The sequence below is a fragment of the Micromonospora sp. WMMD1155 genome (assembly GCF_029581275.1).
Taxonomy (GTDB): Bacteria; Actinomycetota; Actinomycetes; order Mycobacteriales; family Micromonosporaceae; genus Micromonospora.
In genome coordinates this window covers 4,206,597-4,264,267 of sequence record NZ_CP120742.1, presented here as the reverse complement: position 1 = coordinate 4,264,267, position 57,671 = coordinate 4,206,597, and the positions used below count along the sequence as shown (strand labels likewise).

Here is a 57,671-nt window from a genome sequence, read left to right as displayed (position 1 = left end):
CCGCAGGCCCCAGTCGCCGGACCCCTCGTCGCGGGAGAACACCAACCGCACACCGTTGCGGTAGCCCAGCCGCGCCACCTCGACCTCACGGTCCACCGGCTCGTCGTCGTACACCGCTGGGGTCGACGACCCACCGGCGGCGCCGGCCGGCGCGGCATCCCACGCGGCCAGCGTCGGCAGGACGACCAGCAGTGCGAGCAGCACCCGTCCCGACAGCTTCCGTGCCATGACCACTCCTCATCCGATCGATTGCGAGACGCCGACCCGGACGGTTCGCGCGTCTACGGTCCTTGCCGGGACATCCTTCGAGGCGAGGTTCAGAGCCTCGTCAAGGTGGCGTCAAAGACGCCGGGTTTCGGTGTCGTAACGGCGACGCTGGAGTACGCGTGGCCGCCCGGACGGCGCCCAATGAGACATGGACCAGCGTCGACTGGAAGGTCTCGGATGGACGCCACGACGGATCGCGAATGGAGCCGGCGGTACGCCGTCGTCGTCGCCGCAGCCGGGTACGGCGAGACCGTCGCCGTGCGGGGCCGGCTGGGCGGCCGTTCGGTGCGGTGGAGCGACGGCCCGGACGTGGCCGCTCTGACGACGGATCTCCGGCTCTCCCCCGACCAGGTGGCGTCCGTACTCGCCGCCGACCACGACCTGACCGACCCGACGCTCGCGGCCCGGATCCACACCGCGACCGGTGGCTGGCCGGCGCTGGTCACCCTCGCCGCCCGAACGGCTGCTGCCCTCGGCCGGAGCTGGAACGACCCGGCCGAGCCGGGAACCCCTCTGGAGTCCTATCTGATGCGAGAGGTGTTCGCGGAGCTGCCGCCCGAGGTCCACCCACTGCTGCGGGACGCGGCGCACCTCGACCTGGTCCACCCCGATCTGGCCGACGTCCTCGGGCACCGGCACGGGGTTCGTCGGCTCGACCAACTGGCTCGCGCCGGTATTCTCGTCCCGGCGACCGAGGTCGGGCACACGTACCGGATGGTGCCGGTCGTCGCCACCGTCGCCCGCCGCCATCTCCCGCTGGACCCGGCGGCGGCGGAGTGCCTGCACACGAGAGCCGCGACCTGGTACGCCGAGCACGGGTACCTCGTCCCGGCCCTTCGGTCGTACCGCACATCAGGTGCCGCCGAGGCGGCGGCGCCGATCCTCGCCGGCCACGGCGCGGAGCTGATCGCGTCGGGCGGCGCCGAGGCCGTTGTCGACGCCTACCAGGCCCTCCCCGAGCACGCCCGGTCCGACGGGCTGCGGCTGCTCTACGGCGAGGCGCTTCAGATGCGCGGCGACTTCGACGCCGCGATCGCCGTGTACGCCGCACTGGACGATCACCGGGAGGTCCTGCCGGCCGGGCTGGCCTGGCAGTACGGCCTCGTGCACTACCTGCGTGGCGAACCGCAGGCCGCGCTGGAGGTCTTCCAGCGCGGCGTGCTCGACCCGCACCCGTCCACCGACAACGCCCGACTGCTCGCCTGGACCGCCTCGGCGCAGTGGACGACCGGGGACGCCGAGGCGTGCCGGAACAACGCCGCACGCGCCCTCGCGGCGGCGACAGCCGTCGGCGGCGACGCCGCACTCGCCGCCGCGCACACCGCGCTCGCTCTCGACGCCAAGCTGCGCGGTGATCGATCGGCGGCCGACGAGCACCACGAGAAGGCGCTGCGAGCCGCCGAGGCGGCCGGCGACACCGTCCAGGTGACTCGCATCCGCGCCAACCGCGCGTCCGCGCTGGTCGGCGAGGGTCGGTACCTGGAAGCGCTGGCCGAGGTGCGACCGGCGGTGGAGTCGGCCCAGGCCAACGGGCACGCCGCGATGCTCGCGCTGGCGCTCTGCAACGAGGGCTCGGCCTACTTCCACCTGGGTCGACTCGCGGAGGCCGCCGCCTGCTACGAACGGGCCGTACCGCTCCTTCAGCGCATGGGTTCCCGGAAGGTCGCGTACCCCCTGGTGGGGATCGGTGACGTGCACGCGCTGCGGGGCCGGGCCAACCTGGCTCGCGCGGCGTACGAGGAGGCGCTGCGTGCGAGCGAACCCGTCAACGACCACCAGATCCAGGTGCCGGCCCTCGCCGGACTGGCCCGGGTGCTGGCCACCGAGGACGGCGTCACGGCGTACGCCCTGGCACGACGCGCCGTCGAACTGGAACGTGGCCCGGACTCGGCGACCGCCCGGCTCGCGCTCGGCTGGGTGGCGCTGGAGACCGGCGACCACGAACGGGCCGCCGAGGTGGCGCGGACGGCGTCCACCGCCGCCCGGCTGCATCGTGACCGGGCGGCGCTCGCCGAGGCGTTGGAGCTTCGCGGGGCTGCCGCCGTCGACCCCGACGACACCCGGCAGGCCTGGCGGGAAGCGGAGGCCACCCTGCACGACATCAGGTCCGCGGTGGCCGCGGACCGACTCGCGGTGCTGCTCAGCCGGCTGCCCGGCGCGGATCCCCAGGAACGCGTCAACGCGCGACTCGCCGCCGAACGGCTGACCGCCGCCGGCGTACCGCCACCGACGCTCAGCCGGCAGGGTCCGTGCGGCGTCGCACAGGTCACCGTCCGCACCCTCGGCCGTTTCGAGGTGTTCGTGGACGGCGCGCACGTGCCGGCCACCGCCTGGCAGTCCCGCAAGGCCCGGGACCTGCTCCGGATCCTCGCTGCCCGACGCGGTCGCGCGGTGCCCCGGGAACAGCTCGGCGAGATGCTCTGGCCCAACCAGGACCCGGACCGGGTCGGCCACCGACTGTCCGTGGCCCTGTCCACGCTCCGCGGTGTCCTCGACCCCCAGCGTCGTACGCCGACGGACCACTTCGTCATCGCCGCTCATCCCAGTCTGGCGCTCGACGTCGGGCACGTCGAGCTGGATGTCGAGGAGTTCCTCGCCGAAGCCGCACACGGCTTCCGGCTGGCGGAGCAGGGTGAGACCGATAGCGCCCGCGCCACGCTCCTCCTCGCCGAGCAGCGCTACCGGGGCGACTTCCTGGAGGACGAGCCGTACGACGACTGGTCCCGCGCGACCCGCGAGGAGGCACGGCGGGTCTACCTACGCGTCGTCCGCAAGCTGGCCTCGCTGGCATACGCCGTCGACGAGACCGTCCGCCACCTCGGCCGTGCTCTGGAGCTGGAGCCCTACGACGAGGGTGTGCACGGCGAGTTCGTCCGGACGTTGACGGCGGCGGGCCGGCACGGCGAGGCCGCCCAGGCGTATCGGCGCTACGTGGAGGCGATGTCGTCGATCGGCGTACCGGCGCGGACGCGGGGCGAGCTGTGCGGCACCGTCGACGCTACCAATACCCCCCAGGGGTAGCTTAGGCTGTACGGATGCGGGAACGGGTGTTCCTCGTCGTCGGCTACGACGGGGCAGAACTGCTCGACATCGCCTGCGTCACGTCCAGTCTCGACATCGCCAACCGGATCGGCGCCACGCCTCCCTACCGGGCCGTCCTGGCCACCCCCGGTCAGCGGGAAATCAGGTGCGACTCCGGCTTGCGACTGGCGGGTGAGGCGGCCCTGGAACGGTTCACCGGGCCGGTGCACACGCTGTTGGTCAGCGGTGGCCGCGGCCACGAATGCGCGGCGGCGAGCCCACACCTGGTCGGCCACGTTCGACGGCTGGCCGGGCTGGCGGAGCGGGTCGCGTCGGTCTGCACCGGGTCGACGGTGCTCGCCGAGGCCGGCCTGCTCAACGGCCGACGGGCCACCACCCACTGGATGTACGCCGACCAACTGGCGGCCCGGTTCCCCGAGGTGCGGGTCGACGCCGAGCCGATCTACATCAGGGACGGCAACATCGCGACCTCGGGTGGCGTGACGAGCGCACTGGACCTGACTCTCGCCTTCATCGAGGAGGACCATGGGCCGGCGTTGGCCCGGGGAGTGGCGATGGGCACGGTGGCGTACCTGCAACGGCCCGGCGGGCAGGCCCAGATGAGCATCTTCCTGGCTCGCCGGGTCAGCGACGACGACCTGGTCCGCCGAGTCAGCGACCACATCGTCAGCCACCTCGCCGACGACCTGGGCACGACGGCGCTGGCGCGACTGACCGGGGTCAGCGACCGTCACCTGTCGCGCCTGTTCGCCGAACACCTCGGGCAGACCCCCGGGCGCTACGTGCGTCGGGCACGCACCGAAGCGGCGGCACACCTGCTGACATCGACCGACCTGCCACTCGGTGCCGTGGCACGACGATGCGGATTCGGCTCGGCGGAGTCGCTGCGGCAGGCATTCGTCGATCGGTACGGCGTGCCGCCCTCCCGCTACCGGACGACCCGGACGGCAGCGCGCACGGCCTGATCCCAGGGCCTCGGCCAGGCGTCCCCACTATTCGGACACCGCTGCTCTCCGCACGCCGCCCCGCGCGGCCACCGACTCCAGGATCGGGGCATGACCCGGCAGACCTCGCGGTGCTGGCCGCTCCTTGTCGATCGATGGCCCGTCGCGGTGGCGCTTGCCGTCGTCGCCCGCGTGGTCGCCGTGATCACGCTGGTCGACGAGCACGCCGAGGCCCGACGGTGGCCACAATGGCGGGCATCTACCTCATGGCGTACGCGCTCCGCCGGCCGTGGACCGCGTGGCCGGCCTGCGCACGGCCTCTGGGAGGTGTACCACTATCGCGTGGACCTGGTGGTGAGTCGTTCGTGGGCGCAGTTCTGCGCGATCGTCGACCTCGGCGTCGGCATCGCGTTGGTCGTCGCCTCCGCAGGCTGAGTCGGTGAACTCCACATGACGCGGTTTTCGTCAATGCAGAAACGAGGGGGCGAGCAGTGACCAGACGGACCGGCAAGGTGATCGTCAACCAGACGATCTCGGTGGACGGGTACTCGGCCGGGCTCAACCAGAGCGAGGACCGTCCGTTCGGTGACGATGGCGGCGACGGCTGGGGTGGGCGGCTGCACGCCTGGATGTTCGACGCGGGCGAGGAGAACCGGGCCGAGGTCGACCAGATCGACGCCGTCGCGGCGGTCATCATGGGCCGCAACATGTTCGGCCCGGTGCGGGGCGAGTGGGACCGGCAGTGGAACGGCTGGTGGGGTGACAACCCCCCGTTCCACGTGCCGGTCTTCGTGCTCACCCACCACGCGCGGGAGCCGCAGCCGATGGAGGGCGGCACCACATTCCACTTCGTCACCGACGGGATCGAGGCGGCGCTCGCGCAGGCGCAGGCGGTGGCCGGCGACGGCGACATCTCGATTCACGGAGGTGCGACGACCATCAACCAGTACCTCGCCGCGGGGCTGGTCGACGAGCTGCGACTGCACATCGTGCCGTTCACCCTCGGTGGCGGCGTGCGGTTGTTCGACGGCGTCCCGCCGCTGGACCTCGAACAACTGACCTCACGGTCGGCGAGCACGGTCCAGCACGTGACCTACCGCGTGCTGCCCCCGACGGGGGCCTGACCGCGCACGGGACGGACCCGACTGCGTGATCCACTCGGCTGAATGACGTCACCCCGGACTTGTATCGTGCCGTCCGTGACACCCTCCGACTGGTCGGACGTCCGCAAACGGCTCGCACGAGTGGCCGCCGCTCCCAGTGCCGATGATGTCTTCGGCTCCTCCAGTCACGGTTGGCAGCTTGAGCCGCCACTGCTGGCCGAGGAACTGGCCGAGGCCGAGACGCAACTTCAGGTGGAGCTACCCGACGACTACCGGTCCTTCCTGTTGAAGGCGGGGAGGGGAGGCGCGGGGCCTGCCTACGGGCTCTTCCCGATGCGCCGCACGAACGGACGGTGGCAGTGGGAGGGCGACGGCGCCACCCTCACCGACCTGGACGCCCTCGGGCAGTCCTTCCTCCACGTCGAAGCGTTCAACCCGGCCGATGATCTGCCTGAGCCACCGGACGAGGCGAACTACGACTCGGTGGACGAGTTCAACGCGGCTGAGGACGAGTACTGGGAACAGCACGACGCCATCGTCTTCAAGCCCGAGCACTCGATCGGGTTGTTGTACCTGTGCCACCTCGGTTGCGCGCTGCGGGAGGCTCTCGTCGTCAGCGGCCCCGCACGGGGGCAGATGTGGGCCGACGACACCGCCGACGATGGCGGCTTCTCGCCGCTGCGCGATGACGACGGGACGCCGCTCGACTTCACCCGGTGGTATCGGCGCTGGCTGGACGAATCGGAAGCCAAGGTCCACCCTTGACGTACGCTCCGGCCATGGAACCGCCGCTGGTAGCTCTCAGTCGCGGACCCAGTCGGTTGGATCCATCCGCTACACGTGGTCGAATTTTCACCGAGAGTAGTCGGACGGGCGTGTCATGGACCTCGACGGCCGGAGCGCCCGCCCCTCGCTCGACGTGCCGGTAGCATGACTTTGGGGAGTGTTCCCAGGCAAAACGCTTGATCGCTGATCAAGACCTAATAATGTGAACGGTCAGATATCTACATTCGCCCCTCCCCACGGATAGTAATTAGCTAACCGGGGACGACGAGGGGAAACGATGAACGAAACGTTGGCGACGGCCATCTCCGATCACGGAGCGTTGGCCTTGGTGCTGGCCATCGCCGGGACGACGGCAGGGTTGGCACGCGCGTACGTCTCGCACCGAACACGCCTACACGAGGAACGTGAGGCGTCGGCACGAACCGCCGCCCGGGCCACCTGGCTGACCAGGCTGGCGGAGGCCGACCACGACGTGGTGCGGATCGTGGAGCGCGACCGGGACGGGCACCGCGAGGTGGAGCTGGGCAGCCTCGACTCGGCGCGACGCGACGCGACCAGGGAGGCCGCGTGACCGGGGTGGAGGGCACCGCCGCCCTGACCCCGGAGCCGGTCGACAGCGAAGTGGCGCGCAGAGCGGAGGCCGCGCGCCTCAAGGCCGAGCACGACAGGGAGTTCGCCACCTTCGCCGAGGGCAGCTACCACACCGTGGAGGGGATTCTCCGAGCGGCGTGCTGGAACCGCGAGGTGGTCCAGGACGCGCTCAACGAGGCATACCTGCACGGGCGCGTCCAGTGGCCCAAGATCCGCGCCTACGCCGAGCCGATCGGTTGGGTGATCATCACGGCCCGCAACAAGATCCGTAAAGAGCTGCAACGCCGCCAGCGTGAAGCCGCGTTCGCGCCGGAGGACCTGCCGCCGGCACCCCACACGGACATCGCCGACGCGTGGGAAGCCCAGGAGACGCTGCGCACCTGGTTGCACCGCCTTCCGTCGCGGCAGGCCGAGGTGTTCCAGATGTCTCGCGAGGGATTCTCCAACCAGGACATCGCACGCATCCTCGGACTGGCCGAGAACAGCGTCCGCTCCTACAAGCTCGCTGCTCGCAAACGCCTGCAAGAGCTGGCCGAGGAGGCCGGCTACACGAACTCGGAAGGCCGACGGCGCCAGGGAGGCAGCCGTGGACCTCGATGACATTCTGGCGTTGGCCGAGATCAGCCGACCCAGTCCGCTGGAACTCGCCCGTGCCCGCCGCGTGGCACGGGCCGCGCAGAGCGAGTACGACCTGGCCGTCGCCAACGGATACGAGATCATCGTCGATTCTGACCTCGTCGATCCGCTGACCTCGGTCGTCGACGAGGCGACCAGAGTCGCTCGGGCCGCGCAGCTCGCACAGCTCGGCACGATCACCTGGACGATCGACGATGCCGGGCGTCTCTCCTGGTCGGACGAGATGGCGATGATATTCGGGCACGCGCCCGGGACACTGCGCCTCACCCCCGGAACACTTGCCCACCTCGTCCACCACGCGGACGTGGACCACGTTCGTGAGGTCGTGCGAACGGCATGGCGACGCCGCCGCCCCGACGAGGTCACCTTCAGGGTGATCCAGCCGAGCGGTGCCGTGCGCCACGTGCACTGCCACATCGAAATCCTCACCACCGACGGCGCACCGTCGGGGGTCATCGCCACCGGCGCGGACGTCACCGCGCTCGAACTCGCCCGGCAGGAACGTCGCCGGCTCGCCACCCGTACCGACATGCTGTGTGCCGACCTGGGCGCGCTGGACATCGTCAGCGGGCTTCCGACCCGCAGCTACCTGACCGACAAGGTCGACCGCGCGCGCCGCACCACCGGTGGGGCACTCATCGTCGTGGCAACCGAACCCACCACCCGGCTACCCGACGCGCTCACCGACGAGAACCACGACCGACTGACGGCAGACGTCGCACGGCTCCTGCGAACGATCGTGGGCGATGAGGTGACCTGTGGCGTGGTCGGCTCCGGCCTCTGGGGCGTACTCCTCGCTCCGACCGCAGAGCACGCCGAGCCTCCCGAGACCCTGGCGGCCCGGATCGTCGACACCTTCCGACGCCACCTGTTCAGCGTTCAGCAGCGCACAGTGCGGCTCAACACGTGGGCGGGCCTCGTACTCTTCGGAAGCGACATCGCGGCGACCGGGTTCGACCTGCTCATCGACGGCGAACACGCGGCGCGCGACGCGCGCCGCAACGGTGTACAGACCCGCGTCCTGACCGAACCCGCGGCGACCGACGACCGGACAGACAGATGCCGTTCGCGGGTACGGCAGGCGGTGTCCACCAACAGGTTCGCCCTCTACGCCCAGCCCATCGTCGACCTGCGACTGAACGAGGTCACTCGCCACGAGATCCTGCTGCGAGTCCGCAGCGACACGGGCGAGTCCGCGGCACCGTGGGCCTTCCTCGACATGGCCGAGCGCGTCGGCGAGATCCTCACCGTGGACAAGTGGGTCATCGACCACGCCCTCGAACTGATCGGCCGAGGGGCGCAGACCTCCCACTACCAGGTCAACATCTCCGGCAAGTCGCTCGCCGACCCGGGCCTGCTCACCTACGTGACCGAGGCGATCCGCCGACACGGGGTGAAGCCGGAATGCCTGACCTTCGAGATCACCGAAACCGCCCTCATCGAGAACGGCAACGAAGCCCTCGCCTTCGCGACCGGAATCAGAGAGATCGGCTGCCACCTCGCCCTTGACGACTTCGGTACGGGCTACGGCGCGCTCGCTCACCTGAAGTACCTTCCGGTGGACCTGGTGAAGATCGACGGCGTGTTCATCGTCGATCTCTGCCGGTCGCCGGCCGACCAGGCCGTCGTCTCGATGCTGGTGAAACTCTGCCAGACGCTCGGCATCCGCGTTGCCGCCGAATACGTCCAGGACGAGGAGACGCTGGACTTTCTGAAGAACTGTGGAGTCGACTTCGCACAGGGCTACCAGACCGGACGACCCGAACCGCTCGACATCAGCCCCGAGAAGGCGGTGCGGACGATCGAACTCGAACTGCGGCTCCCCGCCATGGGCTGACGAGCGGACCGCCTATGCCCGTGGCGGACCGGCTGGTCAGCGGTTGGTGAAGCCGGGATGGGCATCCACCACCCCGCTGGCCCTCTGCACCAGAAGGTTGTCGCCCTCGACCCAGATGATCTCGCCAGGGTGCACGAGGACCGGTTGGTCCAGGACGAAGTGATGCCACCGATCGAGCAGTGTGAGGCGGTCAGCCTGTTCACGACGGACGGGACGAAGCGTCCTCGCTACGTCGTCTCGACTCAGGGGCGGCATGCGTTCGTCTTGATCGTGTGGACGGACACGTCCCAATCGTACGTGGATCACCCGTAGGTGCCGCAGCACCGTCAGTTCGGCGCGAGCAGTCGGACCTCGCAGCGGACCCCGCTGGCCTTGGCGAGCCGGCCATCACCGGTGACCAGTGGACAGGTCATCAACTCGGCTGCCGCGACATACGCTGCGTCGTAGGCCGAGACGTTGCCCCGCAATTGCCACATTCGGTCGAGCAACGTCGAGACGCCAACCTCGTCGATGACGAGTGAAGGCAGAGTGTCGACAGCCTCTTGAGCGCGGGCAAGGCCGAGCTTGCCGCCAAGGACCTTGCCCCTGATCACCGACATGACTTCCACCAGAAGATGCCCTGGCGCCGCCCAGTGGGGATCTCCGGTCAGTTCCGCGCGCGCCGCGTCACCCAGCGGCCCGTCGTCGACCAGAGCATCGGCCAGGACTGACGCATCAACGACGATCATGCGGCACTGCCCCAGGGTCCCCGCTGCTCCCGCTGCTCGCTCAACTCGGCGGCACTCTCCCCCGGAAGGGCGCGAGCACCATCAGACCGCCCGGCGAAGCGCTCAAGGGTTGCCGTGTTCCGTAGACGTCGAGCCTGGGTCTCCACCAACTCCAGCAAGTACGCCTGGAGCGACTGGCCGCGTGCCTTGGCTTGGGCAGCTAAGGCGTCTCGTACCTCTTCCGGCACGCCCCTGATCTGAAGTGCAACCATGCATTCATTATGCATGCGTCCTCGGCCGGCGGTTCCGGAACGACTCGCCAGATCGTCGCCCACAGATCCGGGGCCACCTCGAAGAAGGCGAGCTTAGCTGTTAGCTAACCGAGGAGGTTGTGTCATGTCGGCTGAGGCCGTGCACTACAACATGCACGATGCCAAGACACACCTGTCGCGCATCATCGAGCGGGTGGAACGCGGCGAAGAGATCATCATCGACCGGGCAGGCACTCCGGTGGCGAAGGTCGTGCCGTTGGTGCGGCGAGCCAGCCGCACCGCAGTCGGCTCTCTGGCCGGCCAAGTGGATCTCTCCGGTGACTGGGATTCACCTCAACCCAATGCCGAAATCGCGGGCGACTTCGGCATCGGCGCATGACCCTGTTATTGGACACTCATGTCGCATTGCGGGCCATCACGGGCGATAAAACTCTCGGCGACGAGTTCCTCGATCGGTTACGCCACGACCCGGACATCTTCCTCTCCCCGGTCAGCCTGTGGGAGATCACGATCAAGCAGAGCGCGGGGAAAGCTCATCGGCCCTCCTGACCTGGCCGAGCGCGCACGGAACATCGGCTTTCGCGAACTTCCGGTGACCCACGCCCACGCCCACGCCATCGTCGCGGGCCGCCTACCACTGCATCACCGCGATCTTCGACCGCATGCTGGTGGCACAGGCGTCCGTCGAAGGGATGGCCTTAGCCTCCCGCGACGCGTCGATAGCGTTGTACGACGTGGATGTCCTCAAGATGTGACGTGGTTTCCGGGGCCGGATCGCCCCGGACAGCGGCTTCGGACCTGCCCTAACCCGAGTCGCGCTGCCGTCGCCGCAGCACCACGGCGGACACCAGATAGCCCACACCGATGACCGCCCACGCTGCGGCGAACGCCCAACGCCAGGGCGAGGGGTCTCCGACGGCCAGGACCAGCCATCCGGCGGCCACGAAGAGCCAGACGCCCCCGGTGATGAAACCCTGTCGCGGAGTCTGTGCTGCCTGCCACCACGGGTTCTTGGCCGGCTTCATATGGGCGATTCTCGCACCCATTACGAACCCACGCCACCGCCGCACCACGTACCGCTCCTCTGCCCGAAGCCGATTGCACCGTGAGTCCGCACATCGTGGAACGGGCCTCTTCGAGGACGTCGCTTGCTCCCGTCTCAGCAAAACGTGAAGTCCTGACCGGGGTACGCGGACTCTCCTCCACCGGGCGGCGGGCCGTGCTGCTGCGGGCTCAGTGCGGACTGGAGGCGTCGGTCCGGACCTCGACGCGGTTCGCCTGGCACGTCGACACCAAGGCTCACCAGGGACAAGTTGGTGGGGCGGGCGGGACTCGAACCCGCGACCGAGGGATTATGAGTCCCCTGCTCTAACCGGCTGAGCTACCGCCCCTCACACCGCGCCGGATCTTATCCCGGCCGGTGGATCACGGGCCAGCAGCGATCCGGCCCCACCTCATCACCGCCGTCGTCGCTTCAGCAGCACGATGGGCAACGCGAGGATAACAGTGAGCACCCATCCGACCGCGATGACGCCCCAGAACCACGCGTCGTCCTCCGAACTCTCCTCGGCGGCGAACATCCCGACGGTGAGCAGCAGGCAGAAGCCGCCCATGAGCAGGGTGCCGAGCCCGCTGAGCACCATCACCGGGACCTCCCACCAGGAGCGCCTGGCGGGTTCGGGCTGACGCTCGATGGGCCTGGGCTGCGGGATCTGGTCCGCGCTGCGGGCCGGCATGGTGACCTGCCGGTCGGCCGGCACACCGGCGTCGATGGCCTGGATCGTCCCCGGGGGCAACCCGAGCATGGTCGGCTCGATGTGCAGCACGATGGCGTCCGTGCCGATGAGTTGCCGCGCGCCGTCGGGCCAGGCGAGCATGGCGGCGCAGTCGGCGTAGCGGACGGTCAGGTGCCCGTCCGGCCGCAGGTAGGTCACACCGTCGACGCCGAGGCGGACTCCACCGGCGCCTTCCCGCGCGCGGTACGTGGGGCCGTCGACGGTGTCGGCGGAATGGGTGGGTGCGGCGGTGAAGCCGGCCCAGTCGGCGCTGTGGCCGCCGGGCACCATCAGCAGCGCCGAGGTCATCACCTCCCCGGCCACGTCGTGCAGGTCGGCGACGGTGACGGCCTTCAGTTCGGCCCGGTACTCGTCGACGGTGAGGTTCGGCTGCCCGGTCAGCAGGTTGAGGGCGTACCCGGGGAGCCGCGCGGCGTCCACCTCGGTGGTGGCGAGGAGGTCCTCCCGCTTGGCGATCGTGGCGTCGAGGTCCGCCTGTTCGATCCGGCCGACCCGCATCTTGGCGAGTACGTCGACGAAGCCGCCGAGCACGGCGTCCTGCTTCTCCGCCAGCGCGTCGGCGAGTGCCCGCAGTGTGGCGTACCCGTCGCCGCGCGGCTCGTACGCAGTGGTGGTGGTGTAGGAGAGACCGGCGTCCTGGCGCAGTGACCGGTACAGCTCGCGTTCCAGCACCCCGGCGAAGGTGCTGGCGGCGGTGGTGCGGCGGACCACCGAGTCGAGTACCACGGCGCGGGCGCCGCTGACGAAGTACGCCGGGGTGGTCGGCAGCGCCGACGACGCCACCGGCACCGGCTGCCGGACCCCGTTGGGCAGGGTGAGGCGCAGCCCGGCGGGCACCCGGTCACCGGCGATCCAGAGCACGGCGTTCTCCCTGGTGAACCAGCGCGCCGCCCACTGCCGCAGGTCGTCGGCGGTGAGCGCGCCCAGGCCCCACTCCGGGTAGCTGCTCAGGCCGAAGTCGCGGGCGCCGTAGCGCCACAGCGGGATGTCGTCGACGGCGGCGGAGCCTCGGCTGCTCCATTCGGTGCGCAGGATCTCCTTCTCGACGTCGAGCCGCGCGACCGGCAGGTCGGAGAGGTGCGCGCAGACGGCGGTGAGGAACGCCGCGATGTCCGCCTCGGAGCCCTGGGTGTGGAAGGTGGTGTACGCGGGGGCGGTCGCGCCGTTCACGTGGTAGTCGGCCAGGCCGAGCGGGGCGAGCGCGAGGTGTTCGATGAGGTGGGTGATGCCGGAGCGGGCGAGCGTCTCGTCGGCGGTGCCGACCCGGAAGGTCAGCCCGGCGTGCATGGGCCCGCCGGTGGGGGCGAGCAGCGTGGGCACCCCGTCCACGTCCAGGTGCTGGATCACGAACGACCACCCTTCGCGTACGCCTCGGCGCGGAACTTGGTGAAGCCCTCGGTCCCGTCCACGTAGGCCCAGGGGTATTCGCTGCCGAGGTTGCCGAGGACGGTGAACTGGCCGGCGGCGGCGGACCACTGCCCGGTCAGGCTGAACATCAACGCGAACGTCGAACGGACCCAGACCCAGTCCCCTCGGTCGACGTAGTCGGGGTGCAGCACCGACCGTCGCCCACACCGCATGATCTCGTCCACGACCGGCGTGCTGCGCAGGTACTCCGTGCGTTCCCGTTCGGTGTCGAAGTCCAGCCAGCGTTCCAGGTGCGCCTCGGCGACGAGCGCGCCGTTGGGTGCCCCGTCGGGCGCGGCCTCGGCGCACTCCCGGGCGAAGCCGAAGGCCCGGTCCCAGTCGCCGCTCCACTTCGGGCAGAGCTGTTGGAGCAGGCTGGCCTGCGCGGGCAGGTGGTGGGGGTGGCTTCGGGCGAGCCGGTCGTAGCGGCGACGAGCCTCGTTCTGGCCGAGTTGCAGGCCCCTGGCGATGGTGATCCGCTGTGTCCAGGCCGCCGCGTCGTCCTCGTGCCGGGCGGTGACGTCGATGAGCACTTGCTCAGCTCGTCGCAGGTGGTCGTGGAACTGGTCGAACTGGCTCCGGCTGACGTGCTGGGCCCGGGCGGCGCTGCGGATCCGCCAGCCGGTACGGATGAGGCAGTTTCCGAGCAGCGTCCCGGCGAGGGCGTCGGAGGGGTCCTCGTCGTACACCCGCCGGAGGAACGGCTCGGTTCCCTCCTGTTCCCCGGCGGCGGCGACGAGCAGTGTGCGGAAGGCGGGGTCGCGGTCGGCGAACAGCGCCCGCACGGCGGGCCAGTCGGCGGCGTCGAGCGCCTTGCGGAGGTCGTTGACCTCGGGGTACGCGGCACCGGCATCGAAGGTGGGGGCTGGCAGAGGGGCGGGCATGGCGGGGATCATAAGTGATCAACAAGCGCCGCGTAGGCCCCGTTTCGGGCCGGGTTCAGCCGGCGCGCAGCTCCTCCAGCACCGCCCCGGCGGCCCGCCAACCGCTGGCGAGAGCGCCCTGGATGGACGGGCTGTCCCGGTGGTCACCGGCCACGAACAGCCCCTCCCCCAGTGACACGGGTTTGCGCAGCCGCCCCTGCGGTGGTGGCGCGGCGGGTAGCGCCTGCGGCACGGCGACTGTGGTGAGGTGTGTCCAGTCGGCTGTGGACTGACCGTACAGCCGGGTCAACTCGGCCCGGATGGTCGGCTCGGGTGGGGCGGTCGGGCCGACCACCGACGTGGCGATCAGGTGCCGTCCGGCCGGGGCGTACGTGGGTGCCGCGTTGCTGAGCACCACCGTGTTCGCCACGATCTCCCGCCGCTCCCCGTCGACCAGCAGGATCGGTTCGGTGAGCGGCGGCTCGGATGCGCTGTGGTAGTAGGTGGTGTAGCTGTGCATGCGTACCGTCGTCACCGCCGAAAGCAGGGCGGACGCGGCGGGCGGGTCGACCGCGACCACGACGGCCCGGCAGCGGACGTCGCCGGCCTGGGTGCGGACCCGGCCCGGGGCGACCTCGGCGACCGGGGTGTCCAGGTCGAGCAGGTCGGCGGGGAGCGGGGCGGCGATGGCCCGGGGCAGCGCGGCCATCCCCTCGGCGGGCAGGCCGATGCGGCCACGGGCGAAGGAGCGCAGCACCATCGCGAGCACGTGGCTGGAGGTGGCCAGCTCCCGGTCGATGAACACGCCGGACAGGAAGGGCCGCAGCAGCTCTTCGATGATCGCGTCGGACAGGCCCGCCCGGCGTAACGCCGTCTCGGCGGTGGTCTCCGGCGCGGCGAGGAGCCGGGCCGCGGGCAGTGTGGCGCAGCCCGCGGCGAGCGCGGCGAACCGCAGCCGGTCACGCAGCGAGCCGACACCGGCGAGTGCGGTGCCCGGCCCGCCGGTCGGTTCGCGCAGCGGGTTGACCAGCCGCGACAGGGTGTCGCCCTTGCGGACCAGCACACCGGAGGTGAAGTACCCGAGGTCGAGGCGGTCGGTGTCGAGCAGCGTGCCGAGCCGCGGGTACGCGGTGTTGAGCACCTGGAAGCCCCGGTCGATGAGGTAGCCGTCGACCACGTCGGTGGCGACCCGGCCGCCGAGCCGACCGCTGGCCTCCAGCAACCGCCAGGGCACCCCGGCGCGGTGCAGCCGGCGGGCGGCGGCGAGCCCGGCCAGGCCGCCGCCGACGACGACCACGTCGGTCTCAGCCGGCATCGCGCGCCTCCCGCTCACCGTTCGCCCGGGACAACCGGCCCGGCCACCAGATCTTCGCCCCGATGTCGTACGCGAGTGCGGGCACCAGCAACGACCGGACGACGATGGTGTCGATCAGTACCCCGATCGCGACGGCCGTACCCAACTCGACCAACACCACGAGCGGCAGGACGGCGAGGGCGGAGAACGTCGCGGCGAGCACGATGCCGGCGGAGGTGATCACCCCACCGGTGACGGCGAGGCCGGCGAGCACACCGGCGCGGGTGCCCCGCCGGACCGACTCCTCGCGGACCCGGCTCATCAGGAAGATGTTGTAGTCGATCCCGAGCGCGACCAGGAACACGAACGCGAACAGCGGGAACGACGAGTCCACACCGGGGAAGCCGAGGACGTGGCGGAACAGCAGCGCGCAGAGGCCGAGGGTCGCGGCGAAGCTGAGCAGCACTGTGGCGATCAGCAGCACCGGGGCGAGCAACGCCCGCAGCAGCAGGGCCAGGATCACCGCGATGACCACCAGCACCACCGGGATGATGACGTTCTGGTCGCGCTTCGCGGCGTCCGAGGTGTCCACGTTGATGGCGGTGAAGCCACCGACCACGGCGTCCGCGCCGGGCACCTGGTGTACGGCGACGCGCAGCTCACGGATGGTCCGCTCGGCGCCGTCGCTGTCGGGTGGGTCGGTGAGGGTGGCCTCCAGTTGGACCCGCCCGTCGACGACCTTCGGTGCGGCGCCGGGATCGGGTGGGCCGGTCTGCGGGCCGGTGGACAGGGGGCGGACGTCGGCGACGCCGCGTACGCCCTGCGCCACCTGGGCGACCTGCCGGGCGGTCTGTTCCGTGGTGAAGATGGTGGCCGGGCTGCCCGTGCCGGCCGGGTAGTGCCGAGAGATCACCTCCTGGCCGTCCACCGAGTCGACGCGTTGGGTGAACAGGTCGGACTGGCCGAGGGTGGTCGCACCGAGCTGGGTCAGCCCGAGCGTGAGCAGGGCCAGCACGACGGCGGTGCTCAGCCAGATCGGTCGGGCGTGGCGGGCCACGAAGCCGGCGACGCGACTCCAGATGCCGTGCTCCAGGCGCGGGTCGGCCTGGTCCTCGCGGGGCCGCCGCGGCCAGAACGCCCAGCGACCGCCGAGCACCAGCAGCGCGGGTAGGAAGGTGAGCATCACCAGCAGGGTGGCGGCGATGCCGATGGCGGCGACCGGGCCGAGTGCCCGGTTGGAGTTGAGGCTGGACAGCAGCAGGCAGAGCAGGCTGACGATGACCGTGCCGCCGGACGCGATGATGGCCGGCGCGGCAGCCTTCCAGGCGGCGCGCATGGCGGACCAGGGCCGGTCGTGGCGGTGCAACTCCTCGCGGTAGCGGGCGATGAGCAGCAACGCGTAGTCGGTGCCGGCGCCGAAGACCAGCACGGTGAGGATGCCCTGGGCCTGCCCGTTGAGCTTGAGCACGTCCGCGTCGGCCAGCAGGTAGACGAAGACCGAGGCGAGGGCGTACGACGTACCGGCGGCCAGCAGCGGGAAGATCCAGAGCACCGGGCTGCGGTAGACGACCAGCAGGATGATCAGCACCACGACCAGGGTGACCAGCAGCAGTGGCCCGTCGATGGCGGAGAACACCTCGATCAGGTCGGCGAGCAGGCCGGCCGGCCCGGCGACGTCCACGGTGAGGCCGTCCCGGTCCCCGCCGCTGATGTCGCGCAGTCGTTCGACGACAGCGCCGATCTCCTCACCCTCGGCGTCGTCCACTGGCACGACGACCTGGAGGGCCTGGCCGTCCTCGCTCGGTATCGGCGGCGGCAGCGGCGTGACCACGCCGGGCACCTGGGCGAACCGGGCGGCGTCGGCGCTCACCCGCTGCCGATCCGCGTCGGTGATGCCGGAGGGCCGCTCGTAGACGACCAGAGCCGGGATGGTCTCCCGGTCGACGAACCGACCGGCGAGGTCCTGAGCCCGGGTCGCCTCGGCGTCGGTGGGCAGGAAGGCCGCGTTGTCGTTGGTGGCGACCTCGCTGAGGCGTCCGGCGTACGGGCCGGCCACGCCGCCGATCACCAGCCAGGCCAGCACGACCGCCACCGCGACAAGTGTGGCCCGGCCGCCTCGTCCGGACATGCGTACTCACCCCAAGGAGGTCGGCGCGTCGATCGACGCAGCGGAGGCTCGACATCGACCATCCTGCCGGGCAGGCAAGCCCGAAGCGGCCCAAACCTCCCATTCCACGCCCGCCCCGCGCCTCACGCCCTCGCGCCCTCGCGCCCTCGCGCCCTCGCGCCCTCACGGCCCCGCACCCCGCGCCCCGCGCCCCGCACCCCGCACCCCGCACCCCGCACCCCGCACCCCGCACCCCGCACCCCGCACCCCGCACCCCGCACCCCGCACCCCGCACCCCGCACCCCGCACCCCGCACCCCGCACCCAAGATCGTCACAACATCGGGGATGTTGCTGCCTCAGGCACGCGAGAAGCAGCAACTTCGGGGATGTTGCCGCCTCAGGCACGCGGGAGACAGCAACATCCCGGATGTTGCTGCCACGGACGCCGGACGCCACGGACGCCGGGCGCCACGGACACCAGGCGCCCACGGACACCGGACGCCACGGACACCGGGCGCCACGGACACCAGGCGCCACGGACACCGGACGCCCACGGACGCCAGGCGCCACGGACACCAGGCGCCACGGACACCGGACGCCACGGACGCCAGGCGCCACGGACACCAGGCGCCACGGACACCAGGCGCCACGGACACCGGACGCCACGGACGCCGGACGCCACGGACGCCAGGCGGCACATGCGAAAACGCCCGTCGGCATCGGGCCGACGGGCGCTGGGTGAAGAAGCTCCCCCGATTGGACTCGAACCAATAACCTGCCGGTTAACAGCCGGCTGCTCTGCCAATTGAGCTACAGGGGATCGTGCACCGCCCGGAATCGGATCTCGCCGACGCCGTGCGACGGGACAAGAGTACAGGACTTCCCCCGGTGGCGGTCCAGTGGGTTCCACCCGGCACCTGATGATCGACACTCGCAGGTCAGGTGCCACAACACATCGACATACGGGGTAAATCGCCATCCCGGCCCAGACATGCTTGAGCGGGGAGCAGGATGGGTAGTTAGGTGCGGACAGAGAATGCAGGCGCGAACATGTCGCCGTCCGACGGGGCGACTCGCCGGGGGCGATGGCGCGTCAGGTACGGAAGGAGCCGCCATGCGCGGAAAGATCATGTTTCTTGGCGGGCTGGCTGCGGGCTTCGTCCTGGGCGCCCGTGCTGGCCGGGAGAAGTACGAGGAGCTCGTGGTCCGGGGCCGCAAGGTGCTCGACCACCCGACCGTCCAGGAGGCGGCCGGGGTCGCGCAGGCCCAGGCGAACAAGCTCTACAGCGAGGGCAAGGACAAGCTCGGCCAGACCAAGCTGGGCGAGAAGCTGGGCACCGGCAACGGCAGCACCGGCAAGCAGGAGTTGACCGCCGCCGACGACGCGTTCGCCGGCACGCCCGCCACCGTGGGCGCGAAGGCGGGCACCAACACGGTCGGCACGACCTCCGGGTCGCCGTCGTCCATGAACCCCCGCACCAAGCCGTCCGGCTCGGGCACGAACGCCAGCACGCTCTGACCCATCGCACCTCGACGGGCCGGTCGCCGCACGGCGACCGGCCCGTGGTCTGTCCGAGGTGCGGTCAGTCCTTGCTGCTGAACGCCGCGTCGAAGGCGGCGCTCGGAGCGTCGAAGGCGAGCCGGCGGACGAACTGCAACGCCTCCGGGGCGCCGACGAGCCGGTCCATCCCGGCGTCCTCCCACTCGACCGAGATCGGGCCCTCGTAGCCGATCGCGTTCAACGCACGGAAGCAGTCCTCCCAGGGGACGTCACCGTGCCCGGTGGAGACGAAGTCCCAGCCGCGGCGCAGGTCGGCCCAGGGCAGGTGCGAGGCGAGCCGGCCACGCCGGCCGTCCCCGGTACGCACCTTGGCGTCCTTGCAGTCCACGTGGTAGATGCGGTCGGCGAAGTCGAAGATGAAGTTCACCGGGTCCAGCTCCTGCCACACGAAGTGCGACGGGTCCCAGTTCAGCCCGAACGCGGGCCGGTTACCGATGGCCTCCAGCGTCCGCTTCGTCGTCCAGTAGTCGTATGCGATCTCGCTCGGGTGCACCTCGTGGGCGAACCGCACGCCGACCTCGTCGAACACGTCGAGGATCGGGTTCCACCGGTCGGCGAAGTCCTGGTAGCCGCGTTCGATCATCGACGGCGGCACCGGCGGGAACATCGCCAGGGTGTGCCAGATCGACGAACCGGTGAAGCCGACGACCGTCTTCACCCCGAGCTTCGCGGCCGCCCGCGCGGTGTCCTTGATCTCCTCGGCGGCCCGCTGACGGACCCCCTCGGGCTCACCGTCGCCCCAGATCCGGGCGGGCAGGATGTCCTGGTGCCGCTCGTCGATCGGGTGGTCACAGACCGCCTGACCGACCAGGTGGTTGGAGATCGTGAAGACCTGAAGGTTGTGCTTGGCGAGGGTCTCCTTCTTGCGCTCGACGTAGGAGTCGTCGGCGAGTGCCTTGTCGACCTCGAAGTGGTCGCCCCAGCAGGCGATCTCCAGACCGTCGTAGCCCCACTCGGAGGCGAGCCGGCAAACCTCCTCGAACGGAAGGTCGGCCCACTGGCCGGTGAAGAGCGTGATGGGTCGCGCCATTGTTCTTCTCCCCTGTTGTCATGGGGATTCCAGGTGCGGACCGGGGCGAGGGTGACCGGACGTACGCGACGCCGGACGGGCACCGGTGGGTGCGGAACACACCTGAGCCCGGCGGGTTGCGCCTCCCACCGGGTCACCGGCCACCAGCACGGTCGCCGACCCCACCCTATTTCCGTGGCACCCCATCGCGAAAGCCCCGCGGCCCGATCATCACTCGGCCACCTCCTCGGGCGCGGGCAGCGTGACCGTCACGGTGAAGCCGCCACCGGCACGCGGGCCGGCGGAGAACGTGCCGCCGAGCCGCTCGGCGCGTCTGCGTACCCCGAGTAGACCCTGCCCGGTGTGGTGGGCGATCCCGCCCGACGGCGCTGGACCGGCGCCGTCGTCGCGTACCTCGATGGTGATGCCGGTGGCGTCGTAGCGCAGGCGGACCGCGACCGGCGCGCCCGGGGCGTGCCGGCACGCGTTGGTCAGTGCCTCCTCGATGATCCGGTACGCCACGACGTCGACCGGCCCGGGCAGCGGCCGAGGGTACCCGGCCAGACTCCAGCGCACCGGCTGGCCTGCGGCGAAGCCCTCCACCAGCGCGTCGAGGCGGTTCAGACTGGGTGCCGGCCCGGTCGACGGATCGGGCTCCTCGGCCCCGTGCAGCAGCCGGTGCCCGTGCGCCTGCACCACCCGGCGCCACTGCGCCATACGCCCCATGCTGGTCAAGGTACGGCAGTGGCCTGTGAGCCGGGCCCCGGGCGGCGCCCGGCTAGGGGCCGTGACCGGCGTGAGCGTCATACCTGTGCACGACGCGCAGGTATGACGCTCACCGGGGCACTGCCTCGGGAGGGGCCGCCACCAGGTCGGGTCGTGACGGCGGCTCCTCCCGGCTCAGTCGGTCAGGGCAGGGTCCACTTCTGGTTGGCCGCGTTCAGGCAGGTCCAGAGGTGCACGACGGTGCTGTCCGCCGAGTTGTTGCCGGAGACGTCCAGGCACTTGCCCGACGACGGGTTGCGCAGGGTGCCGTCGGACTGCGCCGCCCAGTTCTGGGCGCCGCTGCCGTTGCAGGTCCAGAGCTGGATCTTGGTGCCGTTGGCGGTGCCGCTGCCGTTGACGTCCAGGCACTTGCCGAGCGCCCTGATCGTCGGGGTCTGCGTCACGGTCCAGGTCTGCGCCGCGCTGCCGTTGCAGGTGTAGATCTGGACCTGCGTGCCGTCGGCGGTGCCGCCGTTGCGTACGTCCAGGCACTTGCCGGCCAGGCCCTTGATCGGGCCGACCCCGGTGCTGCCACCGGTGCCCTTGACCAGGGTGAAGTCGTCCACGTCGAAGAGCCCGGTGCCGCTACCGGTGAAGGTGAGGTAGAGGTTCTGGGTGCTGGACGGGACGTTCGACAACGTGGTGGTGACGTTCGCGTACGTGTCCCAGCTGCCGGTGTTGGGCACCGCGACAGTGCCGAGCACCGGGCCGGTGGCCGAGCCGGTGCGCACCTGGATGCTGCCGCCCGCGCCACCGGAGACGACCCGGGTCGTGAACGAGGTGACACCGGTCAGGTTGACGCCGTTGTACGCGGCCCAGTCGCCCGGCTCGATGTAGCCGAGCGTCTGCCCACCGTTGGCGCCCGCCTTGGTGAACGCGGAGACACCGTTCGCCGAGCTGAACGCCTCGGCCTGGATCGTGGTGTTGCCGGTCGGCGGCGGCGTGCCGCCCAGCTCCTTGATCCGGATGTTGCGGAACGCGACGTCGTCACCGGTGCCGTGGTTCTGGATGCCGATGTGGCCGGCCAGGGAGCGGACCGGGTTGGTGTTGGTGAAGTCGTTGATCTTCACTCCGTTGAGGAATACCTGCAACCGCTCACCCTCGACCAACAGCTCGTACGTGTTCCACTCCCCCGGCGCGTTCAGCGCGGCGTCGCGGGCGGCGATGTCGGCGGCCTTGAACGTGTAGATCGACCCGGTGGTGCGGTCGGTGGCGTCGGTCGCGTCGATCTGGACCTCGTAGCCGTTGTCGATGGCGGACCAGGGGTCACTGGACGGCGGGAACCCGATGAAGACGCCGGAGTTGTCGTCACCGGCCATCTTCCAGTCCAGCTTGAGCGAGTAGTTGGTGAACTGCTTGGCGTTGTACCAGAACAACCCCATGCCGCCGACCGAGGTCAGCGTGGCGTCGGAGTTGGTGAAGCTGCCCGGACCGGCCTGCGACCACCCGGTCGTCGAGCCGTTGAAGATCGGGGTGTAGCCGGTCTCGGGCCGGCAGTCGGCCTTGCTCCGGCCGGAGGCGTACCGGATGCCGCCGAGCAGGTGGTTACGGAACCCCGACTCCGCGTACGACGCCTGGGTGTGCCCGGCGCCGGTGTAGAAGGACCGGCCGCCGTTGTAGCTCTTGCACCAGCTCAGCGGGTGGTCGGCACCCATCCCGCCGCCGGAGTACGACGACTCGTCGAGCGTGGCGAGCACATGCGCGGTCGACCGGGGGTTGGTCCGGTAGTTGTACCACTCGTCGGTGCGGGTCCAGGTCTGCGGCAGGTGCCCGGTCGCCGCGTGGCCCCGGTCCTCCACCTTGATGTTGGCCTGCTGGATGGCCGGGTGCGAGGCGAACCACGCGCCCACCAGATTGCCGTAGAACGGCCAGTCGTACTCGGTGTCCGCGGCCGCGTGCACACCGACGTAGCCGCGCCCGGAGGCGATGTACGACTCGAAGGCGGTCTGTTGGCTGGCGTTGAGCACGTCGCCGGTGGTGTTGAGGAAGACGACCGCCTCGTACTGGTTCAGGTTGCTGGTGGTGAACGCGGCGGCGTCCTCGGTGGCGGTGACGGTGAAGTTGTTCGCCGCACCCAGGTCGCGGATGGTCTGGATGCCGACCGGGATCGCGTCGTGCCGGAAACCGGCGGTCTTGGAGAACACCAGGACGTCGTAGGGGGCGTCGGCGGCGCTGGCCGGGGTGGCCGGTGTCGTACAGGCGAGGACGGCGAGTGCGGCCATGGCCGCACCGAGGACGGGTCGCAGGCGTCTGCGCATATCGCTCTCCTAATCGCGGTTAGGAGGGGCCCCAAACCCCGAGACTAGTCGTTGACCGGGGCCCCTCCTGCCAGCTCAGGGCAGGGTCCACTTTTGGTTGGCGGCACCGCTGACGCAGGTCCACAGGTGGACCACGGTGCTGTCGGCGGAGTTGTTGCCGGAGACGTCGAGGCACTTGCCGGACGCCGGGTTGCGCAGCGTTCCGTCGGCCTGCGCGGACCAGTTCTGCGCGGCGGTCCCGTTGCAGGTCCAGAGCTGGATCTTGGTGCCGTCCGCGGTGCCGGCACCCGAGACGTCCAGGCACTTACCCAACGACTTGATCGTTGAGTTCGGGGTGACCGCCCAGGTCTGCGCCGCACTGCCGTTGCAGGTGTAGATCTGGATCTGCGTGCCGTCGGCGGTGGCGGCGTTGCGCACGTCCAGACACTTGCCGCCCAGTCCCTTGATCGCCCCGGCCCCGCCGGCCGGCGGCGTGCCGGTGACGAAGGTGAAGGCGTCCAGGTCGTAGAGCGCCCCGGTGCCCGATCCGGCGAAGGTCAGGTAGAGCGTGGTCGTGCCGGTCGGCGGGTTGGTGATCGTCCCGGTCACCGTGGTGAACGTGTCCCAGCCGCCGGTCACCGGGACCGTGGCCGAGCCGAGCACCGTGCCGGTGGCCGAGCCGGCCCGGACCTGGAGGGTGCCACCGGCGCCCGCCGAGGAGACCCGGGCGTTGAACGAGGTCACGTTGCCCAGTCGGTACGGCTGGAACGCGATCCAGTCGCCGTTGTTGATGTCGCCGACGGTCTTGCCGCCCTCGGCCGGGGTCTTGCTGAACACGTTGATCCCGGACGAGGTGGCGTAGAACTCGGCCTGCCGGTGCCGTGGCGGCAGCGTGTGCTGGGTGTGCGTGGTCAGCCCACCGGCGTCGGTGTACTCGGCGTCGAAGATCGCGAAGATGTTCGCCGCGTCGTCGTGCTCACCGTCGACCGGGATGGTGATCGAGCCCGAGCAGCCGTTCTGCGAGGTGATCTGGTGCCCGTGCTGGTCGTGGCCGAGCACGTAGGTCATCTTGACCTTCGTGCAGTCGATCGTGCCGTCCTCCGGGTCGGTGACCGTGATGCTGAACGGCACCGTGTCACCGAAGCCGAACAGCTGGCCGTTGCCCGGGCTGTTGATGGTCACCGTCGGGGCGGTGTTGCCGACGTTGATCCGCACGCTGCTGCTGCCGGTGGCGCCCTGCGGGTCGCGGACGGTCAGCGTGGCGGTGTAGGTGCCGTTGGTGGTGTACGTCTTGGTGGGGTTGGCCGCGGTCGAGGTGGTGCCGTCACCGAAGGCCCACGAGTAGGTCAGGGTGCCGCCCTCGGGGTCGGACGAGCCGGCCGAGGAGAAGGTCACCGCGAGCGGTGCCGCGCCGGAGGTGCGGTTGGCACCGGCCACGGCGGTGGGTGCCCGGTTGCCGCCGCCGACGTAGTCGAAGCGGTAGAGCGCCGAGTTGGCGTCACCGTTGAAGTAACCGGTGCCGTAGTCGAGCACGTAGTACGCGCCGTCCGGGCCGAACGCCGAGTCCATCACCTGCTTGCCGACCCAGGGGAAGGTGTCGATGGTGCCCCGGGAGCCGTCGGAGTTGACGTGGATCGGCTTGATCCAGCCCCGGCCGAACTCGGTGGCGAAGAACTGCCCGTCGAAGGACTGCGGGAACTTCGTGGTGGAGGTCGACGACGCGTTGTACCGGTAGACCGGGCCGCCCATCGGCGACTCGGAGCCGCCGCCGAACTCGGTCGGGGTGCCGGCGTCACCGGCGTACCGGATCCAGGCCTGTTGCGCGGGCGGCAGGGTGGTCCGGCCGGTGTTGCGGAACGAGTTGTTGGTCGGCCCGCCGGTGCAGTTGTACTTCGCCCCGCTGGCGTTGGTGGCGAAGTCCCACTCGTTGTACGTCTCGGTCGTGGTGTTGGTGCCGGTGCAGTACGGCCAGCCGTAGTTGCCCGGCGCGGCGACCCGGTTGAACTCCACCTGGCCGGAGGGCCCACGGGTGGAGCTGGTGGAGCCGGCGTCCGGCCCGTAGTCACCGACGTAGACGACCCCGGTGGCCTTGTCCACGCTGATCCGGAACGGGTTGCGGAAGCCCATCGCGTAGATCTCCGGACGCGTCTGGGCCGTGCCGGGCGCGAACAGGTTGCCCGACGGGATGGAGTACGTCCCGTTCGCGTTCACCTTGATCCGCAGGATCTTGCCCCGCAGGTCGTTGGTGTTGCCCGCGCTGCGCTGCGCGTCGTACGCCGGGTTGCGGTTGGTCCGCTCGTCCAGCGGCGAGTAGCCGGCGGACTCGAACGGGTTGGTGTCGTCACCCGTCGACAGGTAGAGGTTGCCGGCCGCGTCGAAGTCGATGTCCCCACCGACGTGGCAGCACATGCCCCGGTTGGCCGGTACGTCGAGCACGTCGACCTTGCTGGACTGGTTGAGCGTGAAGTCGGAGTTGAGCGTGAACCGGGAGAGGCGGTTCACCCCGTTCCAGGCGGAGAAGTCGGTGCCGGTGGCCGGCGCGTCACCGGCGGGGGTGGAGAGCGGCGGGGCGTAGTAGAGGTAGATCTGCCGGTTGCTGGCGAAGCCCGGGTCGACGCCGACGCCCTGCAACCCCTCCTCGTCGTGGGTGTAGACCGACAGCGTGCCGATCACCGAGGTGGTGCCGGCCGCGTCGGTGCGGCGCAGGGTGCCGTTGCGGGCGGTGTGCAGGACGGAACGGTCCGGCAGCACCGCCAGTGACATCGGCTCACCCATGTCGCTCACCCCGCGGGCGAGTTCGACCTGCTGGAAGTCGGTGGCGACGATCGTGTGCGCCTGCGCGGGGGCCGTGCCGACGGCGAGGGAGACGGCGCCGGTGGTGGCCGCCAGCAGCAGCGCCGATCCGGCGGAGAACCATCGTCGGGACCGTTGTCGTGGAGTGTCCTTCATGGACATGGGTGCTGCCCCTTCCTGACGAGTGACTGCCAGGCCGGGCGCGCGCCGTCGCGCCGGATGCCGTAGCGGTGGTGGGGGTCGTGGGTTACCGCGCCGCCGGTTCACCTCGACGAAACATTGTCGTGTTGGTCACGACACTAAGTTGAAGGTGTCGATGTGTCCATACCTTCCGGTAGTTCAGCATCAACTTTTGTCAATCTGATCGAAAGTCGCGGGTCAGGCGTGGCGGTCGATCGCCTGGCCGGCCAGCGCGACGAGCGCCGAGCGCGCCTCGTCGGCCACCGCCGCGGCCCGCAGGGCCACCAGCGCGGCCTCGGTCCGAACCCGGATCATCTGCTCGATCCGCTCCCGGGCGCCGGTCGTCTCGATGATCCCGCGAAGCTCCGCGGCACCGTCGGCGTCCAACGCCGGATTGCCGAACAGCTCCCGCAGCCGGGCGGTCTGTGACCGGTCCGCGGCGCTGCGGGCCAGCGCCATCATCACCGTGGGCTTGCCCTCACGCAGGTCGTCCAGGACGGACTTGCCGGTCACCGCCGGGTCCCCGAAGACCCCCAACACGTCGTCGCGGAGCTGGAAAGCGTCGCCCAGCGGGTCACCGAACTCCTCCAGCGCGGCGATCAACTCCGGACCCGCGCCGGCCAGGGCAGCGCCGATCTGCAACGGCCGGGTGACCGTGTACCGGGCGGCCTTCATCCGGATCACGGTGAGCGCGCTGGCCACCGAACCGTCACCCACGCCCGAGACCAGGTCCAGGTACTCCCCCGCGATCACCTCGGTACGCATCAGCGCGAACACGCCGTACCCCCGGTGCACCTGCTCGGTGCTCAACCCGCACTCGTGGAACATCTGATCCGACCAGGCCGCGCAGAGGTCCCCGCAGAGCAGCGCGGTGTTGCGACCGTACGCCTCCGGGTCGCCACGCCACGACGACCGGGCGTGCAGGTCGGCGAAGAGGCGGTGCACCGACGGCTCACCCCGACGGCGGTCGCTGCCGTCCAGGATGTCGTCGTGGATCAGCGCGAACGCGTGGAACAACTCCAGGGCCGCCGCGGCCACCACGATCGGGGTGCCGTCGGCCGCGCCCGCGCCCCGCCAGCCCCAGTAGCAGAAGAGTGGACGCAATCGCTTTCCACCGGCGAGCACGAACCGTTGCAGCGCGGTGAACACGCCGCGCGGCGCGCCGTCGGGCCAGTCCGGGCCCTGCCGCTCCAGGAACCCGGCCAGCTCCGCGTCGAACCGCGCCCGCAACCCGCTCGTGTCGGTGGGCGCGACGGTGACCGTCATGTCCGCTTCCCCGAACCGCTCGTGCCGTCAACGCCTAATCCGGCCAGCTCCAGCAGCAGCCCCTTGACCTCGGTGGCCGCGATCCGGTCCCGGGCCGCCGTCGGGTCGGAGCAGAGCAGCACCGGGGCGTCCGCCGGGTCGTCCGGCAGCCGCCCGTGCGAGCCGCGTACCGCCCGCGCACCGGCGTCCAGGCCGACCGCGCTCATCAGGTAGCGCATGCCGAGCTTCTTGCGGGCCAGCGCCACCCCGGCGCGAGCCTTCGCGGCACCGGGGTTGGCCGGGTCGAAGAACAGCTCCGCCGGGTCGTAACCGGGCTTCCGATGAATTTCCACGAGCCGGGCGAAGTCCGGTGCCCGGTCGTCGTCCAGCCAGTAGTAGTACGTGAACCAGGCGTCCGGCTCGGCCACCAGCACCAACTCACCCGCACGCGGATGGCCCAGCCCGTGCGCGGCCTTGCCGTCGGCGTCGAGCACCTCGGCCACCCCGGGCAGGTTGGCGCAGAGCTTCGCCACCGCCGGCACGTCGGCCGGGTCCTTGACGTAGACGTGGGCGACCTGGTGGTCGGCGACCGCGAACGCCTTCGACGTCCACGGGTCGAGGTACTCCATGCCCGCCTGGGTGTGCACCCGCAGCAGTCCCTCGCTGCGCAGCAACCGGTTGACGTCCACCGGTCGGGACACGTCGGTGATGCCGTACTCGGACAGCACCACCACTGTCGCGTCCCGGGCCCGAGCGGCGTCCAGCAGTGGGCCGAGCACCGCGTCCAGCTCGGCCGCCGCGGCGGCGGCCTGGGCCGACGACGGGCCGAACCGTTGCAGGTCGTAGTCCAGGTGGGGCACGTAGACCAGGGTCAGGTCGGGTGACACGTCGGCCAGGATCTGCTCGGCCGCCTGGCAGATCCACTTCGACGACGGCAGGCCCGCCGTCGGCCCCCAGTAGGTGAACAGCGGGAAGGTGCCCAGCCGGCCGGTGAGCGCGTCGTGCAGCTCCGGCGGGTCGGTGTAGCAGTCGGGTTCCTTGCGCCCGTCGGCGTAGTACACCGGACGCGGGGTGACCGTCCAGTCGACGTCCGCGCCCATGGCGTACCACCAGCAGACGTTGGCGACGGTGTAGCCGGGCTCGGCCCGACGGGCCGCCTGCCAGAGCTTCTCCCCGCCGACCAGCGCGTTGTGCTGCCGCCACAGCAGCACCTCACCCAACTCCCGGAAATACCACCCGTTGCCGACGATCCCGTGCCCGCTGGGCGGTTCGCCGGTGAGGAAGGTCGACTGCACCGAGCAGGTCACCGCGGGCAGCACGGTGCCCAGCTCGGCCCGGAAGCCGCCGTCGGCGACCCCCCGCAGTCGGGGCATGTGCGCCAGCAGGCGGGGGGTCAGCCCCACCACGTCGAGCACCACCAGTCGGCGGCTCATCGCGTCCCTCCCATCGTCACTGTTCGCTCCGCGGTCAGACCAAGGCCGACCAGTTCGTCCCGGGCGAAGGCCAGCTCGGCGGCGATGCCGGCGGCCAGCTCCGCGTCGGTGCCGGGCCGCCGTGCGGCGGGCAGCACCCCCCAGGTGTACGTCTCGACGTCGAGGTGGTCGCAGCCGGCGACCGGGCCGTCGAAGAGCGCTCTCAGGGCTGCGCGCAGAACCGGCAGCGTCGATCCGAGCGGTTCCTCGGGTGGGGCGTGCAGGGGCACGTGGTAGTGCACCCGCCACGGTCCGGGCAGCGCCCGGTCCAACGCCTCGTCCAGGTCGTCCGCCGCGTACGACTCATCGGCCGGGTCGGGTAGGCCGGCGCAACCGGCTCCCCGGGTCTGGTGCAGGAAGCGCGGCTCCACCCAGCGGCGCAACGCGTCCGCCCCGCCCGCCGGGTCGGCCGCCTCGACGGCGGCGGAGACCTGCACCTTCACCACCGGCAGCCCGGCCGCCCGCAGTCGCCCGAGCGCCTCGGCCGGGTCCTCCCAGGCGCACGCCAGGTGGGCCAGGTCGAGGCAGACGCCCATCCGCTCGGTGTCCATCCCGGACAGCAGCGCGGCGGCCTGGCCGCTGCTCTCCACCACGCAGCCCGGCTCCGGCTCGAAGGCGACCCGCACCTCCCGGCCGGTGTCGCGCTGCACCTCGGCCAGGCCGGCGGCGAGCTGGTCCAGCCGCCGTCGAGCCGCGTCGGCCCGCCCGGCGTCCCACGGCTGTCGCCAGGCCAGCGGCAGGGTGGAGATCGACCCCCGGGCGGCGTCGTCGGGCAGCAGGTCGGCGAGCACCCGGGCCAGGTTCAGCGTGTACGTCAGGCGCTGCTCGGTGGTCCAGTCGGGGTGGTACACGTCCTGCTTGACCACGGGCGCCTGGAAGGCCGCGTACGGGAAGCCGTTGAGGGTGACCACCTCCAGGCCGCGCGCGTCCAGTGCGGCGCGCAGCCGACGGCGGAGTCCCGGGTCGTCGGCCAGCTCGGCGGCGACCGGGGCGGCCAGCCACAGGCCGAGCCCGAGCAGGTCGCTGCCGAGCGCCTCGCGCACCGGCACGGCGTAGGTGTCCAGTTGACCGAGGATGCCGGCGAGGTCCTCGGCGGGGTGCACGTTCGTGCAGTAGCCCAGGTGGACCGTCTCACCGCCGGCATGCCGCAGCCGCATCAGCTTCCGCCGCGCAGGATCGAGTTGCCGGTCTCCGGGTCCACGGGGGCGGGGTCCTCCAGGTCGCTGAGGTCGAGTCGCCCGGACTGCCCGTAGAACTCCACCGGGTTGCGCCACAGCACCTTGTCGACGTCGTCGTCGCTGAACCCGGCCCCCAGCATCGCCTCGCCGGTGGCCCGGGTCAGCAACGGGTCGGAGCGCCCCCAGTCGGCGGCCGAGTTGACCAGCATGCGGTCCGTGCCGTACTCGCGCAGCAACTCGACCATCCGCGACGGGGTCATCTTGGTGTCCGGGTAGATGGAGAAGCCCAGCCAGCAGCCGCTGTCCCGGACCAGCTTGACGGTCACCTCGTTGAGGTGGTCGACCACCACGCGACCGGCGTCGATGCCGGACTCGGCGACCACGGCCAGAGTGCGTTCGCAGCCGCGCGCCTTGTCCCGGTGCGGGGTGTGCACCAGCGCCGGCAGCTCGTACGCCACGGCGAGGGCGAGCTGCGCCGCGAACGCCTCGTCCTCCTCCGGCGTCATCGAGTCGTACCCGATCTCGCCGACCGCCACCACCGCGTCCTTGTCCAGGTAGCGGGGCAGCAGGTCGAGGACCGGGCGGCACCGGGGGTCGTTGGCCTCCTTGGGGTTGAGCGCGATCGTGGCGAAGTGGCGCACTCCGAACTGACCGGCCCGGAACGGCTCCCAGCCGATCAGCGAGTCGAAGTAGTCGACGAACGACGCGGCGCTGGTGCGCGGCTGACCCAACCAGAACGCCGGCTCCACCACCGCGCGTACCCCGGCGGCGGCCATCCGTTCGTAGTCGTCGGTGGTGCGCGAGGTCATGTGGATGTGGGGGTCGAAGATGCGCATTCACGCCTCCCGGGGCAGTGCGGCGGTGAGCCGGTCGAGCAGATCGGTGGCGTCGGCGGGCAGGTCCCGACCGGCGGCGTGTCGTTCGGCGGCGAGCGCGGCCAGCATGGCGGCCAACTCCCCGTCGGCCCGCGCGTCCAGGTCGGCGACCGCGGCCAGGGGAACACCGCTGAACACGCACTTGAGCACCGCCTGCCGCCAGGCGGCCGGGTCGAGGTGCCGGGCGTACGGGCCGAGCGCGGCGGCGACCAGGCGGGTGTCGTTGGTGCGGATCGCGTCGTGCAGCAGCGGCACGGCGGCGTCGTCGATCGGCAGCAGCGGTAACGCCCGCAGCACCGCTCGCCGTTCGGCCGCGTCACCGTGCTGGTAGAGGCTCTCGGCGTACCCGGCGTGGTCGCGCGGCAGCGCGGTGAGCAGCAGCACCCGGGCCGCGTCATCGGCGGTCCAGCCGGGCGCGTCGGGTAGCGCGCCTCGACCGCAGCGCCGACCCACGGCGGGGAAGAGCCGGGTGATCTCGGTGGGCTCGGCCGCGACCCGGCGCAGCGCCGTGTCCAACCAGTCGGGATCGGGTACGCCTCGCAGCGCGGCCCGCAGTGAATCCGGTGTCATCCCGTCTCCTCCCCTTGTCGCTACGCCGGCACCCCAGGTGTGCCTGTGGGCACCTCGTCCTCAGTGCGCACGGCCGCCGCGGTCGCGGCGGCGGCTCGCAGGAACTCGATCGACCGGGCGGCCACGGCGGGGGCGGCATGCGAGTCGCGGGGTAGTTCCACCGCGACCAGCCCGCGATAGCCGGCCGCCGCCAGGGCCGCCAGCACCGGCGGAAAGTCGATCTCACCGACGCCGAATTCCAGGTGTTCGTGCACGCCCCGACGCATGTCGTCGATCTGCACGTTGACCAGGTGGGCGGCCACCTCGCTGACGCACTGCGGCACCGGCCACGGCTCCAGGCAGCGGCAATGGCCGATGTCGAGGGTGATGCCGAACCGGGCCGGGTCACCGAGCGCGGCGCGCAGCCGACGCCAGTCGGCGATGTCCTGCACGAGCATGCCCGGCTCCGGCTCGAAGCCGAGGGTGACGCCCGCGGTGTCGGCCGCGTCGACGACTGTGGCGCAGCCGGCCACCAGCCGGTCCCAGGCGCACTGCGGGGACACCGACTCGGGCCGGACACCGGCCCAGAAGGACACCGCCTCGGCGCCCAGGTCCGCGCCGATCCGGACGGCCCGGCGCAGGAACTCGATCCGCCGGGTCGGGTCGTCGTGCAGCAACGTCGGCGCGTGCTTGTGCCACGGGTCGAGCAGGTACCGGGCGCCGGTCTCGATCACCACCGCGAGCCCCAGCTCGTGCAACCGGCGGCTGACGGCGGCGACCCGACGGGGGAGGCCGGGCGCGAACGGGTCCAGGTAGTCGTGGTCCAGGGTGAGCGCCACCCCGACGTAGCCGAGATCGGCGATGACGGCGAGCGCGTCGTCGAGGCGGTGGTTGTTGAAGCCGTTCGTCCCGTACCCGAGCCGCAGCGTGGTGGCATCCCCGGCCGGCAGGCCCGGCGGGGTGGCGCCCGCGGCCGACGGGGCGGGCCGGGCCTGGGGAACCGTCATGTCGGGGAGACCTTCCGGGCCAACCGTCGGCCCAGCGGCGCGGCCGCCGCGACGACCAACCCGAGCAGGCCGGCTCCACCCCGAGCGGTCAACGCACCCTGGAGGGCGGGCAGGCCGGTGATGCCCGCGCCGACGGCGGCGCGGACCCGACCGGCCGACGGGTCGCGGACCACCTCGACCTGGGCCGCCCCGTAGCGGGCCGCGTACCACCCGGCCAGCACCGCGGGCAGCACGGCCGCGACACCGGCCGCCCGGGACCGCTCGGGGCGCGCGGCGGACGGGTCGTCCGGTCGTCGGGTGATCGCGCGTCGGGTGGCCGGGACGGCGGCACTGGCGGCGACCACAGCCGTGCCCGCGAGGGTACGCATGGGCAGGGTGGCCTCGGCTCCACTGACCTCGCGGCGGGACAGCGCGGTCACCGTCCAGGTGTGCGCGGCGACCGTCGCCGCCGCCGGTAACGCCCGGGTCAGCCGACCGCCGGATGCGCCGAGCAGCACGTCCAACCCTCGACAGGCGGCCATCACGGCCGGGCCGGCGGCGGTGTTCTTGGCCAGCAGGTCGTACCCCCAGATGGTGGCGGCCAGCGGCACGGCGAGCGCGGCGGCGCGGCGACCGCCCACGGCGGCGGCCAGGCCCACGCCCGCGGCCGTGAGACCCGCCGCGAGACCGACTGCGGCGGCCGGGGTGACCCGCCCGCTGGGGATGGGCCGCTCGGGGCGTTCCTCGGCGTCCAGGCCGCGGTCGGCCCAGTCGTTGGCGGCCATCCCGGCCCAGTAGAGCAGCACCGAGGCGCCGGCCAGGGCAGGGGTACGCGGACCCAACGCCCCGGCCGCCGCCGCTCCGGCGACCACGTCACCGGGCACCGAGAGCGCGGCCGGTGCCCGGACCAACTCGGCGAGGTCAGCCAACGTTGTCATGGTCACCGTTCCCACCGGCGTGCAGGTGCCTGGTGAAGTCGGTCAACCGGGCCCACTGCTCGCCCAGCGAGTGGGTGGGCGCGCCGATCGGGTCCTTGAAGAAGAACCCCAGCTCGGCCAGCGGGCCCACCCGCCCGGCGGCGTGCGCGGCGGCGGTGAGCCGGGCCAGGTCCAGCACCAGCGGCGCGGCCAGCGCGGAGTCGCAGCCGTGCCAGGTGAACTCCATCCGCATGCCGGTGCCGAGGAAGCCGGCGAAGGTGATCAGATCCCAGGCGGTCTTGAAGTCGCCCAACTCCTCGACGTACTCGATGCGCGTGCCGCCCTGCGGGACGTAGCCCAGCGTCTCGCCGAGCACCCGCTGCTTGCTCTGCACCTTCGCCGCGTTCGCGGCCGGGTCGGCCAGGGTGGCGCCGTCGCCACCGCCGAGCAGGTTGAACCCGGACCAGGAGCGCACGTCCAGGTTGCGCATCGCGAACATCGGCGCGAGCACGGACTTGACCAGCGTCTCCCCGGTCTTGCCGTCGTGCCCCGCGTACGGCAGGCCGGCCTCTTCGGCCAGCGCCGCCAGGGCGGGCAGCCGCAGCCCGGTGGACGGGGTGAAGTCGACGTACGGACAACCGGCCAGCAGCGCCGCGTACGCGTAGAGGGAGCTGACCGGCAGCACGTCGTCCGGCCCGGCGAGGGCCGCTCGCAGTGCGGCCGGGTCGGCGTGCCCGGGGTGCGGCTGCGGGGCCGGCTCGGTGGCGGAGACGTTGACCACCACCACCCGGTCCAGCTCGTGCCGTTCGCGGAAGCCGGTCAGGTCGCGGACCACCGCCTCGGCCCGGTCGGCCTGGGTGTCGCCGACCGGAGCGGGGCGCAACTCCTGCTCGACCACGCTCAACTCGTCGCGGAGCGCGGCGACCAGCCGCCACGGGATGACGCCGGCGTCGGCGAGGGTCTCGGCGCGCTTGCACAGCGGGGTGGTGGCCAGGTCGTGACCGCCGAAGACGAGGTCGGCGAAGCCCGGCAGAGCGGGGCCTCGCAGCTCGGGGAGCTCGGTGACGCAGCCGGTCGGTCCGGCCAGGCCGGCCCGCAGCGCGAGCCCTCCGACGATGCTGGTGGTCGCGACGGATCCGCGCGCTCCTACCAGCCAGACACCTGTTCGCATGGTGCTCCTTCCCCGTTCACGAGGAACCGTCGGTACCACTAAATATAGGAATATCAGAATATCTTTCGGAACGATACGGCCTTGGTCGAGGGGCCCCGTCCGCCCTCCCCGCACCGGATCGGCACCGGTTTCCGACGTCGGCGTCGGCGGCGACGACGCCGGACCGGATTCCGGCCCGGGTACAGGCAGACGGGGCTTGGTAGACAGGGTCGGGTCGGCGTCTCGACCCTGCCTCCCCCGCATCCGACCGATCGGGGCGTTGGCATGCCCCGGCCGGGCGTCTCAGGCCGCCGCGCCCACCAGGTCACCGGACGCACGACCCGCCGGACGTCGGCGAGTGCATGCGGTACGGGTGGGGGCAACGGCGGGCGGTCTGGTCAGGTCCTACGGATTCCACCGATGGTGGCGGTCCTCCGGTGCGGCCGGGGAATCCCGGTCCGGTCGCACCGGACGACCGTCCTGCTCGTGCGCCACCGGGCCGTCAGGCCCGGCCGCACGCTCTCCGACGCCGACCTCGTTCCGGCCGCGGGGCGCAATCCGCGGTCGGTCCTCGCCGGTCGGCTTCGGGAAGCCGGTCGGGCGACGGCGGTGCGAACACCGCCGTCGCGGATGGTCGATGGTCAGACGGTCGCCGCGGTCAGCGCCGGTTCCACCTCGGTCCAGGAGGAGCCGAGTCCCGCCGACCGGGCCACCGCGTCCAGCACGAGCTGGACCTGCAACGCGTCGGCGAACGAGGGAGTCGGGTCGACACCGGTGGCGACCGCCTCGATGAAGTCGCGCATCTCGTGCGTGAACGAGTGCTCGTAGCCGATGATGTGGCCCGGGGGCCACCACGCCGACATGTACGGGTGCTCGCCCTCGGTCACCAGGATGCGGCTGAACCCCTGTTCCGCGGTGGGCCGGGTGGCGTCGTAGAACTCCAGCTCGTTGAGCCGCTCCAGGTCGAAGACCACGCTGCCCAGCGAGCCGTTGATCTCGACGCGCAGCGCGTTCTTGCGGCCGGTGGCGAACCGGCTCGCCTCGTACGTGGCCAGTGCGCCACCGTCGAGGCGGGCCACGAACACCGCGGCGTCGTCGACGGTGACCGGCCCGGTGGGCGCGCTGCCGCCGTCCACGGTGGCCGCCAGACCGCTCGACTCGGCCGGCAACGGCCGCTCCTTGACGAAGGTCTCGGTGACCGCGCTGACCCCGCTGATCCGCTGACCGGTGACGAACTGGGTCAGGTCGATGATGTGGGCACCGATGTCACCGAGCGCGCCGGAGCCCGCCCTGTCTTTCTGCAACCGCCAGACCAGCGGGAACTGCGGGTCCACGATCCAGTCCTGCAGGTACGTCGCACGGACGTGTCGAATCACCCCGAGCCGTCCGTCGGCGACCAACTGCCGCATCATCGTGACCGCGGGGACCCGGCGGTAGTTGAACCCGCACATCGACCGCACTCCGGCGGCCCGGGCGACCTCCGCCGCAGCGGTCATCGCCCGCGCCTCCTCCACCGTGTTGGCCAACGGCTTCTCGCACAGGACGTGCTTGCCGGCGGCCAACGCGGCGAGGGCGATCTCGGCGTGGCTGTCGCCCGGGGTGCACACATCGATCACGTCGATGTCGTCCCGGTTGATCAGGTCACGCCAGTCCGTGGTGTACGCCTCCCAGCCGAGTCGGTCGGCGGCGTCCGCCACCTTCGAAGTGTCTCGACCGCAGATCAGCGCCATCCGGGCCCGCGCCGGCAGGTCGAACACGCGATTCACGGTGCGCCACGCCTGTGAGTGCGCGGCGCCCATGAACGCGTAGCCGACCATGCCGACCCGCAGTTCTTTGTCTGTCGTGGACAAGGTGGGTCTCCCCCCGGTATGTCAGAACCCGAGCTTGTCGTAGCTGCTCGCGTTCTCCTTGGTGATCGTCTCGGAGGCCAGGGTCACTTCCTTGGGCACCTGGAGCTCCGTCAGGTCTCCCATGCCCCGGCCCTGCGCGATGAGCCGCGCGAGCGAGATCGCCGAGGAGGCCATCGACGGGTTGTAGGTGACCGTCGCCTTGAGCACGGTGTTGTCGGCCTTGATCGCGTCGATCGCGAGCTTGGAGCCGGCACCGCCGACCATGAAGAACTCGGACCGGTTGGCCTGCTTGATCGCGGCCAGCACGCCGATGCCCTGGTCGTCGTCGTGGTTCCAGATCGCGTCGATCTTCGGCAGCGCCTGGAGCAGCTGCGCCGCCTCGCGCTGGCCGCTGTCCGAGGTGAACTCCGCCGAGCGGCGGTTCTCCACCTTGAACCCGTAGGTCGCCAGGGCCGCGTTGAAGCCAGTGCTGCGCTCGACGGTCAGCGGGATCTCCAGACCGGCGATCTCACCGATGACCGGGTTGGTGACGCCCTTGTCCTTGAGCATCTTGCCGATGAAGTGGCCGGCGGCGACGCCCATGCCGTAGTTGTCACCCTTGATCACCAGCCGCGACGCCAGTGCGTCCGGGAAGATCCGGTCGAGGTTGACGATCGGGATGCCGGCCTGCATGGCCTGCAGGGCAACGGCGTTGACCTCCTTGCCGTCGTGCGGCAGCACGACGATGATGTCCGGCTTCTGGGCGATCAGCGTGCCGAGGGTGGAGCGCTGGGCCTCGGAGCTCGAGCCACCGTCGACCTCCTTGAACTCCACGTCCGAGTACGCCGCGGCCTGGGCCTTGGCGTTGGCGTGGATGGCGCCCATCCAGCCGTGGTCGGCGGCCGGCGCGGAGAAGCCGATGACGACCTTCTTGCCGGGGGCGTTGTTGCCCTCGCCGCCGCCGGCGGCCTTGGTCTGGGTGCTGGCCGCCGGAGTCTCGTTGCTGGTGCAGGCGGTCAGCAGGGTGGCAGCGCCGACTGCGGCCCCGCCGAAGAGCAACCGGCGGCGCGACAGGTCGCGACTGTGCTGGGTCATGAACGACCTCCTGGAAGCGGTATCTGACTGATTGAGGGTGTGCGGGGCCCTGCCCACGTCGAAAGTTTCGACGTGGCCAGGGACAACGGTGCGGTGCGTCAGGCGGTGGTGACCCTGTTCCGCGCGAGGAGCCGAGTGACTGACTTGTACTGGAACTGCTGGATCAGGACGGCGGCGACGATGATGCCGCCCTTGACCATGTTCTGCGCCTCGATGGAGAGGCCGTTGATGGCGAAGAGGTTCGTGATCGTGGCGAAGATGATGACGCCGAGCAGCGAGCCGACGATCGTGCCGCGACCCCCGCTGAGCAGCGTCCCGCCGATGATCGCCGCGGCGATCGCGTCCAGCTCGTACAGGTTGGCCATGGCCGCCTGCGCCGAGGTGGCCTGCGAGGTGAGCATGATGGCGGCGATGCCGCAGCAGAGACCCGAGAGCGCGTAGAGCAGCATGGTGTGCCGCCGGACGTTGATGCCGGCCAGCCGTGCCGCCTCCGGGTTACCGCCGACGGCGATGGTCCGCCGGCCGAAGGTCGTCCGGTTGAGCAGGACCCACCCGGCCAGCACCACCGCGCCGAGGATGTAGACGAGGATCGGGATCCCGATCACCTTGCGGGCCGCGATGTCGTTGATGAAGGTGCTGCTCGACACCTGGGTCTGCTTGTTGGAGATCGACGCCGCGAGCCCGCGCGCGGCCACCAGCATCGCGAGCGTCGCGATGAAGGGGACCAACCGGCCGTACGAGATGAGCACACCGTTGACGAGGCCGACGCAGAGGCCGACCACCAGGGCGGTGAAGATCATGCCGCCGGCGCCGAAGTTCTGGGTGGCGACGGTGGTGCACCAGACGCCGGCCAGCGCGACGATCGCACCCACCGACAGGTCGATGCCGCCGCCGATGATCACGAAGGTCATCCCGACGGTGACCACGCCGACGACCGAGGCGAGCTGGAGGATGGCCAGGACGTTGTTCCACACCCAATTCGGGTCGCCGTACAGGTCCGGCTTCGTGATCGCGCCGACCACGATGAGCGCGACCAGCACACCGATCAGACCGAGGTTGCGCTTGGCGCCGTCGCCGCCGTCCCCGCGCCACCAGGAGAGCCGGCCCGAGGTTGCCATGTCGCCGGCCACCGCCGTCTCCGCCGGGTCCACCGGCGGCGACTGTGCCGGAAGCTGCGGGCGCTCCGGTGTCGCGGTGGGAGTGGGAGTCGCGTCGCTCATGCCGGTGCGCCTTCCATCAAGGACCCCGCCATCACGAGGTCGAGCACAGTGTTCTCGTCGAGTTCGCCGGCCGCGGCTTCGCGGACGACCCGCCCCTCCCGCATCACCAGCACCCGGTCGGCCAGACCCAGCACCTCGGGCACCTCGCTGGAGACCAGCAACACCCCGACGCCCTGCGCGGCCAACGACCGGATGACCTGGTAGAGCTCAGCCCGGGCGCCCACGTCCACGCCCCGGGTGGGCTCGTCCAGCAGCAACAGCTTGGTGCCGCCGAGCAGCCACCGCCCGACCACCACCTTCTGCTGGTTACCGCCGGACAGCGTGCGTACCGGCCGGTCGACGTCCCGGGGCCGCAGCTCCAGGGTCTCCGCGATCCGGTCCGCCTCGGCGCGTTCCTTGGCGGCGTCGGTGAAACCGAGCCGCGCGTACCGGCCGAAGGTGGCCAGCGTGACGTTGCGGTAGATCGGTTCACCGAGCAGCAACGCCTGGCTCTTGCGTTCCTCCGGGGCCATCCCCATGCCGGCCCGGACCGCCGAGCCGACGCCGGGACGCAGCACCTTCCCGCTCATCCGGACCTGACCGGCATCCGGGAGGCGGGCACCGTAGATCGTCTCCAGCAGTTCGGAGCGACCGGAGCCGACCAGCCCCGCGATGCCGACGATCTCCCCGGCGCGCACGTTCAGCGAGACGTCGGCGAACTCACCGGTGCGGGTCAACCCCTCCACCTGGAGCAGGTCGTCGCCCGCGGTGTCGTCGGTCGGCCGATCCGGGAAGACGTACTCGATGGTCCGGCCGGTCATCCGGCTGACCAGGTCGCGGGTCGGGGTGTCGCGCGCCGGCAGGTTGGCCGCCGTGGTCCGGCCGTCCTTGAGTACGGTGACCCGGTCCCCGATCTCGCGGATCTCCTCCAGCCGGTGCGAGATGTAGATGACGGCGATGCCCTGCGCGGTCAGCTCCCGGATGATCCGGAACAGGTTGCCGACCTCGTCGTGGGCCAACACCGCGCTCGGCTCGTCCATGATGATCAGTCGAGCCTCGTGCGACAGCGCCCGGGCCATGCTGACGATCTGCTTGCCCGCCGCCGGCAACGACCGGACCATCCGCCCCGGCGGGATCTCGGCGTGACCGAGCCGGCTGAGGATCTGCCTGGTGTGCCGGGCCATCCGGCCGCGCTGAACGAACCCGAGGTTGCGGTACTCGTGGCCGAGGAAGGCGTTCTCTGCCACCGACAGGTCCTCGACGAGGTCGAGCTCCTGGTAGATGGTCGCGATGCCGGCCTTCATGGCGGCCTGCGGGTTGGCGAACGTCGCCGGTTCCCCGCGCCACTCCACCTGCCCCGAATCCGGTTGGTGCACCCCGGCGAGCACCTTGATCAGGGTGGACTTGCCCGCGCCGTTCTGCCCGAGCAGGCAGTGCACCTCGCCGGCACGCACCTCCAGCTGCACGCCGTCGAGCGCGCGTACGCCGGGGAAGGTCTTGACCAGATCGGTGAGGCGCAGGACCACCTCGCCCGCGACGGTGTCGGCGGGAGCCTCGACCAGCGGTGCCTCGGCGACGGCCTCGGCCGACGCGGTGGCGGCTGCGACGGCCTCGGCCGACGCGGTGGCGGCTGCGGCGGCCTCGGCCGACGCGGTGGCGGGGTCATCCTCGGGCAGAGCCACAGTCTCCTCCTCGCTCACGACAGCATCTCGGTCAACTTCATGCGGCTTCCGCGAAGGCGACGTCGCTGGCCAGCACTGCCGCTCCGGCGACGCCGGCTCGACCACCGAGCTCGGACAGCACGACGGGCAGGTTGCCGGTGGCCAACGGCAGCGAACGGCGGTAGACCACGCTGCGGATCTCGGCGAGCAGGATGTGCCCGAGCTGGGCCAACCCGCCGCCGATCACGATCATCGACGGATTGGTGAAGCTGACCAGGCCGGCGAGCACACCACCGACCCGCCGTCCGCCGTCACGGATCAGCTGGATGCAGGTCACGTCACCCTCGACGGCACCCTCGGCGACGTCGAGGGCGGTCACCACACCACGCAGGGCCATCCGCTCGGCCAACGCCGGTGACGCCCCGCTGCGGGCCGCGGCCGTGGCCTCCTTGGCCAACGCGGCACCGCTGAACAGCGCTTCCAGGCAACCGACGTTGCCGCACGAACACATCGGACCGTGCGAGTCGACCTGAATGTGGCCGATGTCGCCGGCGCAACCGTCGGTGCCCCGGTAGACCTCGCCGGTGAGGTAGATGCCGCACCCGATGCCGGTGCCGATCTTCACGAAGAGAAAGTCGTCCACCGAGTGGGCGACTCCACCATGGCGCTCACCGATCGCCATGATGTTGACGTCGTTGTCGACCACCGCCGGGCAGCCGTGCTCCCGGCTGAGCAGCTCGCGAACGGGGTGCCGGTCCCAGCCCGGCATGATCGGCGGCGACACCGGAACGCCGTCGCGGAAGCTGACCGGACCGGGTACGCCGATGCCGACCGCGTCCAACCGCTCGTACGCCCCGTCGACCCGGGCCTTGTGCAGCAACTCGTTGACCCGTTGCAGGGTCACCTTCGGACCGTTACGGATGTCGGCCGCCTCGCCGTAGTGGGCCACCGGTTCGAGGCGGCCGTTGACCACCTCGATGTCCATCGAGCTGGCACCGAGGTCGACGGCGGCGAAGCGCAGCTTCGGGTTCAGCTCGACCAGCGTCGAGCGACGGCCACCCCGGGAGGCGGCGAGCCCCGCCTCGGCGACGTAACCCAGGGCGACCAGACGGTCCAGCTCGGCGAGCATGCGCGGGCGCGGCATCTGGAGTCGGTCGCCCAGCTCGGCCCGCGACACGGCTCCCTCGTCGCGGAGCAACCGCAACAGTCGCACGTGTAGGGGGTCGACCGTTCGCACCGAGAGCCGCCTCTGCATTGGCATCGTTCACATCGACGCAATGCCGATGTGTTGTGTCCGACACAGTAGAAGCGCTCGCATCAGCTGTCCAGAGCTTCGGCTGTTCCGGCGCTAACTTTTGCTCAAACGGACAGAAGTTTTGGTCGTGCTTGCGGAGGACGGATCGGCGACGCCGTGCGTCAGCCCTGTCCGCCCTGTCCGCCCCGCGCCCCGCGCAACATCCTCGAGGCAGGGGTGTCGACGCGCCGGGAGACCACTACATCCAGGTTGTTTCACGATCATGAGCGCCCGCCCCACCGGAGAGCGCGGAATCCGCCGGAAGATCCGCGCAGTATCGGGGAAAGTGCTGCCTCCCTACGCGTGGAGGCAGCAACATCCCCGATACTGCGCGGATCTTGAGGACGAGCAGTCGGCGCAGGCGCGGGCAGGGCGGGCAGGTCTCAACCCAGCGCGGGTCGGGCGAATCCGATGGGGTCAGCTCGGGCGGAACTCCAGCGGCGCCGGGCGCTCTCGCGGCGTCGGCGCAAAACCCTGCTCAAGCAGCTAATACGCCGGCGGAGGGCCTGCTGAACAGCCCGCGTCCAGCACCACAACAATTGCAAAGGACGTTGACAGTCATCAACGTGACCGATAGCGTCCCTGGACATCGACAGCCACCGGGTCGAATCGCGCACCGCAAATCTCCTATCGCGATGAAACGCCGTTCTGTCGTGCCCGAAAACCCCGACGGGAAGGACCCCAATGAATCGACCGACGCGATTTATCGCGGCCGTGTCCGCAGCGACCTTCTTCGCTTTCCTGGTGCCATCGGCGGCCCAGGCAGCGCCGGAATCGACGGGCTCCGCCGTCGCGTCAGCGGCCGCCGCGCCCGTCCAGCAGGCCGCTTCCAACCCCGCTGGCTCGGACTTCGCCCCGCTCGGAAACTGCACCGCCGGCATCTTCTGCGGTGAGGTGAAGAACCGGCTGGGCCGATCCGTGAAGCTCTCGGGCAACTGGCCGACCAACAGCAAGACGATGTGGTTGCCAGCCGGCCAGGGCAGCGCATCCGACTCGTCGTATTACTACGACTTCCGTGACACCGACGGTTTCCAGGTGCCCAGCGGCTACATTTATTACGACAGCGTGGGCAACAAATACTACCCCGGTTGGCACAAGGTGAACGACCTCCAGGAAGTCACCCTCAACGGTTGGTGCCTCACCTCAGCCTGTAGCTGACGGTCGGCTCCACAATGCGCTTCCCTGGCTGCCGGTTTCAGCATGTTTCCGGCAGCCAGGGAAGCATCATGTCAGTCGACCGAACCGCGCTGGTTGCGCTTCTTGCGGAGCTTGCGGTCGTCACGCAGTTCGACGTACGGCTCGTCGTCGGCGGCGTGCCCCGCCGCGATGGCTCGACCGCGCTCCAACTCGGCGTCGAACTCGGCGCCCAGCAGGATCGCGATGTTGCTGAGCCACAGCCAGACCAAGAAGATGATCACGCCGGCCAGCGTCCCGTACGTCTTGTCGTACGACCCGAAGTTGCTCACGTAGAACGCGAACAGCCCGGAGATCACCAGCCAGATCACCACCGCCAGCACACCGCCCGGGCTGACCCAGCGGAAACCACCGTGGCGCGCGTTCGGCGAAGCCCAGTAGAGAATCGCGAACATCAGGCTGACCAGGACCAGCAGCACCGGCCACTTGGCGATGTCCCACACCGCGACCGCCGTCGAGCCGACCCCGATCACGTCGCCGACCGACTCGGCCAGGCGACCGGTGAACACCACGATCACCGCGCTGGCCAGCAGCAGCACCCCGATCACCGCCGTCACGCCGAGCCGGATCGGCAGCGTCTTCCAGATCGGCCGCCCCTCCGGCACGTCGTAGATCGTGTTCGAGGCGCGCATGAACGCGCCGACGTAGCCGGAGGCGGACCAGAACGCCGCCACCAGACCGATGATCGCCGCGATGCTGGCCAAGCCACCGTTGTCAGCGGCACCGATCGCGTCGGTGATGATCTTCCGGATGCTGTCTTCGGGCACCGCCTGGTTGACAGTGTCCGTGACGCCCTGGGTGGCGCTCTCGCCGAGCAGGCCGAGGATCGAGATCAGCACCAGCAGGCCGGGGAAGATGGACAACACCCCGTAGTAGGTGAGCGCCGCCGCCCAGTCGGTCAGGCTGTCGTCCTGGAATTCGCTGATCGTCCGACGTAGGGCCGCCTTCCATCCACTGCCGGGCAGGTCGGTGGGGCTGTCCGGGCCCGCGTCGGGACCGACCGGCGCGCTGGCGGGAGCACGCTCCTGCTCCCGCTGGGCGGGAGACTCGTTCGAGGCCATCGCCCCTCCTCATCGTCGGCGGTGTCACCTCCGGACATGCCCCGTCGACGGTCGGGCGTAACCCCTACTTGTAGAGCAACCTGCCCATCCGGCGCGAGGCCACCAGCAGGCCGACCGCCATCACCACCAGCAGGTAGAGCACGTCGAGCAGCCAGAGCCACCCGCCGCTGCCCAACGTGACCCCACGGATCAGGTGCACCGAGCGGTAGAGCGGAGTGATCTCGACCAGCCAGCGCAGCACCGTCGGGTAGGCCTGCGCCGGCACGAAGGTGCCGGAGAACAGGAAGAGGGTGAACTGGGCGGAGCCGACCAGGTCGAAATCCTGCCAGCTCCGCATGAGCGTGGAGATCGCCATGCCAAGCGCCCCGAACGCGAACCCGACCAGCACCGCCGCCGGCAGAGCGGTCAGCGCCCGGGTCACGCTGGTCAGATCCAGAGCGACCATCACCCCGAGGAACGCGGCCGAGTAGGCGCTGCCCCGCAGCATCGCCCAACCCAGCTCGCCGACGGCGATCTCGAACGGCCGTACCGGGGTGGCGATCATCCCGTCGTACAGCTTCATGTATTTCATCTTGCCGAAGAAGTTGAACGTGGTCTCCGCGAGCGCGCCGGTCATCGCCGAGGAGGCGAGCATCGCCGGGGCCACGAACGCGGCGTACGAAACCAGCCGCCCATCGGGCAGCGGCAGATCGCCGACCAGCGCGCCGACGCCCACCCCGATGGAGAGCAGGTAGAGCAGCGGCTCCACGAAGCCGGAGAGCAGCAGCAGCCAGTAGACCGACTTCAGCGCCGCGACGTTGCGCTCGACCACTGACGCCGACCGCCGGGACGCGGCGGAGACGTCGACCAGCCGGGGCAGGATCAGCGTGACCACGACAGCCTCTCTCAGACGACGAGCTTGCGACGGAAGGTGCGCACCGCCAACAGCCAACCGGCGGCGGCCCAGGCACCCAGGTAGAGCACGTGCCCGACGATCGACCACTGCGGGGCGACACCCAACGTGGCCGCGCGGCACAGGTCGACGGCGTGCCACAACGGCGTCACGTATGCCAGCCACCGCAGCGCGTCAGGCAACGACTCGACCGGGAAGAACACCCCGGCGAAGAGCGTCATCGGGATGACCGCGAACCGGAACAGCATCGCGAGCCAGCTGTCGCTCGACACCGACGCGGCGTACGCGAAGGTCGGCGCGGCGACGGCCAGCGCGAGCACCGCCACGACCGGCAGGGTGGCCACCGCCCACGGCGACCGCAACGCTCCGAACAGCCCGGTGACCAGCAGGAACGCCGCGATCGTGGTGAGCACCCGGAACAGCACGAAGGCCAGGTGCCCGGCCACGATGTCGCCCACCCGCAGCGGTGAGGCGGCCTGCGAGAAGTAGGTCTTGACCCACTGGAAGTTGCTGAACACCGGCCAGGTGGAATCGCCGACGGTCACCTGGAGCGCGGTCGAGGCGATCAGACCGGGCACCAACCAGTCGACGTAACGCACCCCGCCGACACCCTGGTCGATGTAGGCCCCGACGCCCAGCCCGAAGCCGAGGACCGTCAGCACCGGCAACAGGAAAGAGGAGAACACCCCCGCCCGCCAGGTGCGCCGCAGACCGACCAGGTAGTGCTCGAACACCGCGTACGCCGGCACCCACGGGAACCGCGTCGACCCCGCCACACTCACACGACCACCCCGCCCACCGCGCCGGCCATCACGACCTGTCTACCCCCGGGGTACGACAGACCGCCGGTCACCCTACGGCTACGCGGTCGACGCGTCGTCCGGGTTTCGCCGACCTCGACCGGCGCGCCGACCATGCTCGACGCGCCCGCAGCCTTGATCGACTCGGTTTGCAGAAAGTCGGGGTATCAATCGCCGCCGGATGCCCCGTTCTCCTGAAATCCGAGTCGATCAGCGGACCGACGCGCAGTCGTCGGGCTCGCCCACTCGTCAGCCGGGTCTTCGGTGGCACCACACCTTGCTCGCGGCGGGTCGTCGTGACGATCCACTCCACATCGGCGATGAGGCGGTATCGCCGCGCCCGGGACACCCCCATATCGCCGACCTGGAGTCGATCACACCCGGCGGACGGGATCGGACCCGACGAACGTGCGCCACGCCTCGGGCGTGAAGACGAGCACCGGCCCGGCCGGGTCCTTGGAATCCCGGACGGCCACCAGCCCGGACAGATTGTCGGCAACCTCCACGCAGTTGCCGCCGTCCGGGCCACTACGAGTGCTCCTGCGCCACCAGGCACCGGTCAAATCCATGTCTCCGCCACTTCCGCCATGAGATCAAGGGACTGCCCGTGCGATAGTGCCTCACCCCGGATCGACTCCCATACCTCGACCATCTGACGCACGTAATCGGATCGGTCGATGACCTGCCCATGACGCTGGCCAGCGAGGTAGACAAGGTCCTCTCCCTGCGCCGAGCTAGCGATCACGAAGGGCCCTCCGAGCCCAGCGTAAGCACCAGCGGAGGTCGGCACTACCTGGATTCGGACCCGGGGGATCGTCGAGCCAAGTTTCACGAGGTGCTGGATCTGCTCGCGCATGACTTCCGGCCCGCCGACGGTTCGGCGCAGCACGTGCTCGTCGATCACGGCCGTAAGCAGCGGTGGTCGGTCACGGGCGAGCAGCGCCTGCCGGTCAAGCCTGGTCGTCACCTGTTGCTCGATCTCGTCCGGCGCGAACAGCCCGCCGCCGGTCAGTAGGGCGCGCGCGTAGCCCTCGGTCTGCAACAAACCTGGCACACAAAGCGGCTCGAACGAGCGCAGGGCGGTGGTTTCCTGTTCGATGCCGGCCCAGTCGCGGAACCACGGTACGACGGTCTCCCGGCTGATCCGCCGTTGGATGCGCTCGAACCGTCCGTCGGCCTGGAACACGGCGTCACACCGTCGCGCGAAGTCCAGACTCGGTCGACGCTCGGACGTCTCCACCTTGGCGACCAGCGCACCCGAGTAGCTCAGCGCGTCGGCGAGCCCTGCCTGTGACATGCCGCTGGAGGCTCGGGCCAGCCGCAGTTCCTCCGCGAAGTGCTCCAGCATGGACGAACTCTCCACGGACAACCTCCGTACATCTTCGTACCGTGCCGGACCGCCCGACGTACGCGCTGGCCGTCGACATGCGGAACCTCCCACCGTAGTCGCGGGATCACCAGACTGTCACCCAGCGGAACCGCTCACGGGATCGGACGGCGGGCGGAACCAGGCCGGGAGCGCCCCGGGACCCCCGGTCCGGGGCGCTTCCACCCACCGATGGAGGTTCCTTCGTGCGACTCACCTGGTCGGCTCATGACGGTGGCGGGCACTGATGCCCCGCTACCGCCCGCACGTGGCGGCACGCCCGTCCTGGCGGTGCCGGGTCTGCGGTGCCGCGTGGCCGTGCTCGCCCGCCCGCCTGTCGTTACTCGGTGAGTATCGCGACAACCGCACCGGACTGCTCATCTACCTCGCCGCGTTGCTGGACGAAGCGGCCGGGGATCTGCCTGGACACGATCCGCTGACCGACAGATTCGTCACCTGGGCCAGAGCCCGTTGAGCGGTGCTCGTCGGCGTTCGCTCAGGCCGGTCGGTACGCGCGGACCAGCGCCTGCACTGCGTAGCCGAGCAGCAGCAGTCCCGCGCCGACGCCGACCACCAGACCCGCGGAGACCGCCGAGGCGAGGCCGGTGACGAGCCCCGCCGCCGCGACCAGGCACAGCGCGACGCCGAGCGGACGAAGCAGCGGATCCCGCAGGAGCGGGGCGAGCGGGAAGAAGTGCAGGCCGACCACCAGGCAGACCAGCACCGGCACGTACTCGGACCAGCCGGCGGCGACCAGCACGGCGGCACCCAGCCCGGCGGCGGCGAACTCGGTGACGACGATGAGCAGGTACGGGCGGTCGGCTGCCCGGTCCCGGGGGCTGCCTGCACCGCGGAGTCGGGCGGCCAGCACACCTCCCAGCACGGCGCTGAGCAGTGCGGCGATGCTGCCCACCACGAGCAGGGCCCGCAGCGGTTGCTCGGCCGCCGGCACACTGAACCAGACCATCGCGAAGACGCCCAGGTAGAGAGCGGTCAGCCCGGCCTGACGTCGGTTGGCGATCACCGGTTCGGACAAGAAAACCCCCATGGTCGGAATGCGGCTCGTGTTTCCAGTCGAGCGTGATCGTTGGCAGGTCAGCGGTGTGACACGCCGGAGGACGTGCGGCTGAGCTGCCTTCAATCCCTTGTGGACGCTCAGTCGACCAGGGTGCGACCGGTCAGGTGCAGGAAGACGTCCTCCAGGCCGCTGCGCCGCACCAGCACGTTGGCCGGATTGAGCCCCAACGCGGTGACCTCGGCGACCGCCGAGTCGCCGTGGGACACGTAGAGCAGGACGCGGTCGGGCAGCACCTCCACCCGCTCCCCCAGCCCGGCGAGCTTGCCCGCGAACGGCTCCTGTGACTCGGCGGCGAAACGCAGCTCGACCACCTCACGGGTGGAGTGCTGCTCGATCAGCGCGCGCGGTGAGCCCTCGGCGACGATGCGCCCGCCGTCCATCACCACCAGCCGGTCGCAGAGCTGCTCGGCCTCGTCCATGTAGTGCGTCGTCAGCACCAGCGTCACGCCCTGCTGCTTGAGCCGGAACAGCCGCTCCCACACCAAATGCCGCGCCTGCGGGTCGAGCCCGGTGGTCGGCTCGTCCAGCAGCACGATCTCCGGGTCGTTGACCAGGGCACGAGCGATGGTCAGCCGCCGCTTCATCCCGCCGGACAACGGCTCGACCTTGCTGTCGGCCCGCTCGGTGAGCTGGACGAAGTCGAGCAGCTCAGCCGCCCGCTCCCGGGCGGCCCGGCGGGAGATGCCGAAGTAGCGGGCGTAGACGGTCAGGTTCTCCCGGACGGTCAGCTCCGGATCGAGATTGTCCAACTGTGGGCACACACCGAGACGCGCCCGGATCGCCGGGCCGTCAGCCACCGGATCGAGGCCGAGGATGCGCAGCTCACCGGCCGTGGGCGGCGAGACGCAGCCGACCATCCGCATGGTGGAGGACTTGCCGGCGCCGTTGGGCCCGAGGAAACCGAACGCCTCACCCGAGAGCACCTCGACGTCGATGCCGTCCACCGCGGTGAAGTCACCGAACCGCTTCACCAGCCCACGAGCCTGAATCAGTGGTCGCCTCGAAGTCACCGCCCGACCCTAACCGCCGGGTCCGACAGCCCTCCACGCAAATATCCGCCCACGACCAACCGACCGCGCACCACCGCCGCCGCACCCCGCCCCACCCGCACAACCGCCGCACCCGCACAACCGCCGCCCAAGTCGTCCCACCGGCGACATCGTCGTCAACGCGCCGGCCAGCACCACCACCACCGCCGCACCGCCCTCGGCGGACCGCGCGGCCGAAACGCCGATCAATGCCCCACCCACCGACCGATCGACGTGTATCGTCCCTTCGTGTCGCCCATCAGTACGCCCGATGGATCGTCGTCCCCTGCTCGACCAGCCAACTCTCCCACTGGCGGGCCCACGGCGAGCGCCGACCGTGCGGCACCTCGGCCACGTCCGACGGCCGAGCCCGACGGCGTCCACCCGACCCAACCAGCCACCGACCCGACCGAGCCGGACCACAGCGAGAACGACACCTCCAGGCCCGACCCGACCGGCGACGAGGCGTCCAAGCCCGCCCCAACCGGCAACGACACACCCAGGGCCGACCCGACCGGCAACGACACCTCCAGGCCCGACCCGATCGGCAACGACTCGACCGGACCACACCCGAGTACGGTCCACCTGAGCACAGCCGACCGGACTCGTTCCGCCGACGGCGGCTCCGTCGCCGAACAGGCCACCCGGGACCTCGCCGCCCAGTTCGAGGACGAGAAGCCGGGCCGGGTGTTGACCGGGCCGGCGGGTCTGCTCCTCACCGGGGTGTCGCTGGCGGTCGGCGCACTGGCTCTCTGGCAGGTGTTCCGCCCACTGTCGCAGGGCAGCAAGTACTACTTGATCATCTTCCTGGCCGGCGTACTCCCTCTTGTCTTTCTCGCCTACCCGGCCGACCTGCGGCTGCCGGCCCGGCTCCGCGCCCGGCGGCGGCGTGACAGCACCGACCGCGACAACGCCGACCGCGATAGCGAAAGCACCCGGGCGCGGCCCACCGTCGCCGACTGGGTGCTGGTCGTGCTGGCCGCGGCAGCCTGCCTGTACCCCGTCCTGCCGATGACGATCGGTACGGGTGGCGGCGGCTACAACGCCTTCCTCGACCGGCAGGGCCTGCTGGCGCCGATGGACCTGGTGCTGGGCACCGTCCTGCTGCTCCTGCTGCTGGAGGCGTGCCGGCGCACCACCGGGTGGATCCTGCCGGCGGTGTGCCTGCTGTTCCTCGGTTACGGCTACTACGGTGGGCTGCTGCCGCAGTCCTGGCCGGTCGCGCACGCCGGCCTCGACTTCAGCCAACTGGTGGACGCGTTCTACAACTCCGACAGCGGTTTCTACGGCACTCCCCTGGACGTGGCCGCCTCGTACATCGTGCTGTTCACCATCTACGGCGCGGTGCTGGAGCTGTCCGGGGCCGGGCGGTTCTTCGTCGAGTTGTCGGCCGCCGCGTTCCGCCGCTCGCGTACCGCCGCCGGGCGGACGGCGGTGGCCTCCGGTTTCCTGCTCGGCACCGTCTCCGGCTCCGGGGCGGCGACGACGGTCAGCATCGGCGCGGTCACCTGGCCGCTGCTACGTCGCGCGGGCTATCCCCCGGAACGGGCCGGTGGCATGTTGGCGGCGGCCGGGGTGGGCGCGATCCTCTCCCCGCCCACCCTGGGTGCTGCGGCGTTCATCATCGCCGAGTACCTGGGCGTCTCGTACCTGCAGGTGCTGGGCTGGGCGACGGTCCCGACGGGACTCTACTACCTCGGCATCCTGCTCTCGGTGGAGATCGACGCGCGCCGGTCCGGCGTACGCCCCGTCGTCATCGACGTCGGCTCGCCCTGGCGTCTGCTGGCCCGCTTCGGCTACCACTTCGCCTCGCTGATCGCCATCATCGTCTTCCTCGCGGTCGGCATGTCCGCGACGAGGGCCGTCGTCTTCGCCACCATCCTGGCCGTCGCGCTGTCGTTCCTGGCGCCCGCGCGAGGCCAGACGAACACCCCCGCACGAGGCCAGACGAACACCCCCGCACAAGACCGGACGAACACCGCCGCGCAAGGCCAGACGAACACCTCCACGCAAGACCGTGCGCACCGGCTCACCCCGGCCCGGCTGGTGACCGCGCTCGTCACCGGGGTACGCGGCGTGCTCGCGGTGACGGCCGTCTGCGCCGCCGCCGGAATCATCACGGCGACCACCACGAAGACCGGTCTCGGGCCGCAGGCGGCGGCGCTGTTGATCGGCGGGGCGGAGGCGGTCACCTCGGACCCGACACTGGTCCTGGTGCTCACCGCGCTGCTCGCCGCCGTCGCGCTCAGCCTGCTCGGCCTGGCCGTGCCGGTCACCGCCTCGTTCGTGATCGGTTGGGTGATCGTCGGCCCGGCCCTGCTCGACCTGGGTGTGACAGCGCCCGCCGCGGCGATGTTCGTCTTCTACTTCGCGGTCCTGTCCGAGGTGTCGCCGCCGACCGCGCTCGCCGCGGTGGCCGCCGCCGCGGTCACCGGCGGCCGTCTGGTGCCGACCATGTGGCAGACCCTGCGGTACGCGCTGCCCGCGTACCTGACCCCGATCGCGTTCGTCATCACGCCGGCCGGGCTGGGGTTGCTCGGCGTCGGCGGGGTCCGGCGCATCGCGTTCGCCGCCGTGGTCACCGCGCTCAGTGTGGCGGTGCTCGCCGTCGCCGCCGGTGGGTGGCTGCCCGGCGTGGGCCCGGCCGGCGCCCCGGAGCGGGTGCTGGGCGCGCTCGCCGGGGTCACCCTGCTCTGGCTCGAACCCGTGCCGGTCACCGTCGGCACGGTATTGGCCGCCGTCGCGGCGGCCGGTGTGTTCCTGCGACGCCGATCCGCCGACCGACAACCGTCCGATCCTGTGGAGGAGAAACTGTGAGACGAATCGACGTACGGCTCGCCGCGGGCCTGAGCGTGCTCGCCCTCGTCGCGGGTTGCGGAGGTCAGCAGGGCGGTGCGGCCACCGACGACACGGCCAGCGAGGTCACCTGCGAGGTGACCAAGGAGACCCGCGTCGGCATCGCCACCGGCAACGCGACGGGCGTCTACTACGTGGTCGGCAACGCCCTGGCCGGGCAGTTGTCCGGGGCGACCGGCGGCAAGCTCACCGGCACCGCCGCCGAGACCGGCGCCTCGGTGCAGAACGTCGAACAGCTCGTCGCCGGCCAGTACGACGTGGCGTTCTCGCTGTTCGACACGGCCGTGAACGCGGTCGAGGGCAAGGGCAGCTTCACCTCGCCGCAGCCGGTGCAGGCACTGGCCCGCATCTACGACAACTACACGCAGGTGGTGGTCCGCAACGACTCCGGGATCACCTCGGTGGCCGACATGCGCGGCAAGCGCATCTCCACCGGCTCACCGAAGTCCGGCACCGAGGTGATCGCGAACCGGCTGTTGGAGGCCGCCGGTCTCGACCCGGCGAAGGACATCCGGGCGCAGCGCCTGGACCTGACCAAGACGGTCGAGGGGATCAAGGACGGAAGCGTCGACGGGTTCTTCTGGTCCGGTGGTCTGCCCACCGGGGGCCTCACCGACCTGTTCACCACGGCCGGCGACACGGTGAGGTTCGTCGACCTCGCGCCGCTGCTGCCGAAGATGGCCGCGCTGAGCCCCGGCTACCAGGAGGGCACGATCGGCCGGGACGCGTACCAGACGGCGGCCGACACCCCGACGATCGTCGTACCCAATGTGTTGTTGGTCCGCAAGGACCTGGACGCCAACGTCGCCTGCGCGATCACGCGGACGGTGTTCGACAAGCGCGACGCCCTGGCCCAGGCCAACCCGGCGGCCAAGGGGATCTCGCTGGAGAGGGCCCGCAGGACCCTGCCGGTGCCGCTGCACCGGGGCGCCGACAAGGCGTTGACGGACCTCGGCGCGAACTGACCCGACGGGTCAGAGGTCGGCGGGCGCGGTGGCGGCGCGGGCCACACCGACCAGACGGTCGGTCTCGGCGAGCACGGCCTCGTCGTCCGCCGGTGTGCCGGGGTCGAGTCGGACCGTCCAGGTCAGACCGTCGGCCCCGGCCGTGCGGCGGGCCGCGACCCGCGCCGCGCCGCCGGGCACCGGCTGGTGCTGGGTGTACGCGACCGAGCGGGTCACCCGCGCCCGCACCTGGTGGGGCAGCTCCCGCGGGTCGAGGAGGAAGTACGTCTCGGCCGGGCCGTCGGCGACCACCGTGTAGCCGTCGCGGTCGAGGACGGTCTCGGCTGGGGTGACGGTCAGCTCCCGGCCGGACCAGACGGCCTTGAGGATGTCGTGCCAACCGAGCCGGTGCCCCCGCCCGGGCAGCCACAGCCCGAGGTTGGTGGCGACCGCCACGCCGTCGCCCTCGCCGTTGCCGACCGCCGCCCAGGCCAGCACCCGTTCGTCGGCGGTCAGCGGAGGCCGGTCGGCCGGTGGCAGTTTCGGCTTGCGGCTGAACAGTCCCATCTAGAGCCCTCCCGCAGCCTGCTCGCGAAGCGCCCGGGCGTGCTGCTCCAGGGACAGCAGCTCGCCGAAGGCCGCGAAGTACTCGTCCTTGTTGTTGACCGGGTTGATCCGCTGGATGCGCGACTTGAGATCACGGATCCGCGCGGTCACCGAGCCGAACTGCACCCGCGCCATGGTGATCGACACGTAGCGTGGGTCCGGCTCACCGTCGATGCGCAGCGGCTCCACCGCCAACTCGCCGACCAGCGCCGCCGCCGCCAGGTCGTCGCAGGCGTCTCGGACCGACTCGATCCAGACCGCGCCGCCGGTCGCCGACGCGGCGCCACCGGCAGCCGCGATGGCCGTCCGCACCGCGATGTGCACGGGGTGGCGGTATTCCGACGCCTCGACCGCGTCGAACATCGGCCCGGCCAGGACCGGCTGTTGGAGGGCGAGCTTGAGCGCCTCCCGCTCGACCATCGACTGCGGGCTGTCCACCTCCGGCTCGGGGCGGGCCGGCGTGGGGCGGGCGGGTGCGGCGTCGCGCGTGCCGGGCTGCGGGGTGTTGGCGGCGGCGAGCACCGCCCGCTGCACCGGCTCGATCTCCATGCCGAGGTCCATGGCGAGCTTGCGGACGTACTCCGGGCGCTTCTCCCGGTCCTTGAGGCGCGCGACCAGCGGCGCGGCGTGCCGCATGGCCTCGACCCGGCCGTCGACGGTGTCCAGGTCGAAGCGGCCGATCACGTGCCGCAGCGCGAAGTCGACGAGCGGCTCGCGGCGCGCGACCAGGTCCCGTACCGCCAGGTCGCCCTTGGCCAGCCGCAGGTCGCACGGGTCCATGTTGTCCGGGCTGACGGCGATGAACGTACGCCCGACGAACCGTTGGTCGTCCTCGAAGGCGCGCAGCGCGGCCTTCTGACCGGCGGCGTCGCCGTCGAAGGTGAAGATGATCTCCCCGGCCACCTCGTCGCTGTCGAACAGGAGGCGGCGCAGAACCGCGATGTGGTCCGCGGCGAACGCGGTGCCGCAGGTCGCCACAGCGGTGGTCACCCCGGCCAGGTGGCAGGCCATCACGTCGGTGTACCCCTCGACGATCACCGCCCGCCCCTGCTTGGCGATCTCCCGTTTGGCCTGGTCGATGCCGTAGAGCACCTGCGACTTCTTGTAGATCGGCGTCTCGGGGGTGTTCAGGTACTTCGGGCCGTCGTCGTCGTCGAAGAGTTTGCGCGCGCCGAAGCCGATCACGTCACCGGCCAGGTCGCGGATCGGCCAGAGCAGCCGGCGGCGGAACCTGTCGATCAGGCTGCCGGAGCGGGCCTCCCGGGACAGCCCGGCGGTGACCAGCTCCTGGTGGGTGAAACCCTGCTGGCGCAGGTGCTTGGTGAGCAGGTCCCAGCCGTCCGGCGCGAAGCCGCAGCCGTAGCGCTCGGCGGCGGCCCGGTCGAACCCCCGCTTGGCCAGGAACTCCCGTGCCGGTCGGGCGCCCGCCGTGCCGAGCTGCGCCCGGTAGAACTCGACAGCCGCGGCGTGCGCGGCGACGAGGCGCTGACGCTGGCCCTGCTGCGGTCGGGGGCGCGGGGTGCTCCGGTCGTCCTCGACGTAGCGCAGTTGGATGCCGGCGCGTCCGGCCAACCGCTCGACGGACTCCACGAAGCTGAGGTGGTCGGCGTCCATCAGGAACTTGATCGCGTCGCCGCCGGCCCCGCAGCCGAAGCAGTACCACACGTTGCGGGCCGGTGACACGTTGAACGACGGGCTCTTCTCGTCGTGGAACGGGCACAGACCCTTGAGGTTGCCGCCGCCGGCGGACTTCAGGGTGACGGTCTCGGAGATCACATCCGCGATCGAGGTGCGTTCCCGGACCAGCGCGATGTCCTCGTCCCGGATCCGCCCAGCCATGCGCCACCCCCTCGCCGTACATCCTGCCCTGCCCGACCGTCGACACGCCGCCCGGGGGACGCCGGTGTGGCGACCGCCGCTGCCGGCTGGGCGGTTCCGGCCCGCAGGCCGGGTCCGCCGGGGACCATGACCAGATGCGCAGGGTACGGAGGACCGCCCCCCACCTGCCCGGATGGGTGGCCGCGTGGACGGGGCTGGGCGGACGGGCCCCGCAGGCGGACGAGGCCGGGCACCGCCACGCCACCTGGCTGGAACTCTTCCTCGACCTCATCTTCGTGTATGCGCTGGCGGCCGTGGTGCGCCGACTGGGCGACGACCCCACCCCGTCACCGGGCGCCGTGCTGGCCGTGCTCGGGCTCTTCGTGGTGGTCCAGTGGGCCTGGTTGGGCCAGGTCTTCTACGACACCCGATTCGACCCGGACGACGTGCCGCACCGGCTCCTGGTGCTGGTCGCGCTGGTCGGCGCGGGGACGATCACGCTCGGGGCGGACGAGGTGCCGGAGAGCGTGCTCCTGCCGGTCGGGTACCTGATCGTGCGGGGGGTGCTGCTCCTGTTGTACCTGCGCGCCCGGCCGACCGGCCCGATGGCCCGTACGGTGACCACGATCTACCTGCTCGGCTTCGGGTCGGGCTGGCTGATCTGGTTGGCCTCGCTGGCCACACCCACCAACACGCGCCCGACGTTGTGGATCGTCGCGATGCTCATCGAGTTGGCCACCCCGTGGGTCGGCAAGCGCTGGCTGAACCGGTTTCCGGTCGACGACCAGCACCTGCCGGAACGGATCGGACAGTTCACCATCATCGTGCTGGGGAGCGCACTTGCCAGCCTCCTCTTCGCGGTGCCCGACCATCCCCGGCCGCACATGATCGTGACGGCCGGACTGGCGTTCCTGGTACCGGCGGCGGTCTGGTGGGTCTACACCACCTTCGTCACCACCCGCGAGCCACGGCGGCGGCTGCGCGGCGGCCAGACGTACAGCTACCTGCACATCCCGCTCGGCGGCGCGCTGCTGCTGCTCGGCTGGGCGCTCGGGCAGATGGTCCGGCTGGCCGACGACGAGGTGGCCCGGCTGCCGACGGAGCTGCGGCTCGTGCTGGCCGCCTCGATCACCGCGTGGATGCTGTGCGGGCTGGCGTTGCACTGGGTGTGGAACCGGCCGAGCATCGGCCGCCTGGGCATCGCCCTCTACGGCATGGGCTCGACCATCCTGGTCACCACGACGGTGCATGAGCCGAAGCTGATGCTGTCCCTGCTGTCGCTGGCGATCGTCGGGTACGCGGTGCTGCTCACCCGGCGACTCACCGCGACGGCCGAGGACTGAGCCGACCGATGCTCAGGCGGCGGCCGTCTCCTCCGCCGCGACCTGCCGGGTTCCAGTCGGCCTTGCTCGCGTACCGCCGCGCCAGCGCCTCGCCCACCGGGCGGCCGTAACGGTGCAGCCCTATCACCGCGTGTCGGGGTACGGCGATCAGGCCGCCACCTACGACACTCACGTGGGTACGATGAGATGCATGTAGGCACACCCTGGGAGGTGCAGCAATGAGCAGCGTCTCCGTGCGCGAGTTCTCGTACAACCCAAGCGGAATGTTCGCCCGGGCCGAGCAGGGCGAGACGATCGAGATCACCCGACATGGCAAGGTGATCGCCGTCCTATTGCCGGGTTCGGGCGCCCTGGGGCGTTACGCTCCGCTGGTAGCCAAGGGCGTGATCAAGCTCAAGGCCACCACTACGAGTGACCTTGACCAAGTCCCCCGGTTTGCATTGCCGGAGGGCGCGGATCCACTGGATGTGCTGCTGGCCGAGCGGGCCGAGGACGAGCGGTGATCTACCTCGACGCCTCGGCCATCATCACCCTGGTTTCAGGCCGCTCGTACGCGACGGAGCTGCGGGACTTCCTCGCCGGGTATCCGGGCCTACCCATGGGCACGAGCACCCTCGGTTTCGTGGAGACCGTCCGAACGCTGGACCGCATGGGCGACTTTCCTGACGCGATGACCGATCTCGTGCGCAGCTTCACCGAGATTCTGCTCACCGAGGAGGTTCGGGACGCCGCTGCATCCCTGCCGACCGGACTCCGGACGCTGGACGCCATTCACGTAGCAAGCGCGCAGATCATCGGTCCCGCGCTGACCACACTGGTCACCTACGACAAGCGGATGCTCGACGTCGCTCACTCCGTCGGGCTGCCCTGTTCGGCTCCAGGCCTCGACGAACGACAAAGTTGAGCCCGGTCACCCGGGAAGGGCGGCCACTTCCTCGGCCGCCACCTGTCGATTCCAGTCGGCCTTGGTGGACCGCCAACCCTCGTCGTCCATGCCACGCCGCCAGTAACCGGAGATGGAGAGCCGGTCGAGCGGC

At 70.8% G+C, this 57,671-nt stretch carries 51 protein-coding genes, 2 tRNA genes and 2 pseudogenes (2 of these 55 cut by a window edge); 17 read left to right on the top strand and 38 right to left on the bottom strand.

The genetic code is table 11. The features are described from left to right. Window positions 1–228, bottom strand: partial view of a hypothetical protein gene (locus tag O7617_RS19670; RefSeq protein ID WP_282257256.1) — the start only. The gene continues 570 nt to the left of window position 1, outside the view; 228 of the gene's 798 nt are visible here — the first part of the coding sequence; the start codon lies at window positions 226–228; its stop codon lies beyond the left edge, outside the window. Between the two features lie 216 nt (window positions 229–444). Between O7617_RS19670 and O7617_RS19665 the strand changes: the two genes are divergently transcribed. The 8 genes from O7617_RS19665 to O7617_RS19630 all read left to right on the top strand — a co-directional run bounded on the left by O7617_RS19665 (window position 445) and on the right by O7617_RS19630 (window position 9,206). Beyond that, complete coding sequence (locus O7617_RS19665; RefSeq protein WP_282257254.1) at window positions 445–3,288, top strand: BTAD domain-containing putative transcriptional regulator; 2,844 nt, start codon at window positions 445–447, stop codon at window positions 3,286–3,288. Window positions 3,289–3,302: 14 nt separating this feature from the next. Continuing rightward, entirely contained in the window at window positions 3,303–4,274 is a 972-nt protein-coding gene (locus O7617_RS19660; protein WP_282257252.1) for a helix-turn-helix domain-containing protein, read from the top strand. A gap of 90 nt (window positions 4,275–4,364) precedes the next feature. Further along, entirely contained in the window at window positions 4,365–4,688 is a 324-nt protein-coding gene (locus O7617_RS19655; RefSeq protein WP_282257250.1) for a hypothetical protein, read from the top strand. Window positions 4,689–4,744: 56 nt separating this feature from the next. Continuing rightward, the gene (locus tag O7617_RS19650) at window positions 4,745–5,377 is read left to right on the top strand and encodes a dihydrofolate reductase family protein (RefSeq protein ID WP_282257248.1); all 633 of its coding nucleotides are present in this window, start codon (window positions 4,745–4,747) and stop codon (window positions 5,375–5,377) included. 75 nt (window positions 5,378–5,452) lie between these two features. Further along, window positions 5,453–6,121 (top strand): SMI1/KNR4 family protein, encoded by a 669-nt coding sequence (locus O7617_RS19645; RefSeq protein ID WP_282257246.1) that lies wholly within the window; start codon window positions 5,453–5,455, stop codon window positions 6,119–6,121. A 298-nt stretch (window positions 6,122–6,419) separates the two neighbouring features. Beyond that, window positions 6,420–6,713: a hypothetical protein gene (locus O7617_RS19640; protein WP_282257245.1), complete on the top strand. Its 294-nt coding sequence runs from the start codon at window positions 6,420–6,422 to the stop codon at window positions 6,711–6,713. After that, window positions 6,710–7,333, top strand: a complete 624-nt coding sequence (locus O7617_RS19635) for an RNA polymerase sigma factor (RefSeq protein ID WP_282257244.1) — start codon at window positions 6,710–6,712, stop codon at window positions 7,331–7,333. The genes O7617_RS19640 and O7617_RS19635 overlap by 4 nt, the downstream gene beginning before the upstream one ends. Beyond that, complete coding sequence (locus O7617_RS19630) at window positions 7,320–9,206, top strand: GGDEF domain-containing phosphodiesterase (RefSeq protein WP_282257243.1); 1,887 nt, start codon at window positions 7,320–7,322, stop codon at window positions 9,204–9,206. Before O7617_RS19635 ends, O7617_RS19630 begins: the two co-directional genes overlap by 14 nt. Before the next feature lie 326 nt (window positions 9,207–9,532). Here O7617_RS19630 and O7617_RS19625 read toward each other — a convergent pair whose 3' ends face one another. Continuing rightward, on the bottom strand, window positions 9,533–9,949 hold the full coding sequence (locus O7617_RS19625; RefSeq protein ID WP_282264798.1) for a type II toxin-antitoxin system VapC family toxin: 417 nt from the start codon (window positions 9,947–9,949) through the stop codon (window positions 9,533–9,535). Next, the gene (locus O7617_RS19620) at window positions 9,931–10,185 is read right to left on the bottom strand and encodes a hypothetical protein (RefSeq protein ID WP_282257241.1); all 255 of its coding nucleotides are present in this window, start codon (window positions 10,183–10,185) and stop codon (window positions 9,931–9,933) included. Before O7617_RS19620 ends, O7617_RS19625 begins: the two co-directional genes overlap by 19 nt. Window positions 10,186–10,309: 124 nt before the next feature. Between O7617_RS19620 and O7617_RS19615 the strand changes: the two genes are divergently transcribed. Next, on the top strand, window positions 10,310–10,564 hold the full coding sequence (locus O7617_RS19615; RefSeq protein ID WP_282257239.1) for a type II toxin-antitoxin system prevent-host-death family antitoxin: 255 nt from the start codon (window positions 10,310–10,312) through the stop codon (window positions 10,562–10,564). Beyond that, window positions 10,561–10,940: pseudogene (locus O7617_RS19610) on the top strand (type II toxin-antitoxin system VapC family toxin). The gene O7617_RS19615 and the pseudogene O7617_RS19610 overlap by 4 nt, the downstream one beginning before the upstream one ends. Before the next feature lie 48 nt (window positions 10,941–10,988). Here the strand turns inward: O7617_RS19610 and O7617_RS19605 are convergent. The 7 genes from O7617_RS19605 to O7617_RS19575 all read right to left on the bottom strand — a co-directional run bounded on the left by O7617_RS19605 (window position 10,989) and on the right by O7617_RS19575 (window position 18,473). Then, window positions 10,989–11,210: a hypothetical protein gene (locus O7617_RS19605; RefSeq protein ID WP_282257237.1), complete on the bottom strand. Its 222-nt coding sequence runs from the start codon at window positions 11,208–11,210 to the stop codon at window positions 10,989–10,991. A gap of 289 nt (window positions 11,211–11,499) precedes the next feature. Beyond that, window positions 11,500–11,576, bottom strand: a tRNA-Ile gene (locus O7617_RS19600). 66 nt (window positions 11,577–11,642) lie between these two features. After that, window positions 11,643–13,328: an insulinase family protein gene (locus O7617_RS19595; RefSeq protein ID WP_282257235.1), complete on the bottom strand. Its 1,686-nt coding sequence runs from the start codon at window positions 13,326–13,328 to the stop codon at window positions 11,643–11,645. Continuing rightward, window positions 13,325–14,272 (bottom strand): hypothetical protein, encoded by a 948-nt coding sequence (locus tag O7617_RS19590; protein WP_282257233.1) that lies wholly within the window; start codon window positions 14,270–14,272, stop codon window positions 13,325–13,327. The genes O7617_RS19595 and O7617_RS19590 overlap by 4 nt, the downstream gene beginning before the upstream one ends. Window positions 14,273–14,327: 55 nt before the next feature. Then, entirely contained in the window at window positions 14,328–15,566 is a 1,239-nt protein-coding gene (locus O7617_RS19585) for an FAD-dependent oxidoreductase (protein WP_282257232.1), read from the bottom strand. Then, window positions 15,556–17,673 (bottom strand): MMPL family transporter, encoded by a 2,118-nt coding sequence (locus tag O7617_RS19580; RefSeq protein ID WP_282257230.1) that lies wholly within the window; start codon window positions 17,671–17,673, stop codon window positions 15,556–15,558. Before O7617_RS19580 ends, O7617_RS19585 begins: the two co-directional genes overlap by 11 nt. Window positions 17,674–18,400: 727 nt before the next feature. Beyond that, window positions 18,401–18,473, bottom strand: a tRNA-Asn gene (locus O7617_RS19575). 294 nt (window positions 18,474–18,767) lie between these two features. Here O7617_RS19575 and O7617_RS19570 point away from each other — a divergent pair. Continuing rightward, entirely contained in the window at window positions 18,768–19,172 is a 405-nt protein-coding gene (locus O7617_RS19570) for a hypothetical protein (protein WP_282257228.1), read from the top strand. A gap of 64 nt (window positions 19,173–19,236) precedes the next feature. On the opposite strand, the gene O7617_RS19565 is transcribed toward O7617_RS19570, so the two are convergent. The 17 genes from O7617_RS19565 to O7617_RS19485 form a co-directional block, all read right to left on the bottom strand. After that, on the bottom strand, window positions 19,237–20,244 hold the full coding sequence (locus O7617_RS19565; protein WP_282257226.1) for a sugar phosphate isomerase/epimerase family protein: 1,008 nt from the start codon (window positions 20,242–20,244) through the stop codon (window positions 19,237–19,239). Window positions 20,245–20,454: 210 nt separating this feature from the next. Beyond that, complete coding sequence (locus tag O7617_RS19560) at window positions 20,455–20,949, bottom strand: ATP-binding protein (protein ID WP_282257224.1); 495 nt, start codon at window positions 20,947–20,949, stop codon at window positions 20,455–20,457. Between the two features lie 182 nt (window positions 20,950–21,131). Then, window positions 21,132–23,246 (bottom strand): ThuA domain-containing protein, encoded by a 2,115-nt coding sequence (locus O7617_RS19555; protein ID WP_282257221.1) that lies wholly within the window; start codon window positions 23,244–23,246, stop codon window positions 21,132–21,134. A gap of 75 nt (window positions 23,247–23,321) precedes the next feature. After that, complete coding sequence (locus O7617_RS19550) at window positions 23,322–26,180, bottom strand: PQQ-dependent sugar dehydrogenase (protein ID WP_282257219.1); 2,859 nt, start codon at window positions 26,178–26,180, stop codon at window positions 23,322–23,324. Between the two features lie 216 nt (window positions 26,181–26,396). Continuing rightward, complete coding sequence (locus O7617_RS19545; protein ID WP_282257218.1) at window positions 26,397–27,464, bottom strand: polyprenyl synthetase family protein; 1,068 nt, start codon at window positions 27,462–27,464, stop codon at window positions 26,397–26,399. Further along, window positions 27,461–28,876: a nucleotide pyrophosphatase/phosphodiesterase family protein gene (locus tag O7617_RS19540; protein ID WP_282257216.1), complete on the bottom strand. Its 1,416-nt coding sequence runs from the start codon at window positions 28,874–28,876 to the stop codon at window positions 27,461–27,463. Before O7617_RS19540 ends, O7617_RS19545 begins: the two co-directional genes overlap by 4 nt. Beyond that, window positions 28,873–30,072, bottom strand: a complete 1,200-nt coding sequence (gene eboE, locus O7617_RS19535; RefSeq protein WP_282257214.1) for a metabolite traffic protein EboE — start codon at window positions 30,070–30,072, stop codon at window positions 28,873–28,875. The genes O7617_RS19540 and eboE overlap by 4 nt, the downstream gene beginning before the upstream one ends. Continuing rightward, window positions 30,072–30,929 (bottom strand): TatD family hydrolase, encoded by an 858-nt coding sequence (locus O7617_RS19530; RefSeq protein WP_282257212.1) that lies wholly within the window; start codon window positions 30,927–30,929, stop codon window positions 30,072–30,074. The genes eboE and O7617_RS19530 overlap by 1 nt, the downstream gene beginning before the upstream one ends. Beyond that, window positions 30,930–31,538 carry an EboA domain-containing protein gene (locus O7617_RS19525; RefSeq protein WP_282257210.1) on the bottom strand — a complete coding sequence of 203 codons (609 nt, stop codon included), beginning with the start codon at window positions 31,536–31,538 and terminating at the stop codon, window positions 30,930–30,932. Between the two features lie 20 nt (window positions 31,539–31,558). Continuing rightward, complete coding sequence (locus O7617_RS19520) at window positions 31,559–32,524, bottom strand: sugar phosphate isomerase/epimerase family protein (protein ID WP_282257208.1); 966 nt, start codon at window positions 32,522–32,524, stop codon at window positions 31,559–31,561. Then, entirely contained in the window at window positions 32,521–33,441 is a 921-nt protein-coding gene (locus tag O7617_RS19515; RefSeq protein ID WP_282257206.1) for an SCO3242 family prenyltransferase, read from the bottom strand. The genes O7617_RS19520 and O7617_RS19515 overlap by 4 nt, the downstream gene beginning before the upstream one ends. Next, on the bottom strand, window positions 33,425–34,591 hold the full coding sequence (locus O7617_RS19510; RefSeq protein WP_282257204.1) for an inositol-3-phosphate synthase: 1,167 nt from the start codon (window positions 34,589–34,591) through the stop codon (window positions 33,425–33,427). Before O7617_RS19510 ends, O7617_RS19515 begins: the two co-directional genes overlap by 17 nt. A gap of 620 nt (window positions 34,592–35,211) precedes the next feature. After that, the gene (locus O7617_RS19505; RefSeq protein ID WP_282257202.1) at window positions 35,212–36,420 is read right to left on the bottom strand and encodes a Gfo/Idh/MocA family oxidoreductase; all 1,209 of its coding nucleotides are present in this window, start codon (window positions 36,418–36,420) and stop codon (window positions 35,212–35,214) included. Window positions 36,421–36,441: 21 nt separating this feature from the next. After that, entirely contained in the window at window positions 36,442–37,494 is a 1,053-nt protein-coding gene (locus O7617_RS19500) for a substrate-binding domain-containing protein (RefSeq protein ID WP_282257201.1), read from the bottom strand. 98 nt (window positions 37,495–37,592) lie between these two features. Continuing rightward, window positions 37,593–38,714: an ABC transporter permease gene (locus O7617_RS19495; protein ID WP_282257199.1), complete on the bottom strand. Its 1,122-nt coding sequence runs from the start codon at window positions 38,712–38,714 to the stop codon at window positions 37,593–37,595. Next, window positions 38,711–40,219 (bottom strand): sugar ABC transporter ATP-binding protein, encoded by a 1,509-nt coding sequence (locus tag O7617_RS19490; RefSeq protein WP_282264797.1) that lies wholly within the window; start codon window positions 40,217–40,219, stop codon window positions 38,711–38,713. Before O7617_RS19490 ends, O7617_RS19495 begins: the two co-directional genes overlap by 4 nt. Window positions 40,220–40,412: 193 nt before the next feature. Beyond that, window positions 40,413–41,591, bottom strand: coding sequence for an ROK family protein (locus tag O7617_RS19485; RefSeq protein ID WP_282257197.1), 1,179 nt, complete (start codon window positions 41,589–41,591; stop codon window positions 40,413–40,415). Window positions 41,592–42,332: 741 nt separating this feature from the next. On the opposite strand from O7617_RS19485, the gene O7617_RS19480 reads away from it, so the two are divergent. Beyond that, window positions 42,333–42,806, top strand: a complete 474-nt coding sequence (locus O7617_RS19480) for a hypothetical protein (RefSeq protein WP_282257196.1) — start codon at window positions 42,333–42,335, stop codon at window positions 42,804–42,806. Between the two features lie 71 nt (window positions 42,807–42,877). Here the strand turns inward: O7617_RS19480 and O7617_RS19475 are convergent, their stop codons facing one another. The 7 genes from O7617_RS19475 to O7617_RS19440 form a co-directional block, all read right to left on the bottom strand. Then, complete coding sequence (locus tag O7617_RS19475; protein ID WP_282257195.1) at window positions 42,878–43,903, bottom strand: YihY/virulence factor BrkB family protein; 1,026 nt, start codon at window positions 43,901–43,903, stop codon at window positions 42,878–42,880. 64 nt (window positions 43,904–43,967) lie between these two features. Then, complete coding sequence (locus O7617_RS19470; protein ID WP_282257194.1) at window positions 43,968–44,777, bottom strand: ABC transporter permease; 810 nt, start codon at window positions 44,775–44,777, stop codon at window positions 43,968–43,970. A gap of 11 nt (window positions 44,778–44,788) precedes the next feature. Beyond that, window positions 44,789–45,577, bottom strand: a complete 789-nt coding sequence (locus O7617_RS19465; RefSeq protein ID WP_282257193.1) for an ABC transporter permease — start codon at window positions 45,575–45,577, stop codon at window positions 44,789–44,791. A gap of 392 nt (window positions 45,578–45,969) precedes the next feature. After that, window positions 45,970–46,164, bottom strand: a complete 195-nt coding sequence (locus O7617_RS19460; protein WP_282257192.1) for a DUF397 domain-containing protein — start codon at window positions 46,162–46,164, stop codon at window positions 45,970–45,972. Further along, window positions 46,155–46,943, bottom strand: coding sequence for a helix-turn-helix transcriptional regulator (locus O7617_RS19455; RefSeq protein ID WP_282257191.1), 789 nt, complete (start codon window positions 46,941–46,943; stop codon window positions 46,155–46,157). Before O7617_RS19455 ends, O7617_RS19460 begins: the two co-directional genes overlap by 10 nt. A gap of 514 nt (window positions 46,944–47,457) precedes the next feature. Beyond that, on the bottom strand, window positions 47,458–47,997 hold the full coding sequence (locus O7617_RS19445) for a hypothetical protein (RefSeq protein WP_282257189.1): 540 nt from the start codon (window positions 47,995–47,997) through the stop codon (window positions 47,458–47,460). Window positions 47,998–48,116: 119 nt separating this feature from the next. Continuing rightward, complete coding sequence (locus O7617_RS19440) at window positions 48,117–49,049, bottom strand: ATP-binding cassette domain-containing protein (RefSeq protein WP_282257188.1); 933 nt, start codon at window positions 49,047–49,049, stop codon at window positions 48,117–48,119. A gap of 267 nt (window positions 49,050–49,316) precedes the next feature. Here O7617_RS19440 and O7617_RS19435 point away from each other — a divergent pair, with 267 nt between their 5' ends. After that, a complete protein-coding gene (locus tag O7617_RS19435) occupies window positions 49,317–51,884 on the top strand; it encodes a TRAP transporter fused permease subunit (RefSeq protein WP_282257187.1) in 2,568 nt (855 codons plus the stop codon). Beyond that, complete coding sequence (locus O7617_RS19430) at window positions 51,881–52,888, top strand: TAXI family TRAP transporter solute-binding subunit (RefSeq protein WP_282257186.1); 1,008 nt, start codon at window positions 51,881–51,883, stop codon at window positions 52,886–52,888. Before O7617_RS19435 ends, O7617_RS19430 begins: the two co-directional genes overlap by 4 nt. Before the next feature lie 9 nt (window positions 52,889–52,897). Here the strand turns inward: O7617_RS19430 and O7617_RS19425 are convergent, their stop codons facing one another. Continuing rightward, a complete protein-coding gene (locus tag O7617_RS19425) occupies window positions 52,898–53,434 on the bottom strand; it encodes a hypothetical protein (protein ID WP_282257185.1) in 537 nt (178 codons plus the stop codon). Further along, a pseudogene (dnaG, locus tag O7617_RS19420) lies at window positions 53,435–55,334 on the bottom strand (DNA primase). Between the two features lie 112 nt (window positions 55,335–55,446). Between dnaG and O7617_RS19415 the strand changes: the two are divergent. Next, entirely contained in the window at window positions 55,447–56,634 is a 1,188-nt protein-coding gene (locus O7617_RS19415; RefSeq protein ID WP_282257184.1) for a low temperature requirement protein A, read from the top strand. Here the strand turns inward: O7617_RS19415 and O7617_RS19410 are convergent. Next, entirely contained in the window at window positions 56,612–56,806 is a 195-nt protein-coding gene (locus tag O7617_RS19410) for a hypothetical protein (RefSeq protein WP_282257183.1), read from the bottom strand. The genes O7617_RS19415 and O7617_RS19410 overlap by 23 nt on opposite strands. A gap of 46 nt (window positions 56,807–56,852) precedes the next feature. Between O7617_RS19410 and O7617_RS19405 the strand changes: the two genes are divergently transcribed. Both O7617_RS19405 and O7617_RS19400 read left to right on the top strand, forming a co-directional pair. Next, entirely contained in the window at window positions 56,853–57,137 is a 285-nt protein-coding gene (locus tag O7617_RS19405) for a type II toxin-antitoxin system prevent-host-death family antitoxin (protein ID WP_282257182.1), read from the top strand. Then, window positions 57,134–57,538, top strand: a complete 405-nt coding sequence (locus O7617_RS19400; RefSeq protein ID WP_282257181.1) for a type II toxin-antitoxin system VapC family toxin — start codon at window positions 57,134–57,136, stop codon at window positions 57,536–57,538. Before O7617_RS19405 ends, O7617_RS19400 begins: the two co-directional genes overlap by 4 nt. A gap of 6 nt (window positions 57,539–57,544) precedes the next feature. Here O7617_RS19400 and O7617_RS19395 read toward each other — a convergent pair whose 3' ends face one another. Then, a protein-coding gene (locus O7617_RS19395) for a siderophore-interacting protein (RefSeq protein WP_282257180.1) crosses the window boundary here: on the bottom strand, window positions 57,545–57,671 show its 3' end. 710 nt of this gene lie beyond the right edge of the window; the window shows 127 of its 837 coding nt (coding positions 711–837); its start codon lies beyond the right edge, outside the window — the gene reads right to left on this strand; it ends in the stop codon at window positions 57,545–57,547.

Bases quoted from the DNA above. Each gene is read 5' to 3' on its own strand.
- O7617_RS19475 (WP_282257195.1), bottom strand. From the start codon at position 43,903: ATGGCCTCGAACGAGTCTCCCGCCCAGCGGGAGCAGGAGCGTGCTCCC.
- O7617_RS19655 (WP_282257250.1), top strand. From the start codon at position 4,365: ATGACCCGGCAGACCTCGCGGTGCTGGCCGCTCCTTGTCGATCGATGG.
- O7617_RS19550 (WP_282257219.1), bottom strand. From the start codon at position 26,180: ATGTCCATGAAGGACACTCCACGACAACGGTCCCGACGATGGTTCTCC.
- eboE (WP_282257214.1), bottom strand. From the start codon at position 30,072: ATGCGGCTGCGGCATGCCGGCGGTGAGACGGTCCACCTGGGCTACTGC.
- O7617_RS19590 (WP_282257233.1), bottom strand. From the start codon at position 14,272: ATGCCCGCCCCTCTGCCAGCCCCCACCTTCGATGCCGGTGCCGCGTAC.
- O7617_RS19460 (WP_282257192.1), bottom strand. From the start codon at position 46,164: ATGGATTTGACCGGTGCCTGGTGGCGCAGGAGCACTCGTAGTGGCCCG.
- O7617_RS19515 (WP_282257206.1), bottom strand. From the start codon at position 33,441: ATGACAACGTTGGCTGACCTCGCCGAGTTGGTCCGGGCACCGGCCGCG.
- O7617_RS19415 (WP_282257184.1), top strand. From the start codon at position 55,447: ATGCGCAGGGTACGGAGGACCGCCCCCCACCTGCCCGGATGGGTGGCC.
- O7617_RS19615 (WP_282257239.1), top strand. From the start codon at position 10,310: ATGTCGGCTGAGGCCGTGCACTACAACATGCACGATGCCAAGACACAC.
- O7617_RS19620 (WP_282257241.1), bottom strand. From the start codon at position 10,185: ATGGTTGCACTTCAGATCAGGGGCGTGCCGGAAGAGGTACGAGACGCC.
- O7617_RS19540 (WP_282257216.1), bottom strand. From the start codon at position 28,876: ATGAGCCGCCGACTGGTGGTGCTCGACGTGGTGGGGCTGACCCCCCGC.
- O7617_RS19640 (WP_282257245.1), top strand. From the start codon at position 6,420: ATGAACGAAACGTTGGCGACGGCCATCTCCGATCACGGAGCGTTGGCC.
- O7617_RS19585 (WP_282257232.1), bottom strand. From the start codon at position 15,566: ATGCCGGCTGAGACCGACGTGGTCGTCGTCGGCGGCGGCCTGGCCGGG.
- O7617_RS19570 (WP_282257228.1), top strand. From the start codon at position 18,768: ATGCGCGGAAAGATCATGTTTCTTGGCGGGCTGGCTGCGGGCTTCGTC.
- O7617_RS19525 (WP_282257210.1), bottom strand. From the start codon at position 31,538: ATGACACCGGATTCACTGCGGGCCGCGCTGCGAGGCGTACCCGATCCC.
- O7617_RS19495 (WP_282257199.1), bottom strand. From the start codon at position 38,714: ATGAGCGACGCGACTCCCACTCCCACCGCGACACCGGAGCGCCCGCAG.
- O7617_RS19660 (WP_282257252.1), top strand. From the start codon at position 3,303: ATGCGGGAACGGGTGTTCCTCGTCGTCGGCTACGACGGGGCAGAACTG.
- O7617_RS19560 (WP_282257224.1), bottom strand. From the start codon at position 20,949: ATGGGGCGTATGGCGCAGTGGCGCCGGGTGGTGCAGGCGCACGGGCAC.
- O7617_RS19520 (WP_282257208.1), bottom strand. From the start codon at position 32,524: ATGACGGTTCCCCAGGCCCGGCCCGCCCCGTCGGCCGCGGGCGCCACC.
- O7617_RS19405 (WP_282257182.1), top strand. From the start codon at position 56,853: ATGAGCAGCGTCTCCGTGCGCGAGTTCTCGTACAACCCAAGCGGAATG.
- O7617_RS19500 (WP_282257201.1), bottom strand. From the start codon at position 37,494: ATGACCCAGCACAGTCGCGACCTGTCGCGCCGCCGGTTGCTCTTCGGC.
- O7617_RS19530 (WP_282257212.1), bottom strand. From the start codon at position 30,929: ATGCGCATCTTCGACCCCCACATCCACATGACCTCGCGCACCACCGAC.
- O7617_RS19455 (WP_282257191.1), bottom strand. From the start codon at position 46,943: ATGCTGGAGCACTTCGCGGAGGAACTGCGGCTGGCCCGAGCCTCCAGC.
- O7617_RS19605 (WP_282257237.1), bottom strand. From the start codon at position 11,210: ATGAAGCCGGCCAAGAACCCGTGGTGGCAGGCAGCACAGACTCCGCGA.
- O7617_RS19565 (WP_282257226.1), bottom strand. From the start codon at position 20,244: ATGGCGCGACCCATCACGCTCTTCACCGGCCAGTGGGCCGACCTTCCG.
- O7617_RS19555 (WP_282257221.1), bottom strand. From the start codon at position 23,246: ATGCGCAGACGCCTGCGACCCGTCCTCGGTGCGGCCATGGCCGCACTC.
- O7617_RS19545 (WP_282257218.1), bottom strand. From the start codon at position 27,464: ATGACGGTCACCGTCGCGCCCACCGACACGAGCGGGTTGCGGGCGCGG.
- O7617_RS19580 (WP_282257230.1), bottom strand. From the start codon at position 17,673: ATGTCCGGACGAGGCGGCCGGGCCACACTTGTCGCGGTGGCGGTCGTG.
- O7617_RS19665 (WP_282257254.1), top strand. From the start codon at position 445: ATGGACGCCACGACGGATCGCGAATGGAGCCGGCGGTACGCCGTCGTC.
- O7617_RS19480 (WP_282257196.1), top strand. From the start codon at position 42,333: ATGAATCGACCGACGCGATTTATCGCGGCCGTGTCCGCAGCGACCTTC.
- O7617_RS19425 (WP_282257185.1), bottom strand. From the start codon at position 53,434: ATGGGACTGTTCAGCCGCAAGCCGAAACTGCCACCGGCCGACCGGCCT.
- O7617_RS19510 (WP_282257204.1), bottom strand. From the start codon at position 34,591: ATGCGAACAGGTGTCTGGCTGGTAGGAGCGCGCGGATCCGTCGCGACC.